This window comes from Allobaileyella intestinalis (assembly GCF_009695865.1).
GTDB classification, from domain to species: domain Bacteria; phylum Bacillota; class Clostridia; order Peptostreptococcales; family Anaerovoracaceae; genus Allobaileyella; species Allobaileyella intestinalis.
Genome location: NZ_VUNB01000003.1, coordinates 1 through 57,671, shown reverse-complemented (window position 1 = coordinate 57,671; position 57,671 = coordinate 1). Strand labels below are relative to the sequence as shown.

48 protein-coding genes and 1 tRNA gene (1 of these 49 running past the window's edge) are annotated in these 57,671 nt (G+C 49.1%); 41 read left to right on the top strand and 8 right to left on the bottom strand.

Annotated features, from left to right (window positions below):
- On the top strand, positions 1 to 212 hold the 3' portion of the coding sequence (locus FYJ66_RS03740; protein ID WP_154572179.1) for a hypothetical protein. The gene continues 544 nt to the left of window position 1, outside the view; 212 of the gene's 756 nt are visible here — the last part of the coding sequence; its start codon lies off the left edge, out of view; the stop codon is at positions 210 to 212.
- Positions 213 to 232: 20 nt separating this feature from the next.
- Here FYJ66_RS03740 and FYJ66_RS03735 read toward each other — a convergent pair whose 3' ends face one another.
- The 3 genes from FYJ66_RS03735 to FYJ66_RS03725 all read right to left on the bottom strand — a co-directional run bounded on the left by FYJ66_RS03735 (position 233) and on the right by FYJ66_RS03725 (position 4,418).
- Complete coding sequence (locus FYJ66_RS03735) at positions 233 to 2,050, bottom strand: acyl-CoA dehydratase activase (protein ID WP_154572178.1); 1,818 nt, start codon at positions 2,048 to 2,050, stop codon at positions 233 to 235.
- Between the two features lie 113 nt (positions 2,051 to 2,163).
- Positions 2,164 to 3,447, bottom strand: a complete 1,284-nt coding sequence (locus FYJ66_RS03730; protein ID WP_154572177.1) for a 2-hydroxyacyl-CoA dehydratase subunit D — start codon at positions 3,445 to 3,447, stop codon at positions 2,164 to 2,166.
- 59 nt (positions 3,448 to 3,506) lie between these two features.
- Entirely contained in the window at positions 3,507 to 4,418 is a 912-nt protein-coding gene (locus tag FYJ66_RS03725) for a LysR family transcriptional regulator (RefSeq protein ID WP_154572176.1), read from the bottom strand.
- A 1,075-nt stretch (positions 4,419 to 5,493) separates the two neighbouring features.
- On the opposite strand from FYJ66_RS03725, the gene FYJ66_RS03720 reads away from it, so the two are divergent.
- Complete coding sequence (locus tag FYJ66_RS03720) at positions 5,494 to 6,084, top strand: ECF transporter S component (RefSeq protein WP_154572175.1); 591 nt, start codon at positions 5,494 to 5,496, stop codon at positions 6,082 to 6,084.
- A gap of 320 nt (positions 6,085 to 6,404) precedes the next feature.
- Here the strand turns inward: FYJ66_RS03720 and FYJ66_RS03715 are convergent, their stop codons facing one another.
- Positions 6,405 to 7,319 (bottom strand): S1C family serine protease, encoded by a 915-nt coding sequence (locus FYJ66_RS03715; protein WP_154572174.1) that lies wholly within the window; start codon positions 7,317 to 7,319, stop codon positions 6,405 to 6,407.
- 285 nt (positions 7,320 to 7,604) lie between these two features.
- Here FYJ66_RS03715 and FYJ66_RS03710 point away from each other — a divergent pair, with 285 nt between their 5' ends.
- The 13 genes from FYJ66_RS03710 to FYJ66_RS03650 all read left to right on the top strand — a co-directional run bounded on the left by FYJ66_RS03710 (position 7,605) and on the right by FYJ66_RS03650 (position 22,581).
- The gene (locus FYJ66_RS03710; protein WP_154572173.1) at positions 7,605 to 8,813 is read left to right on the top strand and encodes an FprA family A-type flavoprotein; all 1,209 of its coding nucleotides are present in this window, start codon (positions 7,605 to 7,607) and stop codon (positions 8,811 to 8,813) included.
- On the top strand, positions 8,813 to 9,451 hold the full coding sequence (locus tag FYJ66_RS03705) for a YwiB family protein (protein WP_154572172.1): 639 nt from the start codon (positions 8,813 to 8,815) through the stop codon (positions 9,449 to 9,451). The genes FYJ66_RS03710 and FYJ66_RS03705 overlap by 1 nt, the downstream gene beginning before the upstream one ends.
- A 78-nt stretch (positions 9,452 to 9,529) precedes the next feature.
- Complete coding sequence (locus FYJ66_RS03700) at positions 9,530 to 11,041, top strand: DUF1846 domain-containing protein (protein ID WP_154572171.1); 1,512 nt, start codon at positions 9,530 to 9,532, stop codon at positions 11,039 to 11,041.
- A 209-nt stretch (positions 11,042 to 11,250) separates the two neighbouring features.
- Positions 11,251 to 13,137, top strand: coding sequence for a ClC family H(+)/Cl(-) exchange transporter (locus tag FYJ66_RS03695; RefSeq protein ID WP_154572170.1), 1,887 nt, complete (start codon positions 11,251 to 11,253; stop codon positions 13,135 to 13,137).
- 13 nt (positions 13,138 to 13,150) lie between these two features.
- Positions 13,151 to 14,431, top strand: a complete 1,281-nt coding sequence (locus FYJ66_RS03690) for an Mbeg1-like protein (protein WP_154572169.1) — start codon at positions 13,151 to 13,153, stop codon at positions 14,429 to 14,431.
- Positions 14,432 to 14,745: 314 nt separating this feature from the next.
- A complete protein-coding gene (locus tag FYJ66_RS03685; protein WP_154572168.1) occupies positions 14,746 to 15,837 on the top strand; it encodes a DMT family transporter in 1,092 nt (363 codons plus the stop codon).
- Between the two features lie 33 nt (positions 15,838 to 15,870).
- Entirely contained in the window at positions 15,871 to 16,362 is a 492-nt protein-coding gene (locus FYJ66_RS03680; protein WP_154572167.1) for a metallophosphoesterase family protein, read from the top strand.
- A 142-nt stretch (positions 16,363 to 16,504) separates the two neighbouring features.
- Positions 16,505 to 17,527: an asparaginase gene (ansA, locus tag FYJ66_RS03675; protein ID WP_154572166.1), complete on the top strand. Its 1,023-nt coding sequence runs from the start codon at positions 16,505 to 16,507 to the stop codon at positions 17,525 to 17,527.
- A 31-nt stretch (positions 17,528 to 17,558) separates the two neighbouring features.
- Positions 17,559 to 18,287: a DUF6873 family GME fold protein gene (locus tag FYJ66_RS03670; protein ID WP_154572165.1), complete on the top strand. Its 729-nt coding sequence runs from the start codon at positions 17,559 to 17,561 to the stop codon at positions 18,285 to 18,287.
- A gap of 123 nt (positions 18,288 to 18,410) precedes the next feature.
- Positions 18,411 to 19,481 (top strand): elongator complex protein 3, encoded by a 1,071-nt coding sequence (locus FYJ66_RS03665; RefSeq protein WP_154572164.1) that lies wholly within the window; start codon positions 18,411 to 18,413, stop codon positions 19,479 to 19,481.
- Between the two features lie 76 nt (positions 19,482 to 19,557).
- Complete coding sequence (locus tag FYJ66_RS03660; RefSeq protein ID WP_154572163.1) at positions 19,558 to 20,529, top strand: acyl-CoA dehydratase activase-related protein; 972 nt, start codon at positions 19,558 to 19,560, stop codon at positions 20,527 to 20,529.
- Complete coding sequence (locus FYJ66_RS03655; protein WP_154572162.1) at positions 20,522 to 21,601, top strand: 2-hydroxyacyl-CoA dehydratase; 1,080 nt, start codon at positions 20,522 to 20,524, stop codon at positions 21,599 to 21,601. Before FYJ66_RS03660 ends, FYJ66_RS03655 begins: the two co-directional genes overlap by 8 nt.
- Entirely contained in the window at positions 21,601 to 22,581 is a 981-nt protein-coding gene (locus FYJ66_RS03650; RefSeq protein ID WP_154572161.1) for an acyl-CoA dehydratase activase, read from the top strand. The genes FYJ66_RS03655 and FYJ66_RS03650 overlap by 1 nt, the downstream gene beginning before the upstream one ends.
- An 82-nt stretch (positions 22,582 to 22,663) precedes the next feature.
- Here the strand turns inward: FYJ66_RS03650 and FYJ66_RS03645 are convergent, their stop codons facing one another.
- The 4 genes from FYJ66_RS03645 to FYJ66_RS03630 form a co-directional block, all read right to left on the bottom strand.
- Complete coding sequence (locus FYJ66_RS03645) at positions 22,664 to 24,307, bottom strand: CTP synthase (RefSeq protein ID WP_154572160.1); 1,644 nt, start codon at positions 24,305 to 24,307, stop codon at positions 22,664 to 22,666.
- A 170-nt stretch (positions 24,308 to 24,477) separates the two neighbouring features.
- Positions 24,478 to 25,137, bottom strand: coding sequence for a SanA/YdcF family protein (locus tag FYJ66_RS03640; RefSeq protein ID WP_154572159.1), 660 nt, complete (start codon positions 25,135 to 25,137; stop codon positions 24,478 to 24,480).
- A gap of 127 nt (positions 25,138 to 25,264) precedes the next feature.
- A complete protein-coding gene (gene mgtE / locus FYJ66_RS03635) occupies positions 25,265 to 26,620 on the bottom strand; it encodes a magnesium transporter (protein ID WP_154572158.1) in 1,356 nt (451 codons plus the stop codon).
- Positions 26,621 to 26,989: 369 nt separating this feature from the next.
- The gene (locus FYJ66_RS03630) at positions 26,990 to 27,913 is read right to left on the bottom strand and encodes a cation diffusion facilitator family transporter (RefSeq protein ID WP_154572157.1); all 924 of its coding nucleotides are present in this window, start codon (positions 27,911 to 27,913) and stop codon (positions 26,990 to 26,992) included.
- A 170-nt stretch (positions 27,914 to 28,083) separates the two neighbouring features.
- Here FYJ66_RS03630 and FYJ66_RS03625 point away from each other — a divergent pair.
- From FYJ66_RS03625 to FYJ66_RS03500, 26 genes are all read left to right on the top strand, one after another.
- Positions 28,084 to 28,158 (top strand) — tRNA-Thr (locus FYJ66_RS03625).
- 211 nt (positions 28,159 to 28,369) lie between these two features.
- Positions 28,370 to 29,725 (top strand): branched-chain amino acid transport system II carrier protein, encoded by a 1,356-nt coding sequence (gene brnQ, locus FYJ66_RS03620; protein WP_154572156.1) that lies wholly within the window; start codon positions 28,370 to 28,372, stop codon positions 29,723 to 29,725.
- A gap of 193 nt (positions 29,726 to 29,918) precedes the next feature.
- Positions 29,919 to 31,640, top strand: coding sequence for an ABC transporter ATP-binding protein (locus FYJ66_RS03615; protein ID WP_154572155.1), 1,722 nt, complete (start codon positions 29,919 to 29,921; stop codon positions 31,638 to 31,640).
- A gap of 164 nt (positions 31,641 to 31,804) precedes the next feature.
- Entirely contained in the window at positions 31,805 to 32,182 is a 378-nt protein-coding gene (locus FYJ66_RS03610; RefSeq protein ID WP_154572154.1) for a desulfoferrodoxin family protein, read from the top strand.
- A gap of 9 nt (positions 32,183 to 32,191) precedes the next feature.
- The gene (locus FYJ66_RS03605) at positions 32,192 to 32,482 is read left to right on the top strand and encodes a hypothetical protein (protein WP_154572153.1); all 291 of its coding nucleotides are present in this window, start codon (positions 32,192 to 32,194) and stop codon (positions 32,480 to 32,482) included.
- 134 nt (positions 32,483 to 32,616) lie between these two features.
- Positions 32,617 to 33,159 carry a glutathione peroxidase gene (locus tag FYJ66_RS03600; protein ID WP_154572152.1) on the top strand — a complete coding sequence of 181 codons (543 nt, stop codon included), beginning with the start codon at positions 32,617 to 32,619 and terminating at the stop codon, positions 33,157 to 33,159.
- A gap of 383 nt (positions 33,160 to 33,542) precedes the next feature.
- Positions 33,543 to 35,006 carry an alanine/glycine:cation symporter family protein gene (locus FYJ66_RS03595; RefSeq protein ID WP_154572151.1) on the top strand — a complete coding sequence of 488 codons (1,464 nt, stop codon included), beginning with the start codon at positions 33,543 to 33,545 and terminating at the stop codon, positions 35,004 to 35,006.
- 206 nt (positions 35,007 to 35,212) lie between these two features.
- The gene (locus FYJ66_RS03590; protein WP_235897350.1) at positions 35,213 to 36,676 is read left to right on the top strand and encodes an MATE family efflux transporter; all 1,464 of its coding nucleotides are present in this window, start codon (positions 35,213 to 35,215) and stop codon (positions 36,674 to 36,676) included.
- 64 nt (positions 36,677 to 36,740) lie between these two features.
- Positions 36,741 to 37,346 (top strand): 5-formyltetrahydrofolate cyclo-ligase, encoded by a 606-nt coding sequence (locus FYJ66_RS03585; RefSeq protein ID WP_154572150.1) that lies wholly within the window; start codon positions 36,741 to 36,743, stop codon positions 37,344 to 37,346.
- A gap of 55 nt (positions 37,347 to 37,401) precedes the next feature.
- A complete protein-coding gene (trpS, locus tag FYJ66_RS03580; RefSeq protein ID WP_154572149.1) occupies positions 37,402 to 38,478 on the top strand; it encodes a tryptophan--tRNA ligase in 1,077 nt (358 codons plus the stop codon).
- Positions 38,479 to 38,600: 122 nt separating this feature from the next.
- The gene (locus FYJ66_RS03575; RefSeq protein WP_206156984.1) at positions 38,601 to 39,425 is read left to right on the top strand and encodes an EFR1 family ferrodoxin; all 825 of its coding nucleotides are present in this window, start codon (positions 38,601 to 38,603) and stop codon (positions 39,423 to 39,425) included.
- An 87-nt stretch (positions 39,426 to 39,512) separates the two neighbouring features.
- A complete protein-coding gene (gene queF / locus FYJ66_RS03570; protein ID WP_154572147.1) occupies positions 39,513 to 39,995 on the top strand; it encodes a preQ(1) synthase in 483 nt (160 codons plus the stop codon).
- Between the two features lie 84 nt (positions 39,996 to 40,079).
- Positions 40,080 to 40,793, top strand: a complete 714-nt coding sequence (gene queC / locus FYJ66_RS03565; RefSeq protein WP_154572146.1) for a 7-cyano-7-deazaguanine synthase QueC — start codon at positions 40,080 to 40,082, stop codon at positions 40,791 to 40,793.
- A gap of 32 nt (positions 40,794 to 40,825) precedes the next feature.
- Positions 40,826 to 41,164 (top strand): 6-carboxytetrahydropterin synthase QueD, encoded by a 339-nt coding sequence (gene queD, locus FYJ66_RS03560; RefSeq protein ID WP_154572145.1) that lies wholly within the window; start codon positions 40,826 to 40,828, stop codon positions 41,162 to 41,164.
- A 15-nt stretch (positions 41,165 to 41,179) separates the two neighbouring features.
- Complete coding sequence (gene queE / locus FYJ66_RS03555) at positions 41,180 to 41,821, top strand: putative 7-carboxy-7-deazaguanine synthase QueE (protein ID WP_154572144.1); 642 nt, start codon at positions 41,180 to 41,182, stop codon at positions 41,819 to 41,821.
- A complete protein-coding gene (gene folE, locus FYJ66_RS03550) occupies positions 41,822 to 42,397 on the top strand; it encodes a GTP cyclohydrolase I FolE (RefSeq protein WP_154572143.1) in 576 nt (191 codons plus the stop codon).
- A gap of 334 nt (positions 42,398 to 42,731) precedes the next feature.
- Positions 42,732 to 44,120 carry a beta/alpha barrel domain-containing protein gene (locus tag FYJ66_RS03545; RefSeq protein WP_154572142.1) on the top strand — a complete coding sequence of 463 codons (1,389 nt, stop codon included), beginning with the start codon at positions 42,732 to 42,734 and terminating at the stop codon, positions 44,118 to 44,120.
- A gap of 60 nt (positions 44,121 to 44,180) precedes the next feature.
- Positions 44,181 to 46,124, top strand: coding sequence for an aconitate hydratase (locus FYJ66_RS03540; RefSeq protein ID WP_154572141.1), 1,944 nt, complete (start codon positions 44,181 to 44,183; stop codon positions 46,122 to 46,124).
- A 76-nt stretch (positions 46,125 to 46,200) separates the two neighbouring features.
- The gene (locus tag FYJ66_RS03535) at positions 46,201 to 47,376 is read left to right on the top strand and encodes an isocitrate/isopropylmalate family dehydrogenase (RefSeq protein WP_154572140.1); all 1,176 of its coding nucleotides are present in this window, start codon (positions 46,201 to 46,203) and stop codon (positions 47,374 to 47,376) included.
- Positions 47,377 to 47,471: 95 nt separating this feature from the next.
- Positions 47,472 to 48,413 carry an AEC family transporter gene (locus FYJ66_RS03530; protein WP_154572139.1) on the top strand — a complete coding sequence of 314 codons (942 nt, stop codon included), beginning with the start codon at positions 47,472 to 47,474 and terminating at the stop codon, positions 48,411 to 48,413.
- A 264-nt stretch (positions 48,414 to 48,677) separates the two neighbouring features.
- Positions 48,678 to 49,172, top strand: coding sequence for a 5-(carboxyamino)imidazole ribonucleotide mutase (gene purE / locus FYJ66_RS03525; RefSeq protein WP_154572138.1), 495 nt, complete (start codon positions 48,678 to 48,680; stop codon positions 49,170 to 49,172).
- 53 nt (positions 49,173 to 49,225) lie between these two features.
- On the top strand, positions 49,226 to 50,659 hold the full coding sequence (gene purF, locus FYJ66_RS03520; RefSeq protein ID WP_154572137.1) for an amidophosphoribosyltransferase: 1,434 nt from the start codon (positions 49,226 to 49,228) through the stop codon (positions 50,657 to 50,659).
- A gap of 34 nt (positions 50,660 to 50,693) precedes the next feature.
- Positions 50,694 to 51,743, top strand: a complete 1,050-nt coding sequence (gene purM, locus FYJ66_RS03515) for a phosphoribosylformylglycinamidine cyclo-ligase (RefSeq protein WP_154572136.1) — start codon at positions 50,694 to 50,696, stop codon at positions 51,741 to 51,743.
- Positions 51,744 to 52,352 (top strand): phosphoribosylglycinamide formyltransferase, encoded by a 609-nt coding sequence (purN, locus tag FYJ66_RS03510; protein WP_154572135.1) that lies wholly within the window; start codon positions 51,744 to 51,746, stop codon positions 52,350 to 52,352. It begins immediately after the preceding gene.
- Positions 52,353 to 52,420: 68 nt separating this feature from the next.
- Positions 52,421 to 53,686, top strand: coding sequence for a phosphoribosylamine--glycine ligase (purD, locus tag FYJ66_RS03505; RefSeq protein ID WP_154572134.1), 1,266 nt, complete (start codon positions 52,421 to 52,423; stop codon positions 53,684 to 53,686).
- A gap of 84 nt (positions 53,687 to 53,770) precedes the next feature.
- Complete coding sequence (locus FYJ66_RS03500; RefSeq protein WP_154572133.1) at positions 53,771 to 57,481, top strand: phosphoribosylformylglycinamidine synthase; 3,711 nt, start codon at positions 53,771 to 53,773, stop codon at positions 57,479 to 57,481.
- The last annotated feature ends 190 nt before the right edge of the window (positions 57,482 to 57,671 follow it).

Sequence of the window (57,671 nt, the reverse complement as noted above, 5' to 3'; positions counted from 1 at the left end):
CATCCAGTCACCGCGGACTTATATCTGTGGCTGTAGCCTTCGCCCTTCTGGTATGTGAGCTCATCATCGCCGTAAAGGTCATAGATACTGTAGGATTTACAGGAATGAGAGCGATTGAAATAATAATTCCACTTCTGGTTGGGGCAGCCATGTTTGCAGGGCTGTTCCTCCTGACCGACTATCTCATGAGGAACAAGCTGAATCTGGAGTAATATAGAAATTATTAGAAAAATTATTCTTCCATTGCAAAAAGTGCGGCGCCTATGGCCCCGCAGAGCTGGGCGTAAGGGCTGATGAAAAGCTTTGCGCCCAGCTCTTTTTCAAGGGCGCGGACAAGACCGGCGTTCCGGGACACGCCGCCTGTCATCATGTATTTTTCAGTGCCTCCTGCCCTGGCCACCAGAGTGCCGGTTTTGGAGGCAACTGCCTTGTTAAGTCCGTGGACAATGTCGTCCGGGGACTTATTTTTTGCAATCAGGGACACCACCTCAGATTCGGCAAAAACTGTACACATGCTGGAAATTGTTATGTCTTCCTTGTAGTTTATGCCCTTTTTGGACATCTGGTCCAAGGTCATTTCAAGGGTTCTGGCCATGTTGTCCAGAAATCTGCCTGTGCCGGCGGCACATTTATCATTCATTACAAAGTTTTTGACGTTGCCGCCGGCATCCAGGCAGATCACCTTGCTGTCCTGTCCGCCAATATCTATTACAGTGCGGACCTCCGGAAAAAGATAGTGGGCGCCCCGGGCGTGGCAGGAAATTTCCGTAACCTGGCTGTCACCCACATTAATCGAGCCACGCCCGTAGCCCGTGGCCGTGACCCCGGCCAGATGGGACTGTTCCAGGCCGGCCTGGGCCAGGGCCTGGGTCAGGCCGCGGGCGGCGCTGTTTTCAGCGCCGGCGCCCGTTGGCAGGATCACCGACGTGATGATTTTGCCAGACTGGTCCATGATAACCACGTCGGTGCTGGTGGACCCGCTGTCAATGCCTGCATAGTAGCGGGTCCCTTCCTTATTCCTGCCGGCATATTGACCGGCAGATTCACCAGCAGGTTCACCAGAATATTCGCCGGCAAAGTCTCCATCAAATTCGCCATCGGGCCCCTCGTAGAGAGGCTCGTGAATTTCAGAATTTTTTCCGGAATTGATCCCGGTTTTTGGCTGCTGGTTTCCACTGCTTCCGGCCTTTCGGAAGGATCTTATGGTTTCTCCAAAGGCCTCCAGCCTGGTGAGAACCTGGCCGCTGCTCTGCAGTGTAAAATCTGATTCCAGCTTCAGCAGGGGAACACCAGCCTCGTCTTTAATCCTGGAATACTCAAAACTGTAGAAATCACAGAATTTTATGGTGTGGTAGATGATTCCCGCCAGATCCGGGTCGTTAAAAAGTTTTTTCCTCCCTGTAATGTCCTCCATCCTCATGCACGGTGTCTGGGCCAGAAGCTGGCCGGCGTACCAGTCCATGAGCTGGTGGAAGTCCTGGGTTTCAGGAGGAACGGAGTGCCCCAGGTCCCTGCCCGAAACGCAGGTAAGGTTCCTGGCTGGCAGGGGCATAACCTCTTTGACCATATCAAAAAGCTGGTCGCCCATGCGGGCGCCGATTACTGCAATATATGGACCCCCAGGCACCTCAGCAGGAGCAAAGGCCTGGCGGAATTTTTTCCCGTCAAAAACTGCGCCGGTGTGCTGGCTGTACCTGGCTGCAAAATCTTCCAGCCGGGCTGTCAGCAGCTCCCTGCTGCAGGCAGACTGACAGTGAGGCAGATCCATGGTGTACAGGAAGTTTGTGGTGCCTGCGTCCCGGATAATGTCTCCAGCGCTGGTTATTGTGTCGCAGCAGTTCACCAGGAAAAGGTCTTTTACTTTTCCGGAAACGGCGGTTTCAATAACGGTTTTCCCGAAGCCGCAGAGATTTGGGCTTCCCAGAATATCTGCCTTGGGAAAAGATTCTCCCATGGAGTTCATCAGTTCCGGCTGGCCTCCCAGAGCCTGGATAAGCTCAACAGGAGTGTATTTGCATTCGTAATGGATGGTGTTTTTCGAATTTTGCATATTGTATTTCTCCGCAGATGCTGCGCTTTATCAATTAATTTCTCCGCAGATGTTGCGCTTTATCAATTAATTTCTCCGCAGATGTTGCGCTGCATCAATTGGTTTCTCTCCAGTTAGTGTTCCTGCTGTTCTTTCCTTTTCTCCAGCATTTCCACAAAGGCCCCCATTCTTGTGGCAGTCTGGCCTTCTCCTCCGTGGGCCGGATCCACTCCGTCACCGTCAAGAACGAGGCAGGGGAGACCGGCTTCCTCAAAACGTTTTTTTGCAAGGGCTGACCCGCCTATAGTGTGCTTGCATCCCCAGTGATTGAACCAGACCACTCCGTCACAGCCTGATTCTCTGGCCTGTGAAATCCCGGCCTGGATCCGCCTTTCCACCGGTCCGTTGTGGTGGTTGTATACCATCTGCCTTGCCATGGCCACATAAGGATCTTCAGAGGCCATTTCCTCAGGTGTGATTACCTGTTCCATGTCGGAGCCGATGATCTGAACTCTCTCGTTGATGTACAGTATTTTCCTCAGGGCTCCGGACCAGTATGGATTTGTATGGATCCAGTACAGCCTGACTCCTCTGGCCGGTGCTGAGGAACGGGCGTCTTTCAGCAGAAGGTCTGAGAAGTGTTCCACTTCCCGGGTTCCCAGCAGTACGTTGTTGACCATGGCTCCGTATTGAGGTGATACAAGGTCGGTGGGAATGTAGTGGTCCTTCTGGAGCTGGCGGGCTTTGCGAAACTTGGACATTGTATCCACGGCCCTGTCCGTCCGCCGTTTCAGGGATGCAGTGTGAATTTTTTTGCCGGTGATTTTTTCCAGAAAAACAGCCAGTTCTCTCAGCTGGTCTGCTACGGCCCTCACCTCAGCTTCTCCCTGGGTCCGGGGTACGTCGATGAAAAAAGACGGGACTTTGTAGAAGCTGGCCAGCCTCCGGAAGGTCACCAGGTTGGCGTCGCAGGTCAGGTTGGTGTAGACGATGCAGCGAGGCTTTGGAAGCAGGCCTTTTTCGGCGGCTCCTGTAAAAATCTTGTGGTATGAGCACAGGGTTTCCGGCAGCCCGGAGGCTTCGGCGTTCTGGATGCAGCTCTGCTGGCATTTTGACCCCTGAAGGTAGGCGGAAAAAGCTTCTGCGTTATAGGGGGCAAGCCCCACCTCCTGAAGGAGTTGGCAGGGTGTGAAAATGCTTACTATTGCTGAGTGGGCCGGATCTCTCAGGGGCTCCAGCATTGTGTCCATCATGAGAGCGGCCAGATACTGGTACCCTGGCATCAGGGCTTTAACAGGCCTGTGGCGGAACATGAAAAGCTGGGCTTCCCATCCGGCTCTGAGAACCTGCCGGCCCTTTGCCGGATCCCTGTCGCAGGTCTGGTCTACTATTTTTCCAAATCTTTCTACTACGGTCATCTGATTTCTTTCTGTGATTAAAACTTGTGCAGTGGCAGCAGGTTCCCGGCTCCCTTTGTTTACAGCTGGCTGGCCCCTGTCTTGTCTTTGAGAAAATTGATGTACGCACTGCAGTATCTGGTGGTAGGGGCGTTTTTCTTCCTTATGTATCCGATCCGCATTTCTCCGTCTGTGTCCAGGGGCTTGGAAATAATGTTCGGCCCGCTTAGAGAGGAGTCGATTATTCCTGAGCTGACGGTGTAACCGTTCAGGCCTACTGCCAGGTTGAACAGTGTGGCCCGGTCCCGGACCTTAATATTTTTCCTGCATTCCAGGGCGTTGAGAGGTTCTTCCGAGAAATAGAATGAATTGTTTGAGCCCTGTTCGTAGGACAGGTATGGATAAGGTTCCAGATCCTCAAGGCTCAGAGTTTCCCGGTCGCTTAGGGGATGGGCATTGCTTATAAAAATATGAGGCGCAACCCGCAGAAGTTCGGTGAAAACAAGATCATTTTTCCGGAAAACCTTCTCCAGAACCGTCTGGTTGTGGGGGCTCAGGTAGAGAACCCCTACCTCGCTTCTCAGGTGGCTTACGTCTTCAATAATCTCGTAGGTTTCAGTTTCTCTGAGAATGAAGTCGTATTCTTCTGCAGGAAAAAGATTGATGACTTCTACAAAGGCGCTTACCGCAAAGGAATAGTGCTGACATGAAACGGCAAAGCGGGGGTTGCCCTTGTGGCCCCTCTTGTACCTTTCTTCCAGCAGATCTGCCTGTTCTATTACGTTCCTGGCATAACCCAGAAATTCGTCTCCTTCTCTGGTTGTGGTGATGCCCCGGTTGGTTCTGATGAAAATGGTTATACCCAGTTCTTTCTCAAGTTCGGAGATGGCGTGGGTCAGTGAGGGCTGGGCGATGAAAAGCCTTGAAGCGGCTTCAGTCATGTTTCCTACTTCCGCAACTTTAAGGACATATATTAATTGTTTTAGTGTCATAAACAGCCCTCCCGGGGAAACTGGTTTAATTCCAGAGAATATAAAAAATCCTGTATATTATGGGAATTATACTCTCCGGAACATCGATAACGGAAACTGAAATATTGAACACAATAATAGTTAAAAACGGGGAAATAATCAAGGAAAATACCTGTATATAGGTATGTACTGAAGGGCTTTGCAGGCCTGGCCAACGCCGGCTGCCGCATTTCATTGAAATGCGGCAGTGCTTTTTCGTGTGAGACAGGATCCAGCAATAAGATTAGCAGCAGGACCAGCGGCAGGGCCAGTATCAGGTAAAGACGTGCGGGAGCAGTACTCATGAAAAAAATTAGCTGAGTACTGCTCCCCGGCATCCCGCGAGCAGTACTCACATCAATTACCCGGCCCACTACTGCTCCGCAAGCACTCCGTGAGCAGTAGTGATTGCCAAAATCAGAAAGAGTACTGCTCCCCTAGCATCCCGCGAGCAGTACTCACATCGATTACCCGGTCCACTACTGCTCCGCCAGCACCCCGTGAGCAGTAGTGATTGCCAAAATCAGAAAGAGTACTGCTCCTTCAGCATCCCGCGAGCAGTAGTGATTGCCAAAATCAGAAAGAGTACTGCTCCGCCAGCACTCCATGAGCAGTACTGAAACTCAAAATCAGAAAGAGTACTGCTCTCCCAGCCCTCCGCGAGCAGTACTGGCCTCAACAACTTGTCCCACTACTGCTCCCCCAGCCCCCTGCGAGCAGTACTCACATCAACAAACTGTCTCAGTACTGCTCCTAAACTCCCCACCCAGCATCTTGTCAGCAGTACTGAGCCCCACTCCCTGAATGCACCCCAACTTAATCTGTATCTGTCATTTTTGTAAAAATCTGTACTCTATATCCGTCAAAATTCGCTGAAATCCAGTGAATTCACCAATCTGTTATTACAAAAATAATAGTAATTGCATATTTATTAATGAACAAAATAATGGTAACATTCATCAGGTAAAAGGGAGCCGCAAGTCGGAGGCAGCCAGAAATCTGAAACACTGGCCCCTTGCAGGCAAATAAGATTAATTATTGAGATTGGAGGACAGCAATGTCGAATAGAAATAGCAGCAATACTAACAGTGGAATCAGAAAGCTGGTTTTCACAGCACTGGTTATGGCAATGATACTGGTGGCAACAAGTTTGTTCCGCATACCCGTTCCAATGACCCAGGGTTACGTGCATCTGGGAGATGCAGTTATTTTCCTGGGAGTCCTTCTTCTGGGAAAAAGAAACGGAGCTCTTGCAGCAGGTTTGGGTTCAGCTATGGGAGATGTTCTTGGCGGATACGCCTTCTTCGCACCTTGCACCTTCATTGTAAAATTCCTCATGGCTTTCGTGTGCGGTCTTATAATAGAAAAGTTCCTGGGCAAGAATGAGAATTCCATTGAAGGATCGGAGAAATCAGTAAGTGGAGGAAAGAGAAGAGCCGTCGAAATGACAGCAATGGCTGCTGGTGGACTGGTTATGGTTGCAGGATATTTCCTGGGAGAAATACCAATCTATGGAAACGTGGGAACTGCCCTGGCAGAGATTCCATGGAACATAGGACAGTTCCTTACAGGAGAAGTGGTCGCTATGCTGATTGCAGTGTCGCTGAGCAGAACACCTGCAAAAAAATACTTCTCCTTCCCGCTATAAGCTCATATATAACGGATCGCCCCGTAAAGCCCGTAAGGCGCAGACTCATATATCATGCAGGTTTATGCAGAATGCAGAGTCATGCAGAAACGGGATCTGCCGTAAGTCGATTATAAAGAGCTGCATTGCAAAACAATACAAAAAATACAAAACAACAATTTGATGAAAACCCCCTGGCCCTTGAAACAATCAGGCGCCAGGGGATTTTTATTGTTTTCAGAAAAAATACAAAAAAGGTGTGCCTTCCATGATATACGGAAAAATCCCCGCATCACCAGCGCCAACCGCCAGAATGCCCGCATCACCAGCGGCCGCCGGATTTATTTCTCTGCATCTTCGATTATCTGGTTGATTATTGGAGCTGCAGTGTCAACTGGAATGGCAAATCCCAGTCCTTCGATGCCAGTGCCGGAGCCCTTGGCAACTACGATGCCGATCAGCTTGCCGTTCTGGTCGAAAAGGCCGCCGCCAGAGTTTCCAGGGTTAATTGCCGAATCGGTCTGAAGCAGGGAAAGCTGGCGGCCGTCAATAGACAGCTTCCTGTCCAGGGAACTGATGATTCCAGAGGTAGCAGTTCCGCCCAGTGTTCCAAGAGGATTTCCGATTGCAACTGCAAGATCCCCAACAGCAACCGAGGAACTTTTTCCTATAGTAACAGGATTCAGATTATCTGCATCGATCTTCAGCACAGCCAGATCATTGCTTTCATCGTAACCTACAACCGTTGCATCATATTTTTTCCCCGAATGAAGCTTTACAGAAACGGAACGGCTGCCCTCAATTACGTGGTAGTTTGTTGCAATGTATCCGTCCTTTGTGACGATGACTCCGGAACCGGCACCCTCACTGGTCTGTACGCCGAACAAAGACATCTGTTCAGATTCTGTAGTAATCTCAACCACTGAATCTGCATTGGCATTTACTATTTCCTCAATAGTCATGTCACTGCCGGTGGCGTCCTCAAGAGATTCATTAGAGAGGCGGGAGTAACTGGTTTTTTCAGTGCGGCTTGAAATCCAGAGTCCCAGGAAGGCCCCTGTGCATGTGGATATAATTATGGCTATGATTAGTGAAAAAATAAGTGCTTTTCTTGTTACATAGCGGGGAGCAGCCAGCTGACCTGAGCCTTCAGGAGACTGGTGTTCCGGGGCCTCGTAATTAGTGTTGTAAAAACCGCCGTAAGGTTTTCCCGTTGCCGGATTGATGATCCGTCCATCGCCGTCGTTAAATGCCATTTGCCTGACCTCCTGATGATAATAATGTTTTTAGGTAGTATAACCTTAACTTATGTATAAAAAGTGAATCGAGGGTGATATATGGTGAAGGCAGATGTGTAGAAAAGCTGTTGGGCCGGGGAATTCAGTCGTTGATAAACCAGGGAGCAAGGCGGTATAATAGAGTGATTTTGTATATGATTTTTACAGTTCATTACAGGCCCGGCCCGGGAGATTAGTACCGGGAAATGGCAGAAACAATAATGAAAATAATAAATAAAGATATCAGCATAAGGAGGCAATTCAATGTACTGCGTTAACAAGATCAACGATGATATGTACTGGATCGGCGGAAATGACAGGAAGATCACGGTATTTGAAGGAGCAGTTCCCATTCCCGACGGAATGGCCTACAACTCGTATTTTGTAGACGATGAGAAGACAGTAGTCATTGATACGGTAGACCATGCTGTTTCAAAAGTTTTCTATGAAAACATCAGGCACATGCTTAACGGAAGGAAGCTGGACTATGTAATCGTCAACCATGTTGAGCCTGATCACAGCGCATCCCTGGAAGACCTGATACTCCGCTATCCTGAGGCGAAGGTAGTAGGAACAGCGAAGATCAAGGCAATGGTGAAGCAGTACGTATGCTGGGATGTGGACGAAAAGTTCATCGTGGTAAAAGAAGGCCAGGAACTGAACACAGGACGCCACAGCTTCACCTTCATAAATGCACCAATGGTTCACTGGCCTGAAGTAATGGTGACCTACGACCTTTCAACAGGCATACTTTTCTCAGCAGACGCCTTCGGAATCTACGGAGCACATAACGGCAACATTTTTGCTGACAAATACGACTTCGACACAGAGTGGCTTCCAGCTGCAAGATCCTACTACACCACAATCGTAGGAAAATACGGCAAGTTCACCGCCAACCTGCTGAAGAAGGCATCAGCCCTGGACATCACCATGATCTGCCCTCTTCACGGATACGTTATAAGGAAGGACATCGGCAAATATATCGATGCATACATGAAGTGGGCCCTGTATGAGCCGGAGGAAAAGGGTGTTCTCATCCTGTATTCTTCCCCATATGGAAACACACAGAACGCCGCCGAAATCGTAGCATCCCACCTGGCAGAGGATGGAGTAGACAAGATAAAGATAATGGACGTTTCCAGGAAAGACCCTATGGAAGTTCTGCCAGAGGTGTTCAGATACAGCAACCTGCTGGTAGCAGCCAACACCTACAACGCAGAGATTTTCATTAAGATGGAAGAAGCCCTGGCTGAAATGAAGTCCATGGGCGTTCAGAACAAGAAAGTCAGCGTCATTCAGAACGGATCCTGGAACCCGGCCAGCGGAAAGAAAGTAGTTGAATTTTTCCAGGGACTGCAGAAAATCACCTTTGTAGGAGACATGGTAACAGTCAGATCCTCCGTTAAGGAAGAAACAAGAGCAGAACTTGAGAAGCTGGCTCAGGATATTGCAGAAGACATAAAGGAGGCCTGATGGCAGAAATAGCAGAGGAAAAAAATATTCCGGAAATGGCGGAGGATACCGGCATTGAGGACAGCCTGGGTGAGGCGGAAAAGCTGGAAAAAAGCGAAAGCCCTGAAGCCCTTGAAGATTCCGGCCATAACGGCAGAGTGAAAAAACCTGTTTTCATCCATCTCCGCAGTTCCCAGTACAGCGAGAAACTGGAAGAGAAGGGAGAGGCCTTTGCCAGAACCTTCGATCTGGAAGACAGCCTTGATATAGATACAGAAGGATTTTACTACACAGTAAACGGAGTCAGATACCTTCTCTACAATGAGTCGGAAGAACTGGGCCTTGGAAACGTCAGAACCCTTATACGCATCAGAGATAAGGAAGTGGAGATCAAGCGGTTCAGCAAGGAGGAACCCCAGGACATGGACATCAGACTGGAACAGGGAGTCCGGTGCATAACCAGGTACGTCCTGCCCATTCAGTCCCTGACCCTGGATCTGGAACTCTACACCCACAAGCTGGGCATCGACCTGACACCGGAAGGCACAGGAACCATAGAAGCAGAGTATACAATTAAGTTTGACCGGTTCGGCAACCACAGAAACAAGCTGAAAATAACGGTGGAGCCGGATGAGGACAGAGAAACTGGCAGAAGTTAACAGGAATCAGCCGGAAAAAACCGGCAGGAAGACCACCATAGCAGTATTCGCAATATATCAGCAAAGAAAGGATTTGTCATGACCAGAACCGGATTTGACGGCGACAAGTATCTGGAGGAACAGTCAAAGTATATCAAGGAGAGGATAAACAGCGGCAGCGGCCGGCTTTATCTGGAATTTGGAGGAAAGCTGGTGCAGGACAAGCACGCCAAGAGAGTGCTGCCCGGCTTCGACGAAAACGGCAAGATCAAGCTCCTTCAGAAACTGAAGGACCAGGCGGAGATCATAATCTGCGTATATGCAGGAGATATCATGACAAAGAAAACCCGCCAGGACTTTGGAATCACCTACGATCTGGAGGTCATGAGACTTATCGACCAGTTCAGAAGCTACGACCTTTCCATTAACTCAGTAGTAGTCACCAGATATGAAGACAGCCCGGCTGTCAACATGTTTATCAGCAAGCTGGAAAGAGACGGAATCCGCACCTACAAGCACCACTACACCAAGGGGTATCCAACAGACGTTGACACCATTGTCAGCGATGAAGGATACGGAGCAAACCCTTACATCGAGGTGACAAAACCTTTAATCGTAGTTACCGGACCAGGAGGCGGATCAGGAAAACTGGCTACTTCTCTTTCCCAGGTGTACCACGAGTACAGAAGGGGGAACAAGGCAAGATACGCAAAGTTCGAGACTTTTCCAATCTGGAACCTGCCTCTGAAGCATCCGGTGAACATAGCCTATGAGGCCGCAACTGCAGACCTGAAGGATGTGAACATGATCGATCCTTTCCACCTGGAAGCCTACGGGGAGACGGCAGTTAACTACAACAGAGACATCGAGGCTTTTCCTGTTCTCAAGAGAATCCTGGACAAGATCACAGGGGATCAGATGGGATACCAGTCACCTACAGACATGGGAGTGAACAGAGCCGGTTTTGGAATCATTGACGACGATGTCTGCAAAGAAGCGGCAAGGCAGGAAATAGTCCGCAGATACCTCATTGCAGAGTGTTCTTACAAAAAAGGCCGGATCGATCAGTCGGTTCTTGAACGGATTAAGCTTCTGATGGAGGAAGTCAACGCAAACCGTTATGACAGACCGGTGGTAAAACCTGCAGAAGATTACGCGGCCCTGAAGAACGGAGAGTGCGACGATGATACCAACGTAATAGTCACAGCAATAGAACTGCCTGACGGTTCCATCGTTACGGGAAAAAGCTCTCCGCAGATGGTGGCCAGCGCCGCAGCTGTTATGAACGCCATCAAGAAGCTGGCAGGCATTGGTGAGGACATGCCGGTGCTGTCCAGGCAGATCCTGGATAACCTGAGAAAAATGAACGCAGAGGTTTTCAACCGGGAGTCCAGCAGCCTGAACGTAGAGCAGGTGATAATGGCTCTCACCATGAGCAGAACCACCAACCCCGTTGCAGACATTGCAATGAAGCAGCTGCCTAAACTGGACGGCTGCATCGCCCACTGCACGGCAATTCTCAGTGACAGAGACGAGCAGGCCCTGAAATCACTGGGCATCGATGCCACATCAAATCCTGTATATGCCACAAACAACCTTTATTCAAGATAGCCGGACACTAAGAACCAGGCCGGATCAGGAAAGATCAAATAGAAACTGATTGCGCCGGCCGCATCCGGAGGGGAAAAGCCAGAGGCATAGAAAAAACAGGAATCGGCAGATAGACAGATAATAGAATGGACATAGTGAAAAGGCAGCAGGTTGGAAACATCCGCTGCCTTTTCTTGAAAGACAGGAAAGTTAGAAAACAGAAGTAAGTTATGAGTGATCCGGAAAATCCTAACAGTGGTAATAACAGTATTAACGGTAATAACAGTAACAGCAGTAATAATAGTAATAACAGCAGCAGTACAGGCGGCAGTTTAAACAGTAAAAAAAGCAGGGAATCTGATAAAGGAGAAAGGAAGGAAAGGCGGAACCGCCGGGCCTGCCACGTGAAAAACGCCCCCACCAGAGAGCATTTTCAGCACGTGATGATCATAGAAGGAGCCCTGGTGGGGGCAGTAGTGGGCACAGTCATAGCCCTGTTCCGCCTTTCCCTCAACAAAGCTGACCTGATCAGAACCGATATGGTGCAGCAGGCAGTACATGGCGGCCGGCCTCTTGGGCTGGTCACCCTGGCACTGATCCTCATTGCTGTGCTGCTCTCCCTCCTGTTGCGGTTCGAGCCGGAGATTTCCGGTTCTGGCATTCCTCAGGTGGAGGGAGAGCTGAAGGGCCTGGGAGATCAGTGCTGGTGGAAGGTGCTGCCGGCCAAACTTCTGGGCTGCACCCTTGCCATCGGCGGCGGCCTTTCCCTTGGCAGGGAAGGCCCCAGCATCCAGATCGGAGGGATGCTGGGGAAGGCCTGCGCCCGCCTGAGGCACACCAGCCTCACAGAAGAACGGCTGCTGATCACCTGCGGAGCGGGTGCAGGCCTGGCCGCCGCCTTCGGTGCGCCCTTGGCGGGAGCTCTTTTTGCACTGGAAGAGCTCCACAAGAACTTTTCCCTTGAAGTCCTTGTACCAACAATGGTTGCAACGGCTGTTTCCGATTACGTAGCAGTAAACATCATAGGACTGACACCAGTTTTTGATTTTGGAATAACCCACAAGCTGCCTCTGAAGCTGTACTGGACAGTGCTGGTTCTTGGCATCATACTGGGAGCCTTCGGCGTTTTCTACAACAGAACACTGGCCGCAATGCAGGACGCCTTTGATTTTCTGGGAAAGGCAGAGAAAACCCCTAGCAGAAGCACAACCTTCAAAATGCTCTGCGCCATGGCCATGTCTTTCCTGTTCATGTTTATAAAACCAGAGGTTCTGGGAAGCGGAAGCATAATGGTGGCTGAAATCAGCTCCGGAAAGTTCGCCCTGGGCGCTCTGGCTACCCTGCTGCTGCTGAAGTTCTTGTTCAGCACTGCCAGCTTCGGATCCGGATCTCCGGGAGGAATCTTCCTGCCTCTGCTGGTTCTGGGGGCATTAACAGGAGGCCTGTACTCCAGAGTGCTGACCAGCACCCTGGGAGTAGGCCAGGAGTACATTGCATGCTTTGTGATAATGGGAATGGCCGGATATTTTGCAGCAATAGTAAGGGCCCCAATTACAGGCATTATCCTGATAACAGAGATGACAGGTGACTTCAGCACATTGCTGTCTCTCACCTTCATATCTGTGGTGGCCTTTATGACTGCCGACATGATGGGAGGAGTTCCTGTATATGAACAGCTGCTGGAAAGAAGGCTTAAGAACAAGAACCTCACACCTCAGGAAAAAGCCATTGTAGAAATAGGCAGGCCTGAGACAGCAGGAGATTCCATACAGAAAGAGAGGAAGATCAAAGCTTCCAGAGGACGGGAGAGAAGAGCCATTATTTTCGGAGATGTTCACACCGGTTCCTACATGGACGGAAGACAGGTAATGGATCTGAAACTTCCGCCGGGAGCATTGATCACCTCTGTGCGCAGAGGTGAGAGAGAGCTGATCCCCGGAGGCCGCACAAGGCTTATAGGCGGAGATGCCATTGAAGTTCTGTGCAGAAGAAGCGATATAGGTCCGGCCCAGAGAATCCTGGACGAAAAATGCCATACACTGGTGGTTCCAGAGGAAAATCGGGACGGGCTGATCCTCAGAGTTGAGAAAGACCATCCGGAAGATTCTGGAAAATAACTGAGAGGTGTTTATGTCAGAAAAATACCGAAACATAATCGACTACACCAGGGAAGCCAACAAGACTTTCAGTGAAGAGCCCTTTAATCCTGTGGACAGCCTGGTTCTGTCCCAGCTGTGCTATTCCCGGCTGGAGCTGTCGGAAAAAGCCATAAGGGAAAGCTTTAAAAGCGGAGAATCGGAAAAAAACAGAGAAGAAAAGGGATTTTTCAGAAAAATTCTCCGCCGCAGATCCGGCGGTGAATCTGGCAGTGAGTCCGGCAGGGAACTTGAGATTCCGGGGGGAAAGACCCTGACAATAAGGGATTTTTTCCGCAGTGAATATTTCGATGTGGTGTTTGCTGACGATATTTCCGACGAGAGGAATCTGGAAATATTCTCCTTCGCCGCCGCCAGCCCCCGGTTCAGGGATCTGCCGGTAATAAACCTGGAGGCAGATACTGACGCCGCCAGTGAAACCCAGTTTGCCGCAATGAGCTTCGTTCTGGATCCGGATACTGTGTACATCGCCTTCAGAGGAACAGACAGGGATCTTCTGGGATGGAAGGAAGATTTCAACATGTCCTTTATGGAAGAGGTTCCGGCTCAGGCCCTGGCAGCAGACTACATTAACAGGAATTACGGCTCCGGCAATCCCCGGGGAAGCCGGTACAAGCTGATGATAGGCGGCCACTCCAAAGGGGGGAACATGGCGATTTACGGAGGCCTGAAGTGCAATGAGGACATTCACAGCAGGATTCTGAGAATTTTCAGCCACGACGGACCCGGGTTCAGAAACGATGTGCTGGAGGAGCTGGAGAAGATCAGGGAAAGAGACGATATAGTCATTCACAGAACTGTTCCCGAGTCCAGCATAATAGGCATGCTTATGGGCAGCACCGATGACTACGACGTGGTATCCAGCGACGGAATCGGGATAATGCAGCATTTTGCCTATGCATGGCACGTGGGAGATGGAGATTTTATCTACCAGGAAAAATTGTCCCGGGCCGGCGAACTTCACGACAGGACCATCAGAGACTGGCTCATGTCCGCCTCCTATGAGGAGAGGGAGGATTTTACAAACACCCTCTACGGCCTTCTGGTAAACAACGACATCAACACCCTTACGGACCTGAAAAATCTCACCCCTGGAAAAATCCTGACTGTAATGGCCTCTCTTGGAGATGTGGACGAAAACAGCAGGAAGAATTTCTTCCGGATTCTCCGCTCTCTTGCAGCAGCTTCCATCAGACAGCTGGCACCGGGAGACAGGGAGAACCGGGACCGGTCTCAGGAGGAACAGGACGGATAATAAGACAGCCCGTCTCTATGGCCGGGGCCGGCACATATCAGTCTGGTATTTCATGCACTGTTTTTTTATAAGTGCTTAATTGCAATGGTTCCACAGCAAGAGTAACATAGCCGTGGAGACCGACAAGGGTAAGTTGTATCAGCTCTGCCGGGTCGGTCTCTTTTATTGCGCCAGATACCTGGAAGGGCATCTCGGCACACATCATTTCAATGTACTATTATTTGTTTTTTCGATAAATATCTCTTCATAACACTACAAAACATTTCTTAGATTTACTGCAGAAAGGAAGGCAGGGGCTAAAGCCCCGAATCTCTATGAAAAGAGTAGTAACATGTGTTTTACTTACCGCACTTCTTTTCGGCACCATGGAAACGGCGCTGAAAATCGGAGGGAGTTCTTTTGACTCTGTCCAGCTCACATTTCTCAGATTTATGATAGGCGGACTGATTCTTTTACCTATGGGCATAAAGGAAGCTCACGAAAACGGATACAGTCTCAAGGCAGCTGATATCAGATGGCTGACCCTGGTTGGAGCCATGGGTATTCCTATCAGCATGCTGTGCTTCCAGCTGGGAGTTGAAAGGTGCAACGCCGCCACCGCAGCAGCCCTGATCTGCATGAACCCGCTGTTCACCATGGTGATTGCACATATTTTCACCGAGGAAAAGATGACATCAAGAAAGGCCCTGGCCTTCGCCGTAGGCATCGTGGCTGGTGTATTCCTCATCAGGCCATGGAATGTTGAGCCGGGAAATACCGTTCCGGGAATCATCCTCATGCTGGTGGCCGCCGTAACCTTTGCGGCATATACTGTAATGGGCAAAAGGTCCATCGCCAGAATCGGCACCTTCATGCAGACCAGCGTAAGCTTCATCCTGGGATCTCTGATTCTGCTGGTGGTTCTGGTTGTCACAAGGCGTCCGGTTCTTGCGGGCATCACTGCCAACCCGCTGGTTGTCCTGTACAGCGGCATCTTCGTCACCGGCTTGGGCTACCTGTTCTACTTCATAGCTATTAAATACTCCGATGCTACCACCGGTTCCCTGGCCTTCTTCATCAAACCGGCCATCGCACCGATTTTCGCCATCACCATTCTGGGTGAGTCCATTGAGTGGAACACTGTTGTAGGCATTCTGTTCCTCCTGACTGCATCTGTGATTACTCTCACAGGGGAGAAGAACAAGGTGGCTGAGGGCGCTGGAAACCAGGAGATGGAAACTGCCAGAGAAGTGGCTCAGGAAGCAGAGAGAGGTCTGGAGAGAGAGGCTGCCAGAGAGTTTACAGCCATAGAGAGTGCCCAGGAAGATGAGCTGGCTCACATCGAGGCTGCGGAAGCCGCTGCCCGCCAGAAGCACCAGGAGAGAAAAGAGAGAAAGGCCCTGCACACAGAGAAAATCCAGGGCTAATAAATTTGCAGAGGACAGAGGAGAACAGTTTGTATGCAGATCCTTGTTTTAGCCGACACTCACGGTAAGCTGGATGAGGCCCGCAGGGTCATCCTTGAACACCCTGATGCCAGTTACATCATCCATCTGGGCAACACCTTCGAAGATGCCTTTGATCTTGAAAGGCAAACCTCCAGAGCCATTATTCCGGTAATGGGTAACAACGACGGCTTTGGCCAGATCTACGGAGTTCCTAAGGACCGGGTCCTCACCACCAGTGCAGGAAAAATTTTCCTCACTCACGGCCACCGTTACGGGGTGAAGTCAGGTTGGGAGAATCTGGCCTACGAAGCTCGTCAGAAGGGCTGCGTTGCAGCGTTCTTCGGACACACTCATCAGGCTGTACTGGGAGAATGCGACGGTATTACGATTTTTAACCCTGGCAGTATCTCATATCCCAGGGATGGATCCAACGGATCTTACGGAATCGTGGAAATTGAAGACAACAAAATGAATTGTTATACAGTAGAGCTGGGCTTTGAGTAGAAGAAGCCCGGCTTTTGTGTATAATTAAGGATGTGCGGCAGAAACACCCCAGGGCAATTCGCAGCATAACTGAAGTGGAAAGAATTTTTTCCATAATTAAACTGCAAACTGAAATAAAGACATTATCACACAGGAGAAATCATTGAAAAAGGTCTGCATTATTTATACTGGTGGAACTATCGGGATGGTTCAGACGGAAAGAGGCTTTGCACCGGAACAGGGAGCTCTGAACAAGGAGCTTCTGGCCCTGAAGGATTTGTCGGCCCCTGATATGCCAAAGTGGGATCTGGTGGAGTTTGATCCACTGCTGGATTCTTCAAATACCACATACAAAGAATGGAACATGATGGGAGAGACCATCGCCAGCCGTTATGATGATTACGACGGATTCGTAATACTTCACGGAACGGACACCATGGCATACACAGCTTCGGCCCTGTCTTTCATGCTGGAGAACCTGGGTAAGCCTGTGATCCTTACGGGCTCTCAGATTCCTCTGTGCCAGCTGCGCAGCGACGGAAAGGACAACCTGATCACTTCATTGCTTATTGCTGCAGACGGGGTGGTGCCGGAGGTATGCTTGTATTTTGGAAATAAGCTTCTGAGAGGAAACAGGGCATACAAGTCTTCGGCAGACCGGCTCATTGCATTTACATCCCCTAATTATCCATCTCTGGCCACGGCGGGAATAGAAATAAGCTACAATAAAGAGCTGATGCTTCCAAAACCGGATCCGGACAAGAAGCCCTTCCGGCTTACGAAGCTGCGCCAGACTTCCATCGGAGTAATAAAGCTTCATCCGGGCATACACTTCGACCTGTTTGCACCTATGGTTAACGAGAACCTGGAAGGTCTGGTTCTTGAGACCTTTGGCACTGGAAACATACCAAATTATGATCACGAGCTGCCGGAAATCATCAAGGCGGCCATTGCCAACGGAACTGTGGTTGTTGTGGGAACTCAGTGTGCTCAGGGCAGAGTGAGGCTGGGGGCCTACGATACCAGCTCGGAGCTGGCGGAAGCCGGTGCAGTCAGCGGAGAGAACATGACCACGGAGGCTATTGTTACGAAGCTGGCCTGGCTGCTGAGCCTGGGACTCAGCCGGAATGAAATACATGAGCTGATGGAAGGTGACCTGAGAGGGGAACTGGACCACAGAATCTGATACACGGAATCTGAAACAGGAGAGATGCCTTATGATTAAAAAAGTAAAAGTTTTCAGCAAAGAGTGGAACGAAATGGTGGATCCCGATTCCAAGATTTTTCTGTCGGTGGATGCTGACAGAAGGCTGGTGGAATACCTGGATTCAAAGGATCTTGACGTGATACTCATGTATTCAGAGGGAATCATGGAAAAGGGTGTTTCCAACCACCCGGACATGTTCCTCTGCCGCATCGGATACAATGACATCAACGGAAATGCCATCATTTATAAAGCAGAGCCGGGGGATTTCATGAACGTGGAGAAACCATGCAAGTATCCTGATGACGTGATGTTTAATGCAGTGTGCACCAGTGAGTATTTTATCCACAATCTGAATTACACAGATCCAGGTCTTCTGGAGAGGGTAAGAGGAGTGTGGACTGTTGACATGATAGGCTGCAGGCAGGGATATACCAAGTGCAGCACGGTGGTGGTTGACAGCAGATCTCTGATAACGGCAGACCAGGGCATTGCAGCTGCCTGCAGCAAGGCGGAAGACCTGGATGTGCTGCTGGTACAGGAAGGCCATGTAGCCCTGGAGGGATATGACACCGGGTTTATAGGCGGTGCCAGCGGAAGAGTTGGAGACGAAATAATCTTCAACGGAGATCTCAGCGCTCATCCGGATTTTCAGAAAATAAAGGATTTCATTGAGGAAAGAGGGCTGGAGTGCAAGTGGTTCCCTGAGTATCCTCTGACCGACATCGGAACCATAATGTAAGATAATTTGTGATAATTTAAGTTTTAGAAAAACAGATTTTGGAAATGGCGCAGGTCACGGTCCCCCGGCTCAGATTTTTCCCGGAGGCTCGAGGCCCGGGCCTTTGAATAAAATTTTTTTGCCATGAAAAAACACGCAATAATACCGGTATTCATCCCTCACCTGGGCTGCCCTTACGACTGCGTCTTCTGTAATCAGAAGGAGATCACCGCCCGGGAGGAGGCGCCGGATCCGGAGGAAATAAGAAAAACCATAGATCAGTGGCTGTCCACTCTGGAGGGCAAGGAAGTGGAGATCGCCTTTTATGGAGGCAGTTTCACCGGAATTCCCATGGAGCTTCAGTCGGCCTATCTTGATGTGGCCGTGGAATACAAGGAAAAAGGTCTGGTGCAGAAGCTTCATCTGTCTACCAGGCCTGATTTTATAAACCGGGAGATTCTGGACAATCTGAAGGCTCACCAGGTGGACGTGATTGAGCTGGGGGCCCAGTCTTTTGACAATGAGGTGCTCAGGCTTTCGGGCCGGGGTCATAGTGCAGACCAGACTCGTCAGGCGGCGGCTCTTATCAGGGAGTACGGGTTTCAGCTGGGAATACAGCTGATGATTGGCCTTCCGGGAGACAGTTTCGAGAGCTGCATCATGTCTGCAGAAGAGGCGGTGAAGCTGAAGCCGGACCTGGCCCGCCTCTATCCCACCATCGTCCTTGACAACACGCCCCTCTTCAGGATGTATGAGTCGGGCCGGTACAGGCCTCTTTCAAGGGAGGAGGCAGTGAGGACCACGGCTGAAATGTATAAAATACTCGATGATGCAGGAATATACATAATGAGAGTAGGCCTGAAAAGCACGGATATTATCGGGGACGGAGGGGTCGTTAACGGCGGCACTTATCATCCTGCTTTCCGGCAGCTGGTGGAAGGCCGGATTGCCCGGGAGAAGATCCTGCCCATGCTGGAGGCTGTTGTAAATGAAAAAGGGCCGGAGCTCATGGAAAGACCTGGGCCTCGGCGTACACACCGGCCTTCACCCCGGCGGAAAGTGGATGTTTACGCAAATCCGGATAGTTTTTCCAATATGATAGGAAATTCCGGTGAGAACAGAAAATATTTTGAAGAGAAATTCCCCCAGCTTAACCTGAAATACGGGACAGATGAGACACTGGGAAAAGGGGAATTCAGGGTTGTTGAAAAATAGTGCGGCAGGGAGTTTCCGGCCGCCGCAGGTCCGTTGATGCCGCCGGATAAGTATTGTCGAATAAGGGGAAAACAGTATGAACATTATTAAAATGCCTGGAAAGGAAAACCATGTTGAAGAGATGGTGGTCGGCCTTCCCCGGGCCTTTCTGTATTACAGATATAAAGTCCTGTGGGAAACCTTCTTTAAGGAGCTGGGAATCAGAACGGTGGTAAGCCCGGATACCAATCTGGAGATCATGAAAAACGGGGCCGGCCGGGCAGCTTCGGAAATGTGCATGGCCATGAAAATATACATGGGCCATGTAGAGGCTCTTGAGGGAAAGTGCACCCACGTTCTCGTTCCAAGAATACTGGACTTCGGAATACGGAGGGTAATGTGCACAAATTTTGAAGCCCTGCCCGATCTGGTATCCAATGTTTTCCGGGACTGTTCCTTCCAGGTTCTGTCTTACGATGTGGATTCGGGAAAAAGAAAGGACCACAGGAAGGCGATGATGGAGATGGCAGTGGAAAATGGCTTTTCCTTAAAGGCTGCCTCAAAAGCCTGGAAAACAGCTTCAAAGGCACAGGACGAAGCCTGGGCTGCTGCCGCCAGGAAGACTGAGGCGCTCTACCACAAAGAGGGCCTTAAACTGATTCTGGCCGGCCACAGCTATATTATCGAAGACGAATACATTGGAAAACCTGTTCTCCAGAAGCTGGAGAAGATGGGGGTCACCGTAATTAGAGCTGACCAGGTTGATAAGAAAAAGGCCCTACGGGAATCAGAGAAGGCTTCCCCTACTCTGAAGTGGGAGCTTTCAAGGGAAATCGTAGGATCTCTGGCCATGCATTATGCCCAGGCAGACGGAATAATTCTCCTGGCCGTATATCCATGTGCCCTTGATTCCATGGTAAACGACATGCTGATTCATAAAAATAAAATTACAAAGGTGCCGGTGCTCCAGATGACCCTGGACGATCAGACCGGTTCCGCAGGCCTGGATACAAGACTGGAAAGTTTTGTGGACATTCTGGAAATGAGGAGGGGAGAGCAGAATGAGTGAAAGCAGAAAACGGAAAATCGCCTTTCCCATGGTTGCCAGATACAATGATGTGGTCAGGTATTTTGTGGAACAGGGGCTGAAACAGACTTATATTATGCAGCCGCCAATGACCAGGCACACCTTGAATCTGGGAGTGAAATACGCCCCTGACATGGTCTGCACTCCCTTTAAGACCATTCTGGGCAGCATGATAGAAGCCCTGGAAGCAGGGGCGGACACCCTGATAATGGTCTTCGGATACTGCCGCCTGGGATATTATGGAGAGCTGGCGGAAACCATTCTCCGGGATCTGGGATATGAATTCGACTACCTGAACCTGGCGGAATACACAACTGGAAAAGGCAAGGATTACATCAAGGCTCTCCGCCGGCTGAATCCCGATGCCAGAGCAGTGCCCCTTGGAAAGGCAGGGCTGGACGGCCTGAAAATGCTGGAGTCCATCGACACCATAGAAAGCCTGTACTACCAGAACTGCGGCTTCGAGACGGAGAAGGGCCAGTACAAGAAAGCCTTCGATCAGTTTATGGAAGATATGAGCGTGGCCCAGAAAGCTTCGGACATTGAGGAGGGCTATCAGAAGTGCAGGAAGGCTTTCCAGTCCATCCCTGTAGACAAGGGACCCTTCCCTCTGAAAGTAGGGGTCCTGGGCGAGTACTTCACCGTCATGGACGAATTTTCCAATATCGACCTTGAACAGACCCTGGCCGACCTGGGGGTGGAAGTCCACCGCTGGATGAACGTATCCAACAGAAACGTCCACTATCCCGGCGAAAAAAACCTGAATGCCAGAATACGAGAATACTGTAAATATGAGATGGGCCCAACTTCAACGGCAAACATCTGGTACGCCAAAGACTGTGCCGAAAGAGGCTATGACGGCCTGATTCACGTAAAAAGCGCCGGCTGCACCCCGGAGATCGACATCATTCCTGTTCTCCAGAGAATCAGCCAGGACTACAAAATCCCGATCCTCTACCTTACCTACGATTCCCAGGACGGAAGCGCAGGATTCCAGACAAGGATAGAAGCTTTTTACGACATGATAGAAATGAGAAAGAAGGTAATACACTGATGGAAGATGTTTTCATGGGAATAGACGTGGGATCAATCTCCACAAAAGGAGTTATTCTCACAAAAGATAATCAGATAGTCTCCAGCGCCTACATCTGGACGGAAGGAAATCCTATTGGAGCGGTAAAAGAGCTCCTTCACCTTCTTCAGCAGCAGTTTTCCCCGGAAAAATACAGAATCGTGGGTACGGGTACAACGGGCAGCGCCCGTCAGCTGGTAGGAACAGTGGTAGGAGCTACGGTAATCAAAAACGAGATCACAGCCCACGCAGTGGGAACGACCACCTTCCATCCTGACGTGAGAACAATTCTGGAAATCGGCGGCCAGGACTCCAAAATAATCCTGGTGGAAAACGGCGTTGCCATCGACTACGCCATGAACACCTTATGCGCCGCCGGAACGGGGGCCTTCCTTTCCAGCCAGTCCAACAGGCTTGGCATCCCTGTGGAGGAGATGGGAGAGATTGCCCTGAAGTCCAGCCACCCTACCCAGATAGCTGCCAGGTGCACCGTATTTGCCGAGTCTGATCTGGTCCACAAAATCCAGGTTGGCCACACAAAGGAAGATATTGTGGCAGGCCTCTGCCAGGCTGTAGTGGGGAACTATCTGAACAATGTGGGAAAAGGCAAGAAGATTGTGTCTCCAGTAGTGTTCCAGGGAGGGGTTTCCAAGAATATCGGTGTCGTAAAAGCCTTTGAGCACCAGCTGGGCTGTCCTGTGCTGGTGGACGACAACGGACACCTCATGGGTGCCATCGGAGCTGCAATCCTTGCCCGCCGCAGCAAGAATAGGAAGGAATTCAGCTTCGATGTGGAAGATATGGAATTCATTACCCGGGAGATCAATTGCGGCGGCTGCCCTAACAACTGCGAGATCATCTGCGTTTACAGAGAGGGGCAGATGATAGACAGCTGGGGTAACCGGTGTCAGCGAGGGGAGGCAGCCGCAAGAAAAGCAGCCGAAAGATTCAAGGAAGAATAACAGATTTGTTTGAACAACAACAACCGCTCCAGCCATTGAAGATTCAATGGCCAGAGCGGTTGTTTCCACATGTGACTCTATCCTATCGCTCAGTCTCTTTGCTTGCTTTTACAAACTCTCTGAATAGAGGGTGTGCTGCATTTGGTCTGGATTTGAACTCAGGGTGGTATTGAACAGCTACGAAGAACCTGTTTGAAGGAATCTCCACGGCTTCTACCAGTCTGTTGTCAGGAGAGGTTCCGGTAATTCTCATGCCGGCTTTTTCAACAGCTTCTCTGTAATCGTTGTTGAACTCGTATCTGTGACGGTGCCTTTCAGCAATCACCAGCCTGCCTTCCTCATCGTCTCTGATAAAGGATTTTCCGCTATCTTTGTAAGCTGTCTCCATTATGCTGTCCGGCCTTACCCAGCACGGGTAAGCGCCGAGACGCATGGTTCCGCCCTTTGGAATATTTCCAACCTGGTCAGGCATAAGGTCGATGACCCTGTGCTGGCTCCTTTCGTCAAACTCTCCGGAGTTTGCGTCGGAGAGGCCCAGCACGTCTCTGGCAAAAGAAATTACCGCTGTCTGCATTCCAAGGCAGATGCCAAGGTACGGAATGTCGTGAGTTCTGGCATAGGTGCCTGCGGCAATTTTTCCTTCAACACCTCTGGAACCGAACCCTCCTGGCACCAGAATGCCGTCTACATCGCCCAGAAGCTGGTCAATCTGGTTTTTATCCTCCAGTTCCTCAGACTCTATCCATTTGATATCCACATCTACGCCGTTTTCGTAGCCTCCGTGGCGGAGAGCCTCAGCCACAGAAAGGTAAGCGTCGTGGAGCTTAATGTATTTTCCGATAAGGGCGATGGTGACCTTGCCTGTTCTGTTGTGGATTCTGTCCAGCATCTGCATCCAGCCGGCCATTTCCAGGGTTCTGGCTTCAATGTTCAGCTCTCTGCATACGATCTCGGAGAAGTGCTGTTTTTCAAGCATTACAGGGGCTTCGTACAGCTGGTCTACATCCAGATTCTGAATGACGCAGTCCTTCTTTACATTGCAGAAGAGGGAGACCTTGTCCAGAATGTCGTCGTCCATCATCTTAGGGGTACGGAGAACTATGATGTCAGGAGAGATGCCAAGTCCTCTCAGCTCTTTTACAGAGTGCTGTGTAGGCTTAGACTTGTATTCCCCTGAGCTGGCAACATAGAGAATCGGAGTTACGTGAATGAAAATGCAGTTCTCTCTGCCTACCTCAATGGAAATCTGGCGGACAGCCTCGAGGAAGGGCTGGCTCTCAATGTCTCCCGTAGTTCCGCCGATTTCTGTGATGATGATGTCAGCGTCTGTAGTCATTCCTACAGTATATACAAAACTCTTGATCTCGTCCGTAACGTGAGGGATCACCTGAACGGTGCTGCCCAGATAATCTCCGGCTCTTTCCTTGTTAAGGATGTTCCAGTAAACCTTTCCCGTAGTAAGGTTTGAATACTTGTTCAGGTCTTCGTCTATGAAACGCTCATAGTGGCCAAGGTCCAGGTCTGTCTCTGCACCGTCTTCAGTTACGAAAACCTCACCGTGCTGGTAAGGGCTCATGGTGCCAGGGTCAATATTGATGTACGGATCCAGCTTCTGGCTCACAACCTTGTAGCCTCTGGACTTCAGCAGCCTTCCCAGAGCAGCTGCGGTAATGCCTTTACCAAGTCCTGAAATAACACCGCCGGTAACGAAAATATATTTTTTCATAGATCCCCCCTTGAACCCCGAAATCAAAAGCTGTACTTATATAAAAAAATCATCGTTTATTTTATACCCGTAAGAAGGCCGATACAATTGGAAAAATAAAATCCGGGCCGTGGCATTTAAAAAAATGAAATGCCACAGCCCGGGAGATTCTCCCTTATCCCTCTTAAAGCCTACCAGCTGGCTGTGCCGTTTCCTGAAATTGGAATGGCGCTGCCCAGGAAAGTAGGTTTTGGCTTTGCAATACACTGGAATACGGCCTTGCACCTGGCCAGGTATTCTCTGACATTCTGGTCACTGGACTTACTGATGGTGGAAGTGCTGCATGGAACTCCAATGGGGTGAAGACCCAGCATGCGGGCGGTAAACAAAGCCCGGTATTCGTGATACTTCTGAGTGACTATAATAGGATTTTTCACCTTGAAAACGTCTCTTGCTCTGTACATGCTTTCGTATGTGGAGAATCCTGCGTGGTCCAGGAAAATATCCTCAGAAGGCACTCCTGCAGCGAGAACGTAGTCCTTCATTGATTCCACTTCGTTGTAGTTGGTCTGGCCGTTGTCACCTGAAAGAAGAAGTTTTTTGGCGGCTCCGGCCTTGTACAGGCGGATTCCTGTGTCCAGACGGGCCTGGAGGGCCTTGCTTGGAGTTCCGTCTGGCCGCACCGCCGCACCCAGAACCAGAATGCAATCCGGATTTTTCCCCGAAGACTCCGGAGAATATTCACTGTCCATGTTCAAATATCCTGTCAGGAGAACCGCTGCATTGAGCAGCACAGTGGCTGCCAGTACCAGCAGTATTCCTTTGAAAATAATTTTGAACAGTTTTAACATCAAAAAAACTCCCTTCCTGATACCCTTCGTTAAACCGCTACAGTATAACACAATCAGGAAGGAAGGTCTTTTTCACAAAGTGGTGATTATGAAAAGATACTCTGAAACCTGGAAGTTGCCTCCCGGATCAGCGGAGCAGGTAAGGCATCATCAAAGTGGCCAGCCCCAGGAAAATAAAGAATCCCAGGGTGTCGGTGGCAGTGGTCACGAAAATTGATGAGGCCACTGCCGGATCCTGATTGCACCGCTTCAGTATGACCGGAACAAGGAAGCCGAAGACTGCTGATACAAAAAGATTCCCGATCATGGCAAGAACCACTATGAGACACAGGTACAGGTTGTGGTACATGAACCAGACTACCACTGCTGTAACAGCTCCGCAGGAAGCCCCGTCCAGAACTCCTACAACAATTTCTTTCAGAAGGTGGGGCAGGGCATCCCGCCATCTCAGATCCTTCTGAGAAAGGGTTCGGACAAGTATGGACATGGTCTGGGTACCTGCGTTTCCTCCCATGCCGCTGATTATGGTCATTACAGCAGACAGGGCAACTACCTGCTGAATGGTGTTCTGGAAAAGGTTTACGACGAAGGACGCCAGAAATGCGGTTACCAGATTGATGAGAAGCCAGGGAAGCCGCATGCGGAGAGACTCCCGCCAGGTGGAATCCAGCTTTTCCTCTACGTTTACGCCGGCCAGCTGGAGCATGTCTTCGTTGTATTCTTCTATGATAACGTCGATGATATCGTCTACGGTAATAATGCCCAGAATCTGGTTGGATCTGCTGACTACGGGGATTACGTCCAGGTCGTACCTTGCAACGATGCGGGCCGCTTCTTCCTGATCGGTTTCCGGATTTACGGAAAGAACCTGGTCGTCCATCAGGGCTCTGATCAGGGAAGTTTTTGAAGCCACAAGAAGGGACTTCAGACTTACTGTGCCGATTAGTTTCCGCTTGTCGTCAATGACAAAAATAGTCTGGATCAAATCGGTTTTGGGACCTGTGCGCCGGATCACATCCAGGGCGTCTTCCACAGTCAGGTCGTCGTGAAGGGCGATGTAGTCTGTGGTCATCAGGCCGCCGGCAGAATCTTCGGGATAATTAAGCAGCTTGTTGATGATGGTCTGGTCCGAAGACTTCATGAGCCGCAGCACTTCTTTTCTCCGCAGAATAGGAAAATCTCCCAGCATATCTACTATGTCGTCCTTCTGCATGTACTCGAATGCCGTCATGAGCCGCCGGTTGTCCAGGGTACGCGCAATCCGTATTCTTTCATCATCATCTGATTCTTCCATCAGAGATGCAAGCCGGTTGTCATCAAGAAGCCTGACCAGGCTGGAGATTTCAACGTCGTCCAGCTCTTCTACGATTTCGGCGAAATCAATAGGCTGGTAATGATCGATAAAATCGTAAATTGCCTGAGGGTCAGAATCTGCAATGAGACAGCGCAGCTTTTCAATTACTTCGGTGTTGATTTTTTCCATTGTGATTCTCCTTCAAAATTATGGGAATGCCAAAAAGGCACTGTTGCTTGAAGGAGACAGAGGTGGTCCGGGCTATTTGAAATTAATGGTAGAGAAAGGCATCCGCCTGAACGCAGTCAGCCTGGTCTGCCATGCCCTTATGCGATATTCGACCGTGACTGTCTCCGTCCATGGGTTACCTCCTTTTCTTTGAAATGATTAGAAGAACTGGCCTCATAGCCGGCCAGCATGTAAAATTGACTTGATTTATGGAAAGTCCGTTGAATGTCCGTGGAGAGGCAATAATTCCATGAGAAATAATTGTCGTGATCCACAACAATCCACACTTATATTAGAATATTAAAAAAATTTTTTCAATTAAAATCTTCGTTAAGAATCTTTCTCCGGTGTTATGTCTGGAATAAGATCTACGTAGACTCCGTCATAGTGCTTTGAAAGAAGTTCTTTCAGTTCCATTGTGGCTTTTTTCAGCTGCCGGATATCCATTATGTTGCTTTCTGTTGTGACATAAAAGTCTATCCAGAGTTTTCTGCCCGTCCGAACTGCGTCTACAAAATCTACTTCGTATGGATAGTTTTCCAGCACCTGCCCCGCAAGACTGCGAATCTCCTCCAGCTTTTTTTCGGAAGGAGCCATGAGCACCAGCTCTCTGATGGCCTTGACGAAGGCCCTGACCGGTTCCGGAAGCATGAGAGCTGCAATTATACATGAAATAACCGAGTCGATGTAAGGAATGGTCCACTCCAGAATGTGGTACTTTGTAAAAGGAATGGCCAGCCCGAAGCCCAGGAAGGCGCCTAAGCTCAGGAAAACGTCTATTTTCCAGGTGATCAGCTCCACCCTGATCATAGGGGTGTTCATCTTCCTGCCCATGTACCGCATCAGTATGTAACCGAAGAGACAGAAAATAGTCAGGCCAAATTCGTAGTCCAGAATCAGGCCGGTGTCCAGTGACGCGCCGCCTTTCAGGATCAGCCGCACGTTGTTGTAAATAACAAGAAGGGTGACGATAATGAGGATAGAACCTTTTACAAGGATGAAAAGGGATTCCACCTGGGCGTAACCGTAGGGGATTTTTTCGCTTACAGGCTTGTACAGCAGGGGCAGGAGGATCTGATATAGCACCAGAATTACTACGTCCATGCCGTCGTAAATGCTGTCAATAAGGATTGCCTGAGAGCTCGTGATGAAATACATGATGATTTCGGCAATTGCCACGAGAACGCCTAGTGAGGTGGATAACCGGATGGCCCGGCGCTCGTCTTGCTCTTTGAGTTTGTGATTGGCGGCCATAGGTTCCTCCTTTCTCCTTGTGCGCCTGGTTTATTGCTGTATGGAAAAATAAAATCAAATAAAATATATCACATTTCCGGGTTTTGCGGCACTGGGCCAATGAAACATTGCCTTGAAAAACCGCCTTCTGTAGTATACAATACAAAAGCTAGTACAAACTAAACAGCTGTGCTGCTGTGGCTCAATGGCAGAGCTCGGCATTCGTAACGCCGCGGTTGTGGGTTCGATTCCCACCAGCAGCTCCAGAACAAAAGGCTTCCGGTTTTATTACCGGGAGCCTTTTGCATAAAAAATACAATATACGGCCAACGATTTCCAGGGGAGCCCTTGCTGGTATATTGTTAATGTGTTAACATATCGTTAATTTGTTATCATTCCTTTTGGTGGCCTCCACTGATCCAAAGAAAAAGGAGGATGGGATCTGTGAGAGACATTGATGAAAGGTTAAATTGAATTATGCAAAAGAATGGTAAGACACGGAGCAAGCGATCTGCAATCATTATTATGGGCCTGGCTCTCTTTGCCACTCAGTTCGGAGCTGGAAATCTGATATTCCCTCCGTTCCTGGGCAGGGACACCGGCTCCAGCTGGTTCATCGGATTTATCGGATTCTTCCTGATGGATGTTGGTCTGGCTGTAGCAGCTATCATTTCAGTAGTGGCCAACAAGAAGGGAACCATGGACGGCGTTACTGAGAAGATGGGAAAGATCCCCGGCAAGATTATGGTCACAGCCATTATCGTCTGCCTTGGACCTCTGATCGCCATTCCGCGAACAGCCGCAACTACTTATGAAATGGGCATCAAGGAGCTGATTCCTGGACTGCCTCTCTGGCTCTTCGGCCTGATTTTCTACGGAATTTCACTGCTTCTGGTAATCAGACCGGCCAAGGTGGTAGATATTATCGGAAATTACCTGACTCCAATTCTTCTGGCAGTCATGGTGCTTCTCATAATTTCAGGAATCATACATCCTATTGACACAGCATCAGTAGTCGACGGAGCAAAACCTCTGAATGCAGGAATTGTAAACGGTTACCAGACTCTGGACGGTATCGGCGGAGTTCCACAGGCACTGATGATGATTACAGCAGCCGCTGCCTATGGATTCACCAGCAAGGAAGACATAAGAGACACAGTTGCAGGATCCGCACTTATCTCCGGAACACTTCTGGCACTGGTATACGGAGGACTGACATACCTGGGTGCTACAGTTTCCGGCGTAGCCGGTGCTGAAGGCCTTGACCAGGCACCACTCCTTATGTTCATCACAGACAAACTCCTGGGAAGCATGGGAGCAATAGCCCTGACAATAATCGTGCTCATGGCCTGCCTCACCACATCCATCGGACTCTCATCCGTTGTGGGAGATTACTTCCAGACCCTTTCCAACGGCAAGCTTCAGTACAAGAAGACCGTTATCACCGTTATCGTCATGAGCTACGCCCTCTCAAACTTCGGACTGACCAATATAATCAAGCTGGCCGGACCGATTCTGGGAATCCTGTATCCGCCAATGATCGTACTGGTGGTATTCGCACTGCTGGACAGAGTTGTAACAAACAACATGGTCGCAGGTGTTGGAGCATATTTCGCACTGGCCGCCAGCCTGATGGGCAACCTGCCAATGGGAGGTCTTTCTGATTTTATTGGGAAAATGCCTTTCGCTGCAGACGGACTGGGATGGATCGTCCCGGCTCTTGTGGGATGCATCATTGGCGCATTTATCAGAAAATCTGACAAGATGGAAGTTGTGGGCGAGAAGATCAGAGAAAGCATGGATGAGAACACTCAGGCAGAGAGTGATAACTAATCTGACTATCTGAATGCCTCCTGAATATTTTGAAATTCCTCCGCAAAATATTCAGAACGAACAAAGAACATCAGAATAAAAGAAGCAGAACAGGGCTGATGAAAACCTGCTCTGCTTTTTTGGTGCAGTAAAACCCCGGCAATCTGTGGTAGAATATCCGGACACAAAGTGCAATGAAAGGATTTCTCATAATATGATAAAAACACTTATCAGATATTTCAAACCCCACAGGAAGCTGTTCTTCCTGGACATGGTATGCGCCGTGCTGGCCTCTCTCATCGAGTTGTCTTTCCCGGTAATATCCAGGAAGGCCATGTACGACATGCTGCCAAACAAGGCCTTCCAGACATTCTTCACTGTGATGACCATCGTTGCAGTGGCCTATTTACTCAGGGCTCTCTGCTACTACGTGATGACCTACTGGGGACACACCTTCGGTATTCGGGTGGAGACCGACATGCGAGCCGACCTTTTCCGGCACCTGCAGCAGCTGGACTTCGACTTTTACGACAGAAACCGCACAGGAAGCCTGATGAGCAGGCTTACAGGAGACCTTTTTGAAATAACGGAGCTGGCCCACCACGGCCCGGAGGACCTGCTGATTTCCACCCTTACCATAGTTGGAGCCCTCATCATGATGTTCACCATCGAATGGCGGCTGGCCCTGGTGGTGTTCATTCTCCTTCCAATATTCATCGGAATAATAATGAAGCAGAGGACAAATCTCTCTACCACCTCAAAAAACGTGAAGGTAAGACTGGCCTCCATCAACTCCGACATCGAGTCAAGCCTTTCCGGAACTAAGACCTCCAAGGCCTTTGCCAATGAGAACGTGGAGAGGGAAAGGTTCGATAACGTGAACAGCGGCTACAGAAATTCCAAAAAAGACTTTTACAAGGCCATGGGCCTGTTCAACGCTTACCAGGAATTTTTCATGGGTATAATGCCTGTAGTAGTCATAGCCTTCGGCGGTTACCTGATCATGAAGGATGAGCTGAATTACATCGACCTTATTACTTTCACGTTGTACGTTTCCGCCTTCGTCACACCTGTGAGGAAGCTGGCCCAGTTTGCCGAGATCTTCGCAGGAGGATATGCGGGCCTTCAGAGATTTTCCGAGCTCATGGCTGTGGAGCCTACGGTCATAGAGAAAGATGATGCCCGGTCTCTCGTTGTCACTGACGGAAAAATCGATTTTGATCACGTTTCCTTCGCCTACCAGAACGGGCAGAAGGTACTGTCGGACATTGACCTCCACGTTACAGGGGGAGAGGTTACCGCAGTGGTTGGCACCACCGGTGGCGGCAAAACCACCTTGTGCCAGCTCATTCCAAGGTTCTATGACGTAACCGGCGGAGACATAAAGATCGACGGCATGGACATCCGGGACGCCACAAAAGACTCTCTCCGCAGGGCCATCGGAATCGTCCAGCAGGACGTTTTTATTTTCCCGGATACCATCATGGAAAACATCCGCTACGGCTGTCCGGAGGCTTCCGACGAAGCAGTGGTCATGGCGGCCAGAGAGGCTGAAATCTACGATGACATCATGGAAATGGAAGAGGGCTTCCAGACATACGTAGGCGAGCGGGGAGCCCGGCTGTCCGGTGGCCAGAGGCAGAGAATAGCCATTGCCAGGATATTCCTGAAAGATCCTAAGATCCTGATTCTGGACGAGGCCACATCGGCTCTGGATACGGTTACCGAGCAGAACATCCAGAAGAGGTTTGACCAGCTCATGAAGGGCAGGACCTCTTTCGTTATTGCCCACCGGCTGTCTACCGTTAAGAATGCCGACAGAATCGTGGTTATCGAAAAAGGCCACATCCAGGAGATGGGCACTGAAAAAGAACTTCTGGAAAAGAACGGCGTCTATGCGAAGTTGAAGGAAACACAGGAGCTCTTTGGAGAGTAGGCAATCCTCAATGAAACTCCATGAAATAAGAAATGTTAGAGAAAATTGTGGAAAAAAACACCTTGTGCTAACTGTTTCACCAAGGATAATCGGTTATAATCATAGAAAGTTTGTGTGGCTGGGGGTCATACCACCACATTTGAAATCCGGAGAGGAGGAGTATTATGTTGTTTTACAGATGCGAAGGATGCGGAAACTTTGTAACTTTTCTGGGAGAGAAAACAGCCTGCACGCCGAAGTGCTGCGGTGAAACTATGACAGAGCTGGTGCCAAACACTACAGATGCTGCCCAGGAAAAACATGTGCCGGTAGTTGAGGTTCAGGGAAACACAGTTAAGGTTTCTGTGGGCTCTGTAGCCCATCCAATGCTGGAAGAGCATTTCATCCAGTTCATCATCCTTGAGACAAAACAGGGATTCCAGAAGAAAGACCTGAAACCTGGTGAAAAACCAGAGGCTCTCTTTGCCCTTGCTGATGGAGATGAGGCAGTAGCAGCCTACGAATACTGCAACCTCCACGGACTCTGGAAGGCCGAGATATAAAGGGATAATATGGCTGACGGAAAATGGGTTCTGAAGGATGAGGACAAGGACAGGGTTGATCTGACTTTCTCTGGTTCACGGGAAAAAAGACTTGGAGAACTGCCAAATTTCGGACAATGCAGATATGTGGACGATAGAAGAGGGGATGCTTTGAGAAAATGCGCATTCTGCGGTTCCGAGGAACTCCAGTTGGGCTTTGGCGGATATGGTGACGGCTTCGGCTACAAATCAGGAAAATGCAGTATCTGTGGTGGTACGACGAATTTTGTATACAAGGACGAAAAAGGAAAATTTTTCTAGAAAGTCTATTGACAAAACCGGTTGTGCGCAATAGAATATAGAAAATTAATTGTACACAACCGATTAGGCAATGGCCACAGGGCCGGCAGCCAGCGTTATAAAACGTAACGACAACCAGAAACGGAGGTCAGAAAATGTCAATATATGATTACAGCGTGCCAACACCAGATGGAGGACAGTTCAATCTTTCAGATAACAAGGGCAAGGTAATGGTAATCGTGAATACAGCAACAGGATGCGGATTCACACCACACTACGAGCCACTGGAAGCAATGTACGAGAAATATCATGACAAGGGACTGGAGATCATCGATGTGCCGTGCAACCAGTTCATGGGACAGGCTCCTGGAACAGATGAAGAAATTCATGAGTTCTGCACCCTTCACTACAATACAAAATTCCCTCAGATGAAGAAGTCAGATGTAAATGGAGAGAATCAGCTGCCACTCTATGCGTACCTGAAGAGCCAGCAGGCCTTCAAGGGATTTGGAGAAGGAGAAGTTGCTGAGAAGATGGATCAGCTCCTTTCATCCATCGATTCGGATTATAAGAACAATCCTGACATAAAGTGGAACTTCACAAAGTTCGTAGTAGACAGAGAGGGCAATGTAGTTGCCAGATTCGAGCCTACAGACGATCTTGCTAAGATGGAGGAGCTGGTAGCATCCCTGCTTTAATCTCACAAATATTAAATATAAACTGCAGCGATCTTGTCAGGTCGCTGCTTTTTTCATTTGACTTTCTCTTTAGACAACTGCAACTATTCCATGTGCACCGGAATTTCGCAGAATATGGGGCCTGTTAAAAAAATACTTTTTCAAGTATATTATGCACGATTGTACTAAAAACCGTACAAAATCCAGTGATTGCAAGGGGTTGAAGGGCCTAGTTTTTGGTTTGACAAAACAAATAATTTTAAAATTATTTGTTGACAGAAATAAAAAGCCGAATTATCATGTATACATAAACCGAGGCGGCGAAGGTGTAGGTGCAGCCGGAGGTTTTTTATTTTAGGAAATGGGTATATATGGATTGGGTTGACAGCTATCGGAGGTGACGAATGGAAAAGTTCACAGCGTTTCTAGAAGTAATTGACGGCTACGTGTGGGGTATCCCGCTGATTGTTCTCATAATGGGAACAGGAATTCTTCTCTCTGTGCGGATGGGATTTCTCCAGTTCAGGAAACTGGGAAAGGCCCTGAAGTACATGGTTCATAACGAGGAAGACGGTGTTGGAGAAGTCTCCAGTTTTGGAGCACTGACCACAGCACTGGCGGCCACCGTAGGAACAGGAAATATCGTAGGCGTCGCCACAGCCGTTGTTACCGGAGGACCGGGAGCACTTTTCTGGATGGTAGTTGCAGCCTGCTTCGGAATGGCCACAAAGTACGCAGAAGGCCTTCTGGCAATTAAATACAGAGTCATTGACGAAGACGGACATGCTCTTGGCGGACCGTTCTACTACATAGAGAACGGAATGGGAGAGAAGTGGAAATGGCTGGCAAAGCTCTTCGCCTTCTTCGGGTTTACAGCCGGAGTAATGGGAATCGGTACCATAACTCAGGTAAACTCCATTACTTCTGCTATAAAGACGGTATTTGATCCAAACAACACACACATCGCCTTTACCATGGGAGGAATCTCATATTCATGGGCTACTGTAGTCGCAGCCATCGCAGTAACATTGTGTGTTGCCCTGGTAGTTATCGGTGGAATTCAGAGAATTGCAAACGTAGCATCTTTCGTAGTTCCTGCAATGATGGTGACATACGTAGTAATCGGTGTTGCTATCATCCTCTACAATATTACAGACATTCCTCATGCAATTGTTGTCATTGTTGAAGATGCCTTCGGAGCAAAGGCGGTTGCAGGAGGAGCTCTGGGAGCCATGATGGTTGCCATGCAGAAGGGCGTTGCAAGAGGAATTTTCTCCAATGAGGCAGGCCTCGGATCTGCGCCTATAGCAGCAGCTGCAGCTCAGACTAAGGAGCCGGTAAGACAGGGACTGGTATCCATGACAGGAACATTCCTGGATACAATCGTAATCTGCAACATTACAGGTTTTGCCATTGTTCTTACAGGCTCTGACAAGGTGGGTCTGGAAGGTGTGGCAGTTACAATGAGAGCTTTCGGAAAAGGCCTTCCTTGGCCGGACTTCGTAGGCGGCATTGTCCTGATGATCTGTCTTTCAATATTTGCTTACACTACCATCCTGGGATGGGATTACTACGGCGAGAGATGTCTGGAATACTTCAGCAATAAGAACATGAAGGCCGTAAAAGTATACAGATGGATATACATAATTGCAGTTCTCATAGGACCGTTCCTCACTCTGAATTTCGTTTGGACCTTTGCAGATATTTTCAACGGCCTGATGGCACTGCCGAACCTCGTTGGACTGGTGGCATTGAACGGAGTGGTTGTAGCAGAAACAAGAAGCTACTTCAAGAGACTTAATGCCGGTGAAGTCGATGAAGGCTCTAAATTCAGGAAGAAGGTTCAGAAAGTTCCTGAAGCAGAGTAATTTTACTAACAGCTTTCTTCTTCATATTACTATACTTCTTATTTGCAGAGAGAAGGGCCTCGGTGGCTCTTCTCTCTGTTTTTTTGTAGTTTATGAGAACTGATTTAAAGAAAATTCCAGAATTTCACAATAAATGTGGTATTCTATATTAGAATGTCAAAACGAGATTAGAGAGATATAAAACAATTTACAGCTAAGGAGAGTACATGAACGAAAATGAAAGAGAGAGTATTGAGAGAACTGACATTAATGAAGAAATAACAACTGAAGAAAACGGGGACGGCAATGGCAATAGAAATGGCAACAGAGAGGTTCTGGCGGAAAATCCCATGGGATATAAACCGGTGAGAGGACTGCTGCTGAAGATGTCGGCACCCCTGATGATATCCATGTTCGTCCAGTCCCTGTACAACATTGTGGACAGCATTTTCGTAGCCCATCTCAACGAAAATGCGCTGACGGCCGTTTCCCTGGCATTCCCTATACAGAGCCTTATTCTGGCTTTTGCCATAGGAACAGCAGTAGGTATGAGCGCTCTTCTGTCCAGATACCTGGGGGCAAAGGAGCTGGACAAGGTAAACCTGGTAGTTCACAACGGAATCTTCCTTGCTTTTGTAACATATGCAATTTTCCTGGTGTTCAGCTTTTTCGCAGAACCCTTTATCAAAAGCCAGACATCAGATCCTCAGATTATTGAATACGGAACTAAGTACCTGACCATCGTGTGCCGTCTTTCAATAATGGTAACCATGCAGATAACCATGGAGAGACTCCTTCAGGGAACAGGAAAGACAAAGTACATTTTCTATATGCAGGTGACGGGAGCCCTTATTAACGTAATCATGGACCCGATTCTCATTTTCGGCCTTCTGGGAGCGCCGAGACTAGGCGTGGCAGGAGCCGCAATAGCTACGGTATTCGGCCAGACCGTAGGAACCATAATGGGTTTTTACATCAACCACACGAAGAACCACGAGATTTCCATGAATATGAAGGGTTTCAGACCTGACGGTATGATGATCAAGGAAATCTACCGCATAGGTGTTCCTTCTATTATCATGCAGGCTGTGGGATCGGCCATGACCCTTGGAATGAACCTGATATTGGTAAGTTTCTCCACTACAGCTGTTGCCACCTTTGGTGCCTACTTCAAGATACAGAGCTTCGTGTTCATGCCGATTTTCGGAATGAACAACGGTCTGGTGCCTATCATCGCATACAATTACGGTGCAAGAAAACCAGACAGAATGAGGGAAGGAATGCGCATAAGCGTATTTTATTCTGTGGCCTTTATGTCCGTGGGAACTTTGATTTTCTGGACTGCGCCGGGAGTGCTGATGTCCATGTTCAATCCGTCTGAGACCATGATGTCTCTGGGAATAACAGCACTGAGGATAATTTCCATCTGTTTCCCATTTGCCGGATATGCCATAATGAGAGGCAGCGTGTTCCAGGCAGTGGGAAAAAGCGTGTACAGCATGAACATCTCCCTCATAAGGCAGCTGGGAGTTCTGCTTCCTATGGCCTGGATTCTGGGCCGCATTGGCGGTGTAACGGCAGTATGGTGGGCCTTCCCCATTGCAGAGATAGCAGGTACAGGAATGTCTGTTATGTACACCAGGAAAGTAAAGAGAGAAATAATCGACAATCTGGATACAGCAGAGCTTTAATGGATTGCTGACCAGGGGATTATGCAGGAATATTCAGTAATATTCAGGGGCGTGCGTAAGTAAAATGAACAACACAGATTTGAAAGAAGCAAAAAAAGCACAGCGGAAGGAGACAGGAAAGAGGATGGCCGCCCTTTCCCATGAATACATGGAAGATGCCAGCAGTCAGATCGCCGCTGCCTTGATGAAAACAAAGGAATACATGGAAGCGGATACGATTTTCTGCTACATGAATTTCGGCAAGGAAGTAGTTACTTCCGGAATTATTGAGGATGCCCTCAGAAGAGGAAAGAAAGTGTGCATCCCTCTTTGCCATGGAAAAGGTGTGATGGACGCCAGATACTACAACGAGGATACCAAGCTGGTTCCTGGTGCCTACGGTATCATGGAACCTTCTCCAGAGGAACCTGTAGCTCAGCCGGAAGATATTGATCTGGCCATAGTTCCGTGTGTCACCTGCGACAGACAGCTATCCCGTCTGGGCCACGGCGCCGGATACTACGACAGATTCTTTTCTCTTTTCAAAGGGTGCAAGGTAGCTCTCTGCTTTGAGGAAATCCTTGTTGACAAAGTGGTAACGGAGGAACACGACATAACCATGGATAAACTAATCTCCGAGAAATATGTATATGAAAAAGAATACGGAGAGTACAGGCGATGGCGGCCTTAAGACAGTGTAAAATGCCATCGGAATTGTATTTGCGTATTAAATAAAGGAGATAAAAATGAGCGGAAAAATCATGCTTACAGGCGACAGGCCTTCAGGAAAACTTCACATTGGACATTATGTAGGATCTCTTAAGCAGAGAATCGAACTTCAGAACGATCCGGATTTCGACAAGATGTTCATAATGCTGGCTGATATTCAGGCCCTTACAGATAATTTCGACAATCCGGAAAAGGTGAGAGACAGTGTTTTCCAGTGTACACTGGACTACCTTTCTGTAGGAATTGATCCAAAGAAGACAACGATTCTCATTCAGTCGGAGATCCCAGAACTCCACGAGCTGACCATGTTTTTCATGAACCTGGTAACAGTGGCCAGAGTTCAGAGGAACCCGACTGTCAAGAACGAAATTAAATTAAGAGGATTCGAGGCTAACGTGCCAGTAGGATTCTTTACTTATCCAATCAGCCAGGCATCTGACATTACAGGATTTAATGCTACAGTAGTTCCTGTAGGTGAGGACCAGGAACCAATGCTGGAGCAGTGCAGGGAAATAGTAAGAAAATTTAATGCTACATATGGAGCTGAGCTGAACGAGCCGGAAATCTATCTTCCGAAGAACCAGGCAGCTCTCCGCCTTCCGGGAACAGACGGACAGGCTAAGATGTCCAAGTCCCTGGGCAATACCATTTACCTTTCAGATCCGGAAGATGTGCTGAAAACAAAGATCATGGGAATGTATACTGATCCGGAACACCTTAAGGTCAGTGACCCGGGCCATGTAGAAGGAAATACGGTGTTCACATATCTGGATGTGTTCTGCAAGGACGAAGACTTCCAGAAGTACCTGCCTGAATACAAGAACCTGGATGAACTGAAGGACCACTACAGAAGAGGCGGCCTGGGAGACGTAAAGGTCAAGAAGTTCCTCTTCCATGTAATGAATGATTTCCTTACACCAATCAGAGAGAGAAGAGCATACTACGAGGCTCGTCCGGAGCTGGTTGTTCAGATCCTCAAAGAGGGAACTGCAGAGGCAAGAGCCGAAGTACAGAAAGTTCTTCAGTACTGCAAACACTGCATGAAGATCGACTACTTCGAAGCATGGGACGAAAAGTACGGCACAGATAAATAGAAAAATTCTTTTCATTCTTTCTTCACCATTCTTTCTTATTGAAATGGACACCGGTGGTAAAATTCCAGATGGAATGTAAATTACAGTTACCACTGGGGTATATAAGGAGAATTGAAGAAAATATGATCAGAAATGTGATTGGGATGTTCTTCAGCCCGTCGGGGGAGACGGCTAAGATCACCAAGAAGATCACAACTGAATTATCTGAAAGGCTGGATGAGCTTTGCGTGGATCCTGTGGAACACAGCTTTACCGATTTGCTGGTAGATCCGGTTAAAGAGGATCTCCACTTCGATGATGAATCTATTGTAGTCATCGGTATGCCGGTGTACAGCGGGAGAATCCCTGAGGTCTGTTCCAACATGCTGAAGAAGATTCACGGCAGTGACACCCTGGCCATTGTGATAGTAACCTACGGCAACAACACATATGGAGATGCTCTGAGGGAGCTTTATTCCATTGCCTGTGACCAGGAGTTCGGAGTTGTCAGTGCAGGAGCCTTTGTTGCGAAGAATCCTATGTTCACCACTATTGCAGGAGACCGGCCCGATGCCTTTGACCTGCAGCAGATAATAGAGTTTTCAAAGGTTTCCGCAAACAAGATCAGGAGGTTCTGCGGCACTGAGATAAAAGGAATGAAGGCCATGTTGGCGCCCTTAAATGTCAAGGGAGATGTGCCTACCAGGAAACCATCCAGGTATCCGGTTCATCCAGTGGCAAATTCCTTCTGCATTAACTGCGGAAAGTGTTCGGCTATCTGCCCGGTAGGAGCCATTGACCCGTCCAATCCCAGAAAGGTGGACGGCAAGAAGTGCATTTCCTGTTCGGCATGTATTAATGTGTGCCCCCAGGAAGCCAGGTCATATGGAGGTCCTCTGTACGCAGCATCCAGAGTGGCTCTGGAGCGGCTGTACAACAAACGGAAAGATCCGGAATGGTTTATATGATTGCCGGAATTACCAGAATCAGTTGAAAAAAATGTCCCTCACCAGTATTATCAGGCGAGGGATTTTTTATTTAAAAGGAGAATTAACATGTCCAGAAACAAAGAAGAACTGGAAGGAATAACACTGCTGGGAAATAAGGGTACAAAATACGACACAGATTACAACCCGGATCTGCTGGAAGCTTTCGTAAACAAGCACCAGGGAAGAGATTACATGGTTACTTTCAAATGCCCTGAGTTCACCAGCCTCTGCCCTATGACAGGGCAGCCGGATTTCGGAACTATATACATCAACTACATTCCAGATGTGAGAATGGTTGAGAGCAAGTCCCTGAAGCTGTATCTCTTCAGCTTCAGAAACCATGGAGACTTTCACGAAGACTGTGTCAACATCATTCTGAATGACCTGAAAGAACTGATGGATCCTAAATACATTGAAGTGAGAGGAGACTTCAATCCAAGAGGGGGTATCAGCATATTCCCATTTGCAGCCTGGGGAAGACCAGGAACCGACTATGAAAAGAGGGCTCAGGAAAGGATCTTCAGCCAGCTGGACAGAGCCGGCAGATAATCTGACGGCCTGTTGACCGGGCAATCAGGACAGGGGAGAGAAGATAGTTAACGGGGGATTACTTTAGAGACAGAGGAGAAACAAATGAGCGATTTTAAAGATAAAGCACTTGTTCTGAGCAGCGGAGGAGTGGACAGCACTACATGCGTGGCCATGGCGGTGGAGAGATTCGGAAGTGAAAATGTTTCCACCGTGTCTGTCTATTACGGTCAGAAGCACAGCAAGGAACTGGCGTGCGCCAAAGCTGTTGCAGACTATTACCATGTAAAACACTATGAAATGGACCTGTCTCCAGTTATGGCGTACAGCGACTGCTCTCTTCTGGAACATAGTGACAAGGAAATAGAACACAGCAGTTATGCAGAACAGCTGGAGGAAAAAGGTGGACAGGGAATAGTAGATACCTATGTGCCTTTCAGAAACGGCCTCATGATGTCTTCAGCAGCCGCCCTGGCTATGTCTCTCTATCCTGAGGACAAAGTCCACATCTACCTTGGGGCCCATGCAGACGATGCAGCAGGAAACGCCTATCCTGACTGCAGCAGGGACTTCACAGATACTATGGGGAGAGCCATTGAACTTGGAACAGGCGGCCATGTGGTGGTGGAGGCTCCCCTGGTGAAATGGAACAAGGCTGGAGTGGTAAAGGAAGGATTGAGATTCAATGCCCCTTACGAATTGACATGGAGCTGTTATGAAGGAGGCAGCAAGGCCTGTGGAAAATGTGCCACATGTATTGACCGGCTGGAGGCCTTCAGAGCCAACGGAGTGGAAGACCCTATAGAATACCAGGAATAATTTTTACAGAAAACATAAGGAGCGGATAAAAAATGTACAGAGTTAAGAAGAGGCTGGAAGTAAGTGCTGCCCATCAGCTGAAACTGGACTATCCCAGCAAGTGCACGCAGCTTCACGGCCACAACTGGATAATAGATGTATATCTTGAGTCGGAAACCTTGGACAGTAACGGAATGGTCCTTGATTTTACAAAGATAAAGGAGCTGGTTAAGGATAAGCTGGACCACAAGATCCTCAACGATGTGCTGGACTTCAACCCTACTGCCGAGAACATCGCTTACTGGATCTGCAGCCAGTTCCCATGCTGTTACAGGGTAGATGTGCAGGAAAGCGAAAACAATGTGGCCTCATACATTAAGGACCAGAAGTAATTGGCGGGTAAAAGGATGAGAGTAAACGAGATTTTTTACAGCATTGATGGTGAAGGGCTGAGAGCCGGGGCACTGGCTGTGTTTATCAGGCTTGCGGGATGCAATCTGAGATGCAGCTACTGCGATACTTCATACGCATGGGAAGAGGACGCCGGACAGGATATGACTATCCGGGAGATCCTGGAATACATTGAAAGATATGGCTGTGACAGAATAACTCTTACAGGAGGAGAGCCTCTGAGGAGCCGCGAAGGAATGGACCTGACCAGGGCTCTGGTGGAAGAAGGCTACGAGGTTAATATTGAGACCAACGGATCTGTGGCAGTGGAAGATGTGCTCATCCCGGGAACCATAATCACAATGGATTACAAATGCCCTTCCAGTGGCTGTGAGTCCAGCATGCTTACAGACAACATCGGAATTCTCAGAAAAAGCGATGCCCTGAAGTTTGTGGTAGGCACTGAGGAAGATCTGCATAAGGCCGCTGAGATCATAGAAAAATACAAGCCGGCCTGCCAGTGTTTCCTGAGCCCGGTTTTCGGCGGTATAGAACCGGCGGAGATTGTGGAGTTCATGAAAGACAAGGACATGCACCGGTGCAGGCTTCAGCTCCAGATGCATAAATACATCTGGGATCCGGAGGAAAAGGGAGTATAAATGAAAGAAATAGACGGAGAGAGAATAGAAAAAGCTGTAAAGGAGATTCTGATGGCCCTTGGAGATGATCCGGACAGGGAAGGCCTTGTAGAGACTCCGAAGAGAGTTGCAAACATGTACAAGGAAGTTTTCCGGGGCATGTGCTATTCCAATGAAGAAATAGCGGAGATGTTCAACAAGTGTTTTACGGAAGACACCAACGACCTGGTCCTGATCAAGGACATAGAATGCTTCAGCCACTGCGAACACCATCTGGCGCTGATGTACAACATGACGGTTTCTGTGGCCTACATCCCATCAGGCAAGGTTATCGGCCTTTCCAAGGTGGCAAGAATTGCTGACATGGTGTGCAAGCGGCTCCAGCTTCAGGAGAGAATAGGAAATGACATTGCAGACATTCTCACCATGATACTGGGAACAGAAGATGTGGCTGTATTTGTGAAGGCAGAACATTCCTGCATGACCGCAAGAGGCATCAGAGCAAGGGGAGCTCGTACTGTGACCCATACCCTGAGAGGAATATTCCAGACAGACAAGGAGCTGCGGGGAGAGATATTTACCATGCTGGACGATTAAGGCTCTGCCCATGGTGGCGGAGGGCCGGCTTCAGGAAAAACCCTGAAGCATTGTATACAATTACTGCGGAATACCGCTGAAAACAAGGGAATAAATGAAGATAAAAGCTGGTGGCTCAAGGCCAGGCTTTGGGAGGACCCGTACTGCGGGCCCTCTTTTTACGTGGAAAAAGGCTGGCCAACCCCTGTAAATAAGCGGCAAGAAGCCTGTTTTTGAATGATTGTCCAAATATGACCGCAAAACATTGTATGTAATGCAAAGAGTATATTGACAGAAACAAGATTGCGTTTTAGAATACCGATATACAATTTCTAAGGAAAAACGGAGGTGCGTTTTGAGCGAGATTAGTCTTAACAAGAGAACAAACCTGCTTGAACAGGACCCATATAATTATCAGCTGCAGGATGTGGAAGAACCAAACCTTCTTAGAGATTTTTTTGAATACACAGAGGTGCCGAAGGTTTCTTTCAACTTCAGGCGCACACCTTTGGGAATGCCCGAGAATATCTGGATCACAGATACTACATTCAGAGATGGTCAGCAGAGCAGGGCGCCTTTTACCGTAGATCAGATTGTGGATATATACAAGATGATGTCCGCCCTTTCCGGACCAAATGGAATTCTGAGGCAGACTGAATTTTTTGTATACAGCGAGAAGGACCGGGAAGCAGTAGAAAGATGCATGGACCTGGGACTGAAATTTCCGGAAGTAACTACCTGGATCAGGGCTAAGAAGGAAGACTTCAAGCTGGTTCACGATATTGGAGTAAAGGAAACAGGAATACTGGTAAGCTGTTCAGACTACCATATTTTCAAGAAGCTGGGAATGAACCGCCGCCAGGCCATGGAACATTACCTCAGCGTCATCAGCGATGCATTTGAGGCCGGAGTAGTTCCGAGATGCCACCTGGAAGACATTACAAGGGCAGATTTCTACGGCTTCGTTGTGCCATTTGTAAAAGAAATCATGAATATGTCCAAGGAAGCGGGTATGCCGGTAAGAATCAGGGCCTGTGATACTCTGGGATACGGAATCCCTTACGGCGGCGTGGCAATGCCGAGATCCGTATCCGGAATTGTTTACGGACTTCAGCACTATGCAGGAGTTCCAAGCGAAATGCTGGAGTGGCACGGACACAACGATTTTTACAAGGCCGTAACTAACGCAGCAACAGCCTGGCTTTACGGAGCATCAGCTGTCAACTGTACGTTGTTCGGAATTGGGGAGAGAACTGGAAATGTGCCTCTGGAGGCCATGGTGTTCGAGTATGCTCAGCTCAGAGGAACCCTGGACGGAATGGATACTACAGTTATCACAGATATGGCCCGGTACTTCGAGAACAAAATCGGATACAGGATTCCTGATCAGACCCCGTTTGTAGGAAGAAACTTCAACGTAACCAAGGCAGGCATTCACGCAGACGGACTCATGAAGGATGAGGAAATATACAATATCTTCGATACGGCCAAGTTCCTGAACAGACCGCCGAGGGTGTCTATCAACCAGAGCTCTGGTGCTGCAGGCATTGCTTTGTGGATCAACGAGGACTACGGCCTGGCTGAAGAACACAAGGTTGATAAACACAGTCCGGTAGTAGCCTACGTAAAGAAGTGGGTTGACCAGCAGTACGCCGGAGGAAGAGTTTCCGGCATCGGCGCCGACGAGCTTCATAAGCTGATTCACAAGTTCATTACAGAAGACACAGGAAATGGCGCGCTGTAGTCATGTCTGAAGCGGGAATTGAAGAATACAAACAGATATACACATAAGGAAAGGGACAAAATGGGAAAGACCATTGCTGAGAAAATAATACAAGAGCACCTGGTGTCAGGAGAAATGGTGACAGGAGAGGACATTGGACTCCACATAGACCAGACTCTCACCCAGGATGCTACTGGAACTATGGCTTACATTGAATTTGAAGCTATGGGCATAGACCAGGTGAAGACAGAGCTGTCAGTAGCCTATATAGACCACAACACTCTCCAGTCAGGGTTTATGAACGCAGACGACCACCGTTACATTCAGTCAGTTGCTGCCAAGCACGGGATTCGTTTTTCCAGACCTGGAAACGGCATCTGCCACCAGGTTCACTATGAGAGATTCGGAATCCCGGGAAAGACCCTGATCGGTTCTGATTCCCACACTCCTACAGGCGGCGGCCTGGGAATGCTGGCAATGGGAGCCGGCGGAATGGACGTGGCAGTAGCAATGGGCGGCGGAGAATACCACATCCCTATGCCGAGAATGATCAAGGTTGAACTTAAGGGAAAGCTGAGACCTTACGTTTCAGGGAAAGATATTATTCTGAAGGTCCTGGAGATTCTCTCCGTAAAAGGAGGGGTTGGTGCCATCGTTGAGTACGGCGGTGAGGGAGTGAAGTCTCTGTCCGTACCTGAGAGATGTACTATTACCAACATGGGCGCAGAACTGGGCGCAACCACATCAATTTTTCCATCAGACGAAGTAACAAGAGCCTTTCTGAAGGCCCAGGGCAGAGAAAGTGACTACAGACCTCTGGCCAGCGATCCGGATGCAGAATATGCTGAGACCTACACCGTAGATCTCAGCCAGCTGGAGCCTCTGGCAGCTTGTCCCCACAGCCCGGACAACGTAAAGCCGGTCAAGGAACTTAAGGGCATGAAGATTGATCAGATTTGCATTGGCTCCTGCACAAACTCATCTCTTGCAGACATGCTGAAGGTGGCAAACATCCTGAAGGGGCACAAGGTGGCCGACAATGTGAGCCTTTCCATCTCTCCGGGATCCAGGCAGGTATATTCCATGCTGGCAGAGACCGGAGCCCTGACAGTGTTGATCGACAGTGGGGCCAGAATCCTGGAGTGCGCTTGCGGACCTTGCATAGGAATGGGATTTTCTCCTAATTCGGAGGGCGTGAGCCTGAGAACCTTCAACAGAAACTTCCTGGGCCGGTCAGGAACCAAGGATGCAAAAGTGTATCTGGTAAGTCCCGAGACTGCGGCAGCCTCTGCTGTGGCAGGTGTGTTCACAGATCCGTCAGATCTTGCAGATGAGAAAATTGAAGAGACCTTCGATGTTACTATGCCTGAACACTTCAGGATAAACGACAGCGGCATTATCATGCCACTTCCGCCGGAAAAGGCTGCTGAGGCAGAGGTGCTGAAAGGACCTAACATCAAGGCTTTCCCTGAAACAAGACCTCTTGAGGATAACATTGACGCTCAGCTGGTGTTGAAGGTGGGAGATAATATCACTACAGACCACATTATGCCAGCAGGATCCAGAGTTCTGCCTTACAGATCCAACATTCCGAAGATGTCTGAGTTCTGCTTTGAGGTAGTTGATGATAAGTTCCCGGAGAGGGCCAGAAAGGCAGGAAAGGGCATTATCGTAGGAGGATCCAATTACGGTCAGGGTTCATCCAGAGAGCATGCAGCACTGGTTCCACTGTATCTGGGAATCAGAGCAGTTGTGGTAAAGAGCTTTGCCAGAATACACAAGGCAAACCTGGTAAACGCCGGCATTCTGCCTCTGACTTTCAGGAATCCTGAAGACTACAATCTCCTGGAGCAGGGAATGGAGCTTAAGCTCAGCAATGTCCACCAGGGACTCCATGAGAACAAGATCATGCTTCAGGCTGGAGATAAGGAGATTCCACTGGATGTGGATCTTTCTGACAGGCAGAAAGACATGCTCATGGCAGGAGGACTGCTGGATTACACAAAGAAAAACAGCCTGAACTAAGGAAGATATCAGGAAAAAATATAAAGGAAAACGGGGAGCCTGCTGGAGAGATGCAGGAAGCAGGGATAAGTAAAAGATGGAAAACAGAGATATCAGGGAACAGGAAATAATGGATGCGGTATCGGCCTTCGAGATGATGCTGAGAGAGCAGATAAACCGCAACGAAAAAATGAGAAAAGGCCGGAAGGAATCACCGGCGGACACGGGTCTCCATGAGGGTAAAAAAATCATTGGTATTGCAGCCGGTGACGGAATAGGTCCCGTAATAATGAGGGAAACAAGAAAGGTGCTGGAGAAGCTTCTGAAGCAGGAGCTGGCAGCCGGATCTGTGGAATTCCGCGACATTCAGGGCTTCACCCTGGAGAACAGGCTTGCCTGCGGTGAGACGGTTCCAGAAGAAGTGCTGGAAGAAATGAGAAAGTGCCACGTGCTTCTCAAAGGCCCTACAACCACCCCAAACGCAGCTATGAACACAAAGAACCTGGAAAGCGCCAACGTTTTTCTCAGGAGAACCTTCGACCTTTACGCCAACGTGCGGCCAGTATCCATTCCTGAGGAAGGAATTGACTGGACCTTCTTCAGGGAAAACACCGAGGGAGAGTACGCCCTGGGAAGCAGAGGAGTAGCGGTAAATGACTGCCTGAGCGTGGACTTTAAAGTTACAACATACGAAGGCACGAGAAGAATCGCCAAGGCGGCCTTCGATTTTGCCAGGAATAATGGAAAAAAGAAGGTCTCTATTGTTACTAAGGCGAATATTCTGAAGAAAACCGACGGATCCTTCCTGGAGATCGCCCGTGATGTGGCAAAGGACTATCCGGAGATAGAAACAGATTCCTGGTTTGTGGACATCATGGCTGCAAACCTGGTGAACAAGGACATTCGCGGGGATTTTCAGGTGTTCCTTCTTCCAAATCTGTACGGTGATATTATTACTGACGAGGCAGCCCAGATCCAGGGAGGCGTAGGCACTGCAGGAAGTGCAAACATTGGAAGTGATTACGCAGTATTTGAAGCTATACACGGAAGCGCTCCCAGAATGGTAGAGCAGGGAATAGAAGAGTATGCAAACCCTGCAAGCCTGATGAAGGCGGCCTCCATGATGCTGGCTCATATTGGATTTACCGAGAAGGCAGAAAGGCTGGAAAAAGCCTTGTCCGCAGCTGATGAAGCCATGGGGCCATCAATGACAGGCCTGCCAGGCGGAGGAAAATGCATTGACTTTGCTTCATGTGTAATGCAGAATCTATAATGCTGATGAAATAGCATGAGTATTAAAGCCAGCACGTCAGTGCTGGCTTTCTGTATGAATGATGATTGCATGAATAATGAGCACGGGAGATGTAAATGGCCGGAAATCTGATAATTTGTTTCAATGCTGTGTTGCCGCTGATGATTTATCTGGTAATCGGAGGGCTGATCAGAAAATTCAATATACTGTCAGAGAAGGAAGTAAAGAGCGTGAACCGAATGATCTTCGTGGTTCTTTTTCCGGCACTGATGTTCGAAAATCTATATTCTGCCAATATTCGCCAGGCCTTCGACCTGCGCCTTGAATTTTACGGAATAGCCTTCCTGATGATCATGTACGGACTCACATCAGTCTTTGTGAGAAAAATCGAGAAGAGCCCAAAGACCAGAGGCGCCATGATTCAGGCCATGTACCGCAGTAACTTCGTGATAATGGGCCTGCCCATAACCATCAATATTTTTGGAAAAGGAAAGGCTGCGGCCACGGCTGCTCTCATAATGATAATAGTTCCCCTCTTTAATGTGCTGGCAGTCATTACACTGGAGTACTACAGAGGAGGGAAAACTACGGTAAGGAGCCTGGTGGTCCGGATCTTGAAAAATCCCATTATTCTCGGGGCCATCGCTGCCATTGTCTGCCTCCTTCTGGGAATAAAGATTCCGGCAACAGTAAACGGCGTGATTTCATCAATGTCAGAGACCTGCTCGGTAATGGCCATGATAATCCTTGGTGCATCTTTTAATCCGGTGGGAGTGACCAGAGGAAAGAGGAACCTGATTATCACCATTGTTGTAAGGCTGCTGGTATATCCGGCAATAGGCCTTTCTGTAGCGGCTGCCCTGGGCTTCAGAGGACCGGCCTTCATCGCCCTCCTGGCTATGATGGCAGCTCCCCCTGCAGTTTCATCCTTCACCATGGCCCAGGCCATGGACAGTGATGACGAGCTGGCAGGTAATGCGGTGATTATCGCAACTCCTCTGTCGTGCCTCACTCTTTTTATGTGGCTTTTTATTTTCAAAACCATGGGAATGTTCTGATATCTTTCTATAAATTCAATACACAGATAAACATGAGGCGGCCGAACGGGGGCCGCCTTTTATGATATAATTGTTCGCGAAAAACCGGATTTTCTGAGTAATATCCACTGTAATGTCCTTTGCCGGCGGCAGAGGCGGAAGGGAAACATTGAAGAGTTTAACCGGTGGTGATAGATTAAGAATGAAATTTTCAGTAAGCTGACACAGGAACGGAGGGTAAACAGCCGTTCCTTTTTTACCTTAAATGGGACAGGAGGTAATTCTATGAAGAAAGTTGCAGTGATAATGGGCAGCGACAGCGATCTCCCTGTAGTTGAGAAGGGAATAACAGAGCTTAAGAAGTACGGTGTTCCTGTGGAGGTTCACGTTTTCTCGGCTCACAGAACACCTGAGGAGGCCCTGACCTTTGCAAAGAGTGCGGAAGAGAATGGCTTTGGGGTAATCATCTCGGCAGCCGGAAAAGCAGCTCACCTGGGAGGTGTGATTGCGGCAAACACCGTTCTTCCAGTAATCGGAGTGCCGATCAAGGCATCAGCCCTGGAGGGCATGGATGCTCTCCTTTCTACAGTTCAGATGCCTCCGGGGATTCCGGTAGCCAGTGTGGCAATTGATGGAGCAAAGAACGCTGCCATTCTTGCTGTAGAGATTCTGGCAACAGGAGATGAAGAACTGAGGAAGAAGCTCTGGGAGGAGAGACGGAAGGCCCATGATTCAGTTCTGGAGAAGGACAAGGCTGTAAGCGCCAGGTTTGAAGACTAGCACACAGGACATTGGTGAAAGCTGACTTATGAAGACAGGAGAAAATCAGGGAAATGAACGGACTTAGGGAAGAATGCGGAGTTTTCGGACTCTGGTCACCGCACAGATTCGAGGTGGCCCGCACAGTGTATTACGGACTGTTTTCACTGCAGCACAGAGGACAGGAAAGCTGCGGAATCGTAGTAAATGACGACGGAGTTTTCAGTGAATACAAGGACCTGGGAATAGTCAACGACGTATTCACTAACGAGAGACTTGACGCATTGGGAGAAGGAAGCATTGCAGTTGGCCATACCAGATATGGAACAACAGGCCAGACAGACAGAAACAACGCTCAGCCAATTGTGGTCAATCACATAAAGGGCGGAATGGCCCTGGCTCACAACGGAAACATTGTAAATTCCTTTGAGCTGAGACAGGCCCTGGAGCTTCAGGGATCTATTTTCCAGACTACCAGTGACACAGAGGTTATCGCATATCTGATCACAAAGGAAAGACTTACATCAGAGTCTATTCAGGAAGCCATCAACTCTGCTATGAACAAGATCAGAGGAGCCTATTCTCTGGTCATCATGTCACCGGCAAAGCTTATTGCCGTAAGGGATCCCCACGGCATCAGACCTCTCTGCTACGGAGTTACAGAGGACGGCACATATGTAGTTGCCTCTGAAAGCTGCGCCCTGGATGCAGTTTCAGCAAAATTCGTAAGAGACGTGGATCCGGGAGAAATTCTTGTTTTCTCCAGAGACGGAATAGAGAGCATCAGAGATCACTGCGGCAGCACTGACCGCAACGTCTGCATCTTTGAGTACATTTATTTTGCAAGACCTGACTCTGTTATTGACGGCGTAAGCGTTCACAGCGCAAGAGTTAATGCAGGAAAGGCCCTGGCTCAGGACTGGCCGGTAGATGCGGACGTAGTAATCGGCGTGCCTGATTCCGGCCTGGATGCAGCTCTCGGATATGCCTATCAGTCCGGAATCCCTTATGCCATGGGATTCATAAAGAATAAATACATTGGACGGACCTTCATAGCGCCGGGACAGAAACAGAGAGAGCGCATGGTGGACATTAAGCTGAATGTAATAAAAGACGAGGTCAAAGGCAAAAGAGTAGTGCTCATAGACGACTCTGTAGTTAGAGGAACTACTTCCAAAAACATAGTACAGAAGCTGAGAGACGCCGGCGCAAAGGAAGTTCATCTGAGACTTACAGCACCAGAATTCATCGACGCATGTTATTACGGCACAGATATTCCTGACAGCAAGAACCTGCTGGCGGCAAACCATTCTCTGGAGGAGATGAAGGAGATTATCGGATGCGACAGCCTGGGATTCTTGAAAAAGGAAAGGCTTAGAGAGATGATCGGCGAGAAGGAGGCCAGGGGCTACTGCAGCGCCTGCTTCGGCGACGGTTATCCGGCAGGGCGGCCTCAGACCAACGGAAAATACAGATTCGAGCGGAAGCTCAGCGACAAAGATGAGTAATTGCTGAAGAGCCAGTCAAGGAGGAAGACAGACAATGAAGAGCCAGAGCGAAAGCTATAAGGAGGCAGGAGTAGATATTACCAGCGGATACAGAGCCGTTGAGCTGATGAAGGAACACGTGGCAAAGACCATGGTGTTCGGCAACACCGCACCTGTTGGGGGATTCGGTGGACTTTTTCAGCCTGACCTTACAGGAATGGAGGAGCCGGTGCTGGTAAGCGGAACTGACGGAGTAGGCACAAAGCTGAAGCTGGCCTTCCTTCAGGACCGTCACGATACTGTTGGCATTGACTGCGTTGCAATGTGCGTCAACGACATTCTGTGCGTGGGAGCAAAACCCCTTTTCTTCCTGGATTACATTGCCTGCGGCAAGAACGTTCCTGAGAAGATTGCTGATATCGTCAAAGGCGTGGCAGATGGCTGCGTTCAGTCTGAGTGCAGCCTTATTGGAGGAGAGACTGCGGAGATGCCGGGGTTCTATCCAGAGGACGAGTACGACCTTGCAGGATTTGCTGTGGGTATCGTGGACAAGAAGAAGGTCATCGACAGAAACTCCGTTAAAGAGGGAGATGTGATTATCGGCATTGCCAGTTCAGGAATCCACTCCAACGGATATTCTCTGGTAAGAAAGGTGTTCGACGTTGAGAACCAGGATCTGACGGTGAAACCGGAAGAGCTGGGAGGTAAGACTCTGGGAGAGGTTCTTCTCACACCTACCAAGATCTACGTAAAGCCTATGCTGGCCCTCTTCAAGGAAATCCAGCCACATGGTGTAATGCATATTACCGGCGGCGGTTTCTATGAGAATATTCCACGTGGACTGCCTGAAGGATTCAGCGCAAAGATCAGCAAAGACAGCCTGGAGGTTCCGGCTGTTTTCAAGATGCTCATGGAAAAAGGCGGAATTCCTGAGAGAGACATGTTTAACACATACAACATGGGAACAGGAATGACCGTAGTTGTTGATGAGAAAGACGCAGACAGAGCTATTGAGATCATCAACGGCGCCGGTGAAAAGGCAAAGGCCATCGGCCGCATAGTAAAAGGCGGAGAGGGCGTAATCATAACAGGACTGGACGAATAAATGAATAATTCTAGTGAAAATAAAGCCAGGGTGGCAGTCCTCATTTCAGGAGGAGGCACAAACCTTCAGGCAATAATCGACAGATGGCAGGAGGGGAAAATGCCTCACTGCCAGCCTGTTCTGGTAGTTTCTTCCAGAAAAAGCGCCTATGGCCTGGAGAGGGCTGAGAAGGCAGGGATAAAAAACTGCTTCATCGGCAAGGAAGGTTTCGAGGACAAGCTGCTGGCCCTTCTTGAAGAAGAGAAGATAGATATTATCGTACTGGCAGGGTTCCTTAAAGTTCTCAGCAGTGACTTCGTAAGGAGATACCCGGACAGGATCATAAATGTACATCCATCCCTTATTCCTTCCTTCTGCGGCGACGGGTTCTATGGACTTAAGGTCCACGAGGCAGCCCTTGCCAGAGGAGTGAAGGTTTCAGGAGCAACGGTCCATTATGTTAACGAAATTACAGACGGAGGAAGGATAATCGCCCAGAAAGCCGTTCCCGTACTGGAAGGTGACACGCCGGAGACCCTTCAGCGCCGTATAATGGAGGAGGCTGAATGGATCCTTCTGCCTGAAGCCGTCGAGATGACAGCTGAGAGAATCACGGAGAACATGAAATAGAGAATTCTGTAACTGCAGGCCGGAGGCAGAAATCGGCTGCCCCAGACTGCAGGCTTTTGGAGGAGATCATGAAAATTGCAGTAGTAGGAGGTGGCGGAAGAGAGCACGCCATCATCAGAACGCTGAAAAAAAGCAGGAATGCAGATGTGATATACGCACTGCCTGGCAATGGGGGAATTGCCGGCGATGCCATATGCGTGGGAATAGGCGCCACTGAGCTTGACCAGATTGTGGAATTTGCAGTAGAAAAGGCTGTTGACTACGTAGTTGTAGCTCCTGACGACCCCCTTGCCATGGGGCTGGTGGACCTGCTGGAAGCCAGAGGAATACCTGCCTTCGGGCCGGAATCAAAGGCTGCCATCATTGAGGCCAGCAAAGCCTGGTCCAAGGACATGATGAAGCGATACGGAATACCAACTGCAGATTATCGGACCTTTGATGATCCGGAGAAGGCTCTGGAATACCTTAAGACAGCAGAGCTTCCCATTGTTATCAAGGCTGACGGACTGGCGCTGGGAAAGGGCGTCATAATCGCTGCCACAAGAGAAGAAGCTGAAGCCGGCATCCGTTCCATTATGGAGGAAAAAAAGTTCGGTAAAAGCGGAGATGTGGTGGTCATCGAAGAATTCCTTACAGGCCCGGAAGTCAGCGTCCTCGCCTTCACTGACGGCAAGGTAATACGGCCAATGGTCTCGTCTATGGACCACAAGAGAGCCGGAGATGGAGACACAGGCCTGAACACTGGAGGCATGGGCACTGTGGCACCTAACCCTTTCTACACAGATGAGATTGCAGAAGAGTGCATGAAGAAAATCTTCCTGCCTACAGTGGAAGCCATGAACAATGAGGGAAGAACCTTCAGAGGATGCCTGTACTTCGGACTGATGCTCACGGAAAAAGGCCCGAAGGTCATCGAGTACAACAGCCGCTTCGGCGATCCTGAAACCCAGGTGGTTCTCCCCCTCCTTGAAGGAGATCTGCTGGAGATCATGATGGCCTGCACAAATGGAACCCTGGCTGACGTGGATTTTCACTTCAGAGACGAAAGCGCCTGCTGCGTAGTGGCAGCATCAGGAGGATACCCGGTTTCTTACAAAAAAGGATATCCCGTTACCCTGCCTGAAGACAGGGAAGGAATTTTCATAGCCGGAACAAAGCTCCAGGACGGGGTTCAGGTGACCAGCGGAGGAAGAGTTCTGGGAGTTACAGAAACTGCACCTACATTGAAGGAAGCCGTAGACAAGGCCTATGAAACCATCAGGAAGGTCAGCTTCCAGGATATGTATTACAGGAAGGATATTGGTGCCAGAGCGTTGAAGGCACTGGAAAAATAAAGTCCGCCTCTGTGCAGGTTCCCGGCAGTGGCCGTGGCAGCAGGAGACGCGGAAGTCCATTGGATTTAGATTAGTGAGGTGAACATGGTCAGAGTACTTTATGTAGAAAAGAAACCGGAATTTGCCAGCAAGTCAGAGGAACTGCTGAAAGAAATTCAGGAAGTACTTCAGATCTCAGGAGTTGAGCGGGTCAGGATCCTGAACAGGTATCTGGTGGAAGATCTGTCAGATGAGGCTTTTCAGGAGGCAGAGAACACCATATTCTCAGAACCCCCAGTAGATCTGGTATACGACAGCCTGGACCCAGGAGAAGGCCGGGTTATTGCAGTGGAGTACCTTCCAGGTCAGTTTGACCAGAGGGCAAGCTCCGCAGAGGAGTGCCTGCGCTTCATTGCAGCTGATGAGAAACCATCTGTAAAATCAGCTGTTATCTACGTAATCTACGGTGATATTACAGAAGAAGAGGAAGGCAAGATCAAGAGCCACCTCATAAACCCGGTAGAGGCAAGAGAAGCATCGCTGGAGATTCCTGAAACATTGAAGACAGTATATCCAGAGCCGGAAAAAGTTGCTGTGCTCTTCGGATTCACTAAATATGATGAGAAAAAACTGGAGACATTCCGTCAGGACAAGGGCCTGGCAATGGATCTTGCAGATCTTGTAATGTGCAGAGACTATTTCAAGTCGGTGGACAGAGATCCTACCATTGCTGAAATCAAGGTCATCGACACATACTGGTCAGATCACTGCCGTCACACCACTTTCAACACAACCATTCGTGATGTGACCTTCAAAGATCCTGTAATCAACCAGACCTTCCGCGACTACCTGGACAAGAGGAAGGAGCTGGGAGTACGGAAGCCTGTAAGCCTGATGAATATCGCCACCCTGGCAGTAAAGGCCCTTCGTGAACAGGGAAAACTGGAACACCTGGTACAGTCAGAAGAAATCAACGCATGTACGGTGGATTTCAAGGCAGATGTTGACGGAGAAGAGCAGGACTGGGTACTCCTCTTCAAAAACGAAACCCATAACCATCCAACAGAAATCGAGCCATTTGGCGGCGCGGCCACATGTATTGGCGGTGCCATCAGAGACCCTCTGTCAGGGAGAAGCTACGTTTACGCTGCAATGAGAGTTACAGGCGCAGGAGACCCTCTGGTGCCTGCATCAGAAACTCGTAAGGGCAAGCTCCCTCAGAGAAAGATTGTCACCACAGCTGCAGCAGGATACAGCTCCTACGGCAATCAGATCGGCCTTACAACAGGACTGGTAGACGAGATTTATCATCCTGGATATGTGGCAAAAAGAATGGAGGTTGGCGCAGTAATCGGCGCCGCTCCTGCAGAAAACATAAGGAGAGAGAGACCAGAACCAGGTGACGTAGTAATTCTTCTGGGAGGACGGACAGGAAGAGATGGAATCGGCGGAGCCACCGGATCATCTAAATCCCACAGTGCTGAGTCTCTGGAAGAGTGCGGCGCAGAAGTCCAGAAAGGAAATGCACCTGAAGAAAGGAAGATCCAGAGGCTGTTCAGAAACCCTGAGGCTTCAAAGCTCATAAAGAGATGTAACGATTTCGGTGCAGGCGGTGTATCAGTAGCCATCGGCGAACTGGCAGACGGTCTGGATATCTGCCTGGATAAGGTGCCTAAGAAATACGACGGCCTTGACGGAACCGAGCTGGCAATCAGTGAGTCTCAGGAAAGAATGGCAGTAGTAGTAGCTCCGGAAGACGCAGAGAAGTTCGAAAAACTGGCAGAATCTGAGAACCTGGAGTCCACAGTTGTGGCTACAGTTACGGAAAAGCCTTACCTGACCATGACCTTCAGAGACCAGAAAATCGTTGACATATCCAGAGAATTCCTGGATACCAACGGAGCAGAAAAACACGAGGATGCAGTAGTTGAAGCATCCCAGGACTACAGCAAGGAAATTCCGCAAGATTTCGGAAGAGGAATGAGGGAGCTGGTTGCAGACCTGAACGTATGCTCCAAGAGAGGCCTGTCAGAAAGGTTCGACTCCACCATCGGCGGAGGCACAGTGCTGATGCCTTTCGGCGGAATCTACCAGAGGACACCGGTTCAGGCCATGGTCCACAAGATTCCTGTTCCAGAAGGGGATACTGACACAGTCTCCCTGATGGCTTACGGATTTAACCCTTATATTTCAGAAAAAAGCCCATATCACGGTGCGTACCTGGCTGTAGTTGAGAGCATCTGCAAACTCCTGGCAGAAGGAGCTGAATACAAGGATGTATATCTCAGTTTCCAGGAGTACTTCGAGAAGCTGGGTGACAATGAAAAAAGCTGGGGCAAGGCGCTGTCAGCGGTCCTTGGTGCCTACAGAGCACAGATGGAACTGGAGGCCGGCGCCATCGGAGGCAAGGATTCTATGAGCGGCACCTTTGAGGACATCCACGTCCCGCCAACATTGATATCCTTCGCAGTAACAACAAGCAAGCTGGATAAAATCCGGTCTTCTGAGTTTAAGGCAAGAGGCCACAGAGTCGTAATTCTTAAACCTGAATACGGACCAGACGGTCTCCCGCTGCCTGAGTCATTAAAGGAAAACTTCGATGCGCTGAAAGATCTCTTTGACCAGGGCCTGGTTGCAGCCTGCAGAACTCCTGGATACGGCGGAGCCGGTGAGGCAGTTTACAAGATGGCCATTGGAAATGGCATCGGCTTCGAATTCGATCCTGGAATCACCAACGAGGAAGTATTCGGATACAATTACGGAAGCTTCATTATAGAGCTGGAGAAGGAAACAGAGCTGGGAGAAAACTTCAGCAACCTGGGAAGAACCACCGGAAAAGCAGCCATCGCAAACCTTCACGAGGTTATCAACCTGGAAGAGCTGGACATGCTTTATGAAGGAAAACTGGAAACTGTTTATCCGTTCAACACAGGAAAATATCCGGTTCCAGTAAGAGAAGTCATTTACAGAACAAGATACCAGGGAGGGGATCACCGTCCAGTTGAAGGAAAGCCAAAATTCCTGATTCCTGTATTCCCTGGAACCAATTGTGAATACGATTCAGCCAGAGCTGTAAGAGGAGCCGGCGGAGATCCTGAAATCTTCGTTATAAACGACCTGGACCCGGAACACCTGAAGAGATCCGTGGAAGAGTTTGCTGAAGCCATAAGAAATTCACAGGCAATCTTCATTCCAGGCGGTTTCTCCGGAGCAGATGAACCAGATGGATCTGGAAAATTCATCACATCCTTCTTCAGAAACAAAGCCATTTCAGAAGAGGTAACCAGGCTCCTGAACGACAGAGGCGGCCTTGTGGCAGGAATCTGCAACGGATTCCAGGCCCTGATTAAACTGGGCCTCCTGCCATACGGAGAGATCGCAGCTCAGACTGAAAACAGCCCGACCCTTACCTTTAACGATATTGGAAGACATCAGTCCAAGCTGGTAAGAACAAGAGTCTGCTCCACAAAATCTCCTTGGCTCAGGAAGGCAGCAGTGGGACAGGTCCTGACAGTTCCTATCTCCCACGGAGAAGGAAAGTTCGTAGCCACAGAGGACGACATCGACTACCTGATCGACAACGGACAGGTTCTGACTCAGTACGTAGACCTGGACAACAACCCGTCAATGGACATTCAGTACAATCCTAACGGATCTGCAATGGCCATCGAAGGAATCCTTTCGCCAGACGGTCACGTTCTTGGAAAAATGGGTCACTCAGAGAGAATTGGACGAGGCCTTTACAAAAACGTTCCGGGTGAGTTTGATCTGAAGCTCTTTGAATCTGCAGTTGAATACTTCAAGGCAGAGTTTTAATAACAGAATACAGTGGACACCGGGGAAGGCAAATCCGCCCTCCCCGGCAATCACTGAAATTTGATTTTCACCAACGCCGCAAGGCAGGAAGCCCCGACTTCTGTAAGTCGTGGGAGGAATGCCCGTTTTAGCGGCGTATTTTCTTTATGTAACATTGTTCTTCGCCAAAATATATAATATAATAATTTTG

Coding starts and splice junctions, on each gene's coding strand:
- FYJ66_RS03735 (WP_154572178.1), bottom strand. CDS start 2,050: ATGCAAAATTCGAAAAACACCATCCATTACGAATGCAAATACACTCCT.
- FYJ66_RS03730 (WP_154572177.1), bottom strand. CDS start 3,447: ATGACCGTAGTAGAAAGATTTGGAAAAATAGTAGACCAGACCTGCGAC.
- FYJ66_RS03725 (WP_154572176.1), bottom strand. CDS start 4,418: ATGACACTAAAACAATTAATATATGTCCTTAAAGTTGCGGAAGTAGGA.
- FYJ66_RS03720 (WP_154572175.1), top strand. CDS start 5,494: ATGTCGAATAGAAATAGCAGCAATACTAACAGTGGAATCAGAAAGCTG.
- FYJ66_RS03715 (WP_154572174.1), bottom strand. CDS start 7,319: ATGGCATTTAACGACGGCGATGGACGGATCATCAATCCGGCAACGGGA.
- FYJ66_RS03710 (WP_154572173.1), top strand. CDS start 7,605: ATGTACTGCGTTAACAAGATCAACGATGATATGTACTGGATCGGCGGA.
- FYJ66_RS03705 (WP_154572172.1), top strand. CDS start 8,813: ATGGCAGAAATAGCAGAGGAAAAAAATATTCCGGAAATGGCGGAGGAT.
- FYJ66_RS03700 (WP_154572171.1), top strand. CDS start 9,530: ATGACCAGAACCGGATTTGACGGCGACAAGTATCTGGAGGAACAGTCA.
- FYJ66_RS03695 (WP_154572170.1), top strand. CDS start 11,251: ATGAGTGATCCGGAAAATCCTAACAGTGGTAATAACAGTATTAACGGT.
- FYJ66_RS03690 (WP_154572169.1), top strand. CDS start 13,151: ATGTCAGAAAAATACCGAAACATAATCGACTACACCAGGGAAGCCAAC.
- FYJ66_RS03685 (WP_154572168.1), top strand. CDS start 14,746: ATGAAAAGAGTAGTAACATGTGTTTTACTTACCGCACTTCTTTTCGGC.
- FYJ66_RS03680 (WP_154572167.1), top strand. CDS start 15,871: ATGCAGATCCTTGTTTTAGCCGACACTCACGGTAAGCTGGATGAGGCC.
- FYJ66_RS03670 (WP_154572165.1), top strand. CDS start 17,559: ATGATTAAAAAAGTAAAAGTTTTCAGCAAAGAGTGGAACGAAATGGTG.
- FYJ66_RS03665 (WP_154572164.1), top strand. CDS start 18,411: ATGAAAAAACACGCAATAATACCGGTATTCATCCCTCACCTGGGCTGC.
- FYJ66_RS03660 (WP_154572163.1), top strand. CDS start 19,558: ATGAACATTATTAAAATGCCTGGAAAGGAAAACCATGTTGAAGAGATG.
- FYJ66_RS03655 (WP_154572162.1), top strand. CDS start 20,522: ATGAGTGAAAGCAGAAAACGGAAAATCGCCTTTCCCATGGTTGCCAGA.
- FYJ66_RS03650 (WP_154572161.1), top strand. CDS start 21,601: ATGGAAGATGTTTTCATGGGAATAGACGTGGGATCAATCTCCACAAAA.
- FYJ66_RS03645 (WP_154572160.1), bottom strand. CDS start 24,307: ATGAAAAAATATATTTTCGTTACCGGCGGTGTTATTTCAGGACTTGGT.
- FYJ66_RS03640 (WP_154572159.1), bottom strand. CDS start 25,137: ATGTTAAAACTGTTCAAAATTATTTTCAAAGGAATACTGCTGGTACTG.
- mgtE (WP_154572158.1), bottom strand. CDS start 26,620: ATGGAAAAAATCAACACCGAAGTAATTGAAAAGCTGCGCTGTCTCATT.
- FYJ66_RS03630 (WP_154572157.1), bottom strand. CDS start 27,913: ATGGCCGCCAATCACAAACTCAAAGAGCAAGACGAGCGCCGGGCCATC.
- brnQ (WP_154572156.1), top strand. CDS start 28,370: ATGCAAAAGAATGGTAAGACACGGAGCAAGCGATCTGCAATCATTATT.
- FYJ66_RS03615 (WP_154572155.1), top strand. CDS start 29,919: ATGATAAAAACACTTATCAGATATTTCAAACCCCACAGGAAGCTGTTC.
- FYJ66_RS03610 (WP_154572154.1), top strand. CDS start 31,805: ATGTTGTTTTACAGATGCGAAGGATGCGGAAACTTTGTAACTTTTCTG.
- FYJ66_RS03605 (WP_154572153.1), top strand. CDS start 32,192: ATGGCTGACGGAAAATGGGTTCTGAAGGATGAGGACAAGGACAGGGTT.
- FYJ66_RS03600 (WP_154572152.1), top strand. CDS start 32,617: ATGTCAATATATGATTACAGCGTGCCAACACCAGATGGAGGACAGTTC.
- FYJ66_RS03595 (WP_154572151.1), top strand. CDS start 33,543: ATGGAAAAGTTCACAGCGTTTCTAGAAGTAATTGACGGCTACGTGTGG.
- FYJ66_RS03590 (WP_235897350.1), top strand. CDS start 35,213: ATGAACGAAAATGAAAGAGAGAGTATTGAGAGAACTGACATTAATGAA.
- FYJ66_RS03585 (WP_154572150.1), top strand. CDS start 36,741: ATGAACAACACAGATTTGAAAGAAGCAAAAAAAGCACAGCGGAAGGAG.
- trpS (WP_154572149.1), top strand. CDS start 37,402: ATGAGCGGAAAAATCATGCTTACAGGCGACAGGCCTTCAGGAAAACTT.
- FYJ66_RS03575 (WP_206156984.1), top strand. CDS start 38,601: ATGATCAGAAATGTGATTGGGATGTTCTTCAGCCCGTCGGGGGAGACG.
- queF (WP_154572147.1), top strand. CDS start 39,513: ATGTCCAGAAACAAAGAAGAACTGGAAGGAATAACACTGCTGGGAAAT.
- queC (WP_154572146.1), top strand. CDS start 40,080: ATGAGCGATTTTAAAGATAAAGCACTTGTTCTGAGCAGCGGAGGAGTG.
- queD (WP_154572145.1), top strand. CDS start 40,826: ATGTACAGAGTTAAGAAGAGGCTGGAAGTAAGTGCTGCCCATCAGCTG.
- queE (WP_154572144.1), top strand. CDS start 41,180: ATGAGAGTAAACGAGATTTTTTACAGCATTGATGGTGAAGGGCTGAGA.
- folE (WP_154572143.1), top strand. CDS start 41,822: ATGAAAGAAATAGACGGAGAGAGAATAGAAAAAGCTGTAAAGGAGATT.
- FYJ66_RS03540 (WP_154572141.1), top strand. CDS start 44,181: ATGGGAAAGACCATTGCTGAGAAAATAATACAAGAGCACCTGGTGTCA.
- FYJ66_RS03535 (WP_154572140.1), top strand. CDS start 46,201: ATGGAAAACAGAGATATCAGGGAACAGGAAATAATGGATGCGGTATCG.
- FYJ66_RS03530 (WP_154572139.1), top strand. CDS start 47,472: ATGGCCGGAAATCTGATAATTTGTTTCAATGCTGTGTTGCCGCTGATG.
- purE (WP_154572138.1), top strand. CDS start 48,678: ATGAAGAAAGTTGCAGTGATAATGGGCAGCGACAGCGATCTCCCTGTA.
- purF (WP_154572137.1), top strand. CDS start 49,226: ATGAACGGACTTAGGGAAGAATGCGGAGTTTTCGGACTCTGGTCACCG.
- purM (WP_154572136.1), top strand. CDS start 50,694: ATGAAGAGCCAGAGCGAAAGCTATAAGGAGGCAGGAGTAGATATTACC.
- purN (WP_154572135.1), top strand. CDS start 51,744: ATGAATAATTCTAGTGAAAATAAAGCCAGGGTGGCAGTCCTCATTTCA.
- purD (WP_154572134.1), top strand. CDS start 52,421: ATGAAAATTGCAGTAGTAGGAGGTGGCGGAAGAGAGCACGCCATCATC.
- FYJ66_RS03500 (WP_154572133.1), top strand. CDS start 53,771: ATGGTCAGAGTACTTTATGTAGAAAAGAAACCGGAATTTGCCAGCAAG.